This window comes from Longimicrobium sp. (genome assembly GCA_036377595.1).
In the GTDB taxonomy this organism is placed as follows: Bacteria; Gemmatimonadota; Gemmatimonadetes; order Longimicrobiales; family Longimicrobiaceae; genus Longimicrobium.
This window is the reverse complement of the sequence record DASUYB010000014.1, coordinates 56329-101752: the sequence shown is the minus strand read 5'-3', so window position 1 is coordinate 101752 and position 45424 is coordinate 56329. Positions and strand designations below refer to the sequence as shown.

The 45424-nt window shown below is 70.5% G+C and carries 39 protein-coding genes (1 of these 39 cut by a window edge); 17 read left to right on the top strand and 22 right to left on the bottom strand.

Annotated elements, in window-relative coordinates; translation table 11 throughout:
- A partial coding sequence (locus VF092_02110) for a response regulator transcription factor (GenBank protein HEX6746080.1) occupies nucleotides 1–525 on the top strand: 525 nt, incomplete at its 5' end.
- A 308-nt stretch (nucleotides 526–833) separates the two neighbouring features.
- Here VF092_02110 and VF092_02105 read toward each other — a convergent pair.
- Nucleotides 834–1439, bottom strand: a complete 606-nt coding sequence (locus VF092_02105) for a hypothetical protein (GenBank protein HEX6746079.1) — start codon at nucleotides 1437–1439, stop codon at nucleotides 834–836.
- Between the two features lie 212 nt (nucleotides 1440–1651).
- Nucleotides 1652–2002, bottom strand: coding sequence for a hypothetical protein (locus tag VF092_02100; protein ID HEX6746078.1), 351 nt, complete (start codon nucleotides 2000–2002; stop codon nucleotides 1652–1654).
- A gap of 294 nt (nucleotides 2003–2296) precedes the next feature.
- On the opposite strand from VF092_02100, the gene VF092_02095 reads away from it, so the two are divergent.
- The 5 genes from VF092_02095 (at nucleotide 2297) to VF092_02075 (ending at nucleotide 10485) form a co-directional block, all read left to right on the top strand.
- Entirely contained in the window at nucleotides 2297–3445 is a 1149-nt protein-coding gene (locus tag VF092_02095; GenBank protein HEX6746077.1) for an exonuclease SbcCD subunit D, read from the top strand.
- Nucleotide 3446: 1 nt separating this feature from the next.
- The gene (locus tag VF092_02090) at nucleotides 3447–5882 is read left to right on the top strand and encodes an SMC family ATPase (GenBank protein HEX6746076.1); all 2436 of its coding nucleotides are present in this window, start codon (nucleotides 3447–3449) and stop codon (nucleotides 5880–5882) included.
- A 649-nt stretch (nucleotides 5883–6531) separates the two neighbouring features.
- The gene (aceB, locus tag VF092_02085) at nucleotides 6532–8148 is read left to right on the top strand and encodes a malate synthase A (GenBank protein ID HEX6746075.1); all 1617 of its coding nucleotides are present in this window, start codon (nucleotides 6532–6534) and stop codon (nucleotides 8146–8148) included.
- A gap of 43 nt (nucleotides 8149–8191) precedes the next feature.
- On the top strand, nucleotides 8192–9484 hold the full coding sequence (gene aceA, locus VF092_02080; protein HEX6746074.1) for an isocitrate lyase: 1293 nt from the start codon (nucleotides 8192–8194) through the stop codon (nucleotides 9482–9484).
- A gap of 503 nt (nucleotides 9485–9987) precedes the next feature.
- Entirely contained in the window at nucleotides 9988–10485 is a 498-nt protein-coding gene (locus VF092_02075; protein HEX6746073.1) for a cyclic nucleotide-binding domain-containing protein, read from the top strand.
- A gap of 202 nt (nucleotides 10486–10687) precedes the next feature.
- Here VF092_02075 and VF092_02070 read toward each other — a convergent pair whose 3' ends face one another.
- Nucleotides 10688–12268, bottom strand: a complete 1581-nt coding sequence (locus tag VF092_02070; GenBank protein HEX6746072.1) for a sigma-54 dependent transcriptional regulator — start codon at nucleotides 12266–12268, stop codon at nucleotides 10688–10690.
- A gap of 357 nt (nucleotides 12269–12625) precedes the next feature.
- The gene (gene gcvT / locus VF092_02065; GenBank protein HEX6746071.1) at nucleotides 12626–13744 is read right to left on the bottom strand and encodes a glycine cleavage system aminomethyltransferase GcvT; all 1119 of its coding nucleotides are present in this window, start codon (nucleotides 13742–13744) and stop codon (nucleotides 12626–12628) included.
- A 257-nt stretch (nucleotides 13745–14001) separates the two neighbouring features.
- On the opposite strand from gcvT, the gene VF092_02060 reads away from it, so the two are divergent.
- Entirely contained in the window at nucleotides 14002–14895 is an 894-nt protein-coding gene (locus VF092_02060; GenBank protein HEX6746070.1) for a glycoside hydrolase family 19 protein, read from the top strand.
- Between the two features lie 164 nt (nucleotides 14896–15059).
- Here the strand turns inward: VF092_02060 and VF092_02055 are convergent, their stop codons facing one another.
- Nucleotides 15060–16043, bottom strand: a complete 984-nt coding sequence (locus tag VF092_02055) for a DUF72 domain-containing protein (protein HEX6746069.1) — start codon at nucleotides 16041–16043, stop codon at nucleotides 15060–15062.
- 194 nt (nucleotides 16044–16237) lie between these two features.
- Here VF092_02055 and VF092_02050 point away from each other — a divergent pair, with 194 nt between their 5' ends.
- The gene (locus VF092_02050) at nucleotides 16238–17248 is read left to right on the top strand and encodes a M23 family metallopeptidase (GenBank protein HEX6746068.1); all 1011 of its coding nucleotides are present in this window, start codon (nucleotides 16238–16240) and stop codon (nucleotides 17246–17248) included.
- Between the two features lie 410 nt (nucleotides 17249–17658).
- Nucleotides 17659–18390, top strand: a complete 732-nt coding sequence (locus VF092_02045; protein HEX6746067.1) for a hypothetical protein — start codon at nucleotides 17659–17661, stop codon at nucleotides 18388–18390.
- 28 nt (nucleotides 18391–18418) lie between these two features.
- Here VF092_02045 and VF092_02040 read toward each other — a convergent pair whose 3' ends face one another.
- The 5 genes from VF092_02040 to VF092_02020 all read right to left on the bottom strand — a co-directional run bounded on the left by VF092_02040 (nucleotide 18419) and on the right by VF092_02020 (nucleotide 22823).
- Nucleotides 18419–20803 (bottom strand): transglycosylase SLT domain-containing protein, encoded by a 2385-nt coding sequence (locus VF092_02040; protein ID HEX6746066.1) that lies wholly within the window; start codon nucleotides 20801–20803, stop codon nucleotides 18419–18421.
- A gap of 169 nt (nucleotides 20804–20972) precedes the next feature.
- Nucleotides 20973–21182: a hypothetical protein gene (locus tag VF092_02035; GenBank protein ID HEX6746065.1), complete on the bottom strand. Its 210-nt coding sequence runs from the start codon at nucleotides 21180–21182 to the stop codon at nucleotides 20973–20975.
- 263 nt (nucleotides 21183–21445) lie between these two features.
- Nucleotides 21446–22111 (bottom strand): hypothetical protein, encoded by a 666-nt coding sequence (locus VF092_02030; GenBank protein ID HEX6746064.1) that lies wholly within the window; start codon nucleotides 22109–22111, stop codon nucleotides 21446–21448.
- Between the two features lie 134 nt (nucleotides 22112–22245).
- A complete protein-coding gene (locus VF092_02025) occupies nucleotides 22246–22569 on the bottom strand; it encodes a hypothetical protein (GenBank protein HEX6746063.1) in 324 nt (107 codons plus the stop codon).
- A gap of 29 nt (nucleotides 22570–22598) precedes the next feature.
- Nucleotides 22599–22823 (bottom strand): DUF433 domain-containing protein, encoded by a 225-nt coding sequence (locus tag VF092_02020; GenBank protein ID HEX6746062.1) that lies wholly within the window; start codon nucleotides 22821–22823, stop codon nucleotides 22599–22601.
- 266 nt (nucleotides 22824–23089) lie between these two features.
- On the opposite strand from VF092_02020, the gene VF092_02015 reads away from it, so the two are divergent.
- From VF092_02015 to VF092_01995, 5 genes are all read left to right on the top strand, one after another.
- Nucleotides 23090–23905 (top strand): FtsX-like permease family protein, encoded by an 816-nt coding sequence (locus VF092_02015; GenBank protein ID HEX6746061.1) that lies wholly within the window; start codon nucleotides 23090–23092, stop codon nucleotides 23903–23905.
- The gene (locus VF092_02010; GenBank protein HEX6746060.1) at nucleotides 23902–25080 is read left to right on the top strand and encodes an FtsX-like permease family protein; all 1179 of its coding nucleotides are present in this window, start codon (nucleotides 23902–23904) and stop codon (nucleotides 25078–25080) included. Before VF092_02015 ends, VF092_02010 begins: the two co-directional genes overlap by 4 nt.
- Before the next feature lie 401 nt (nucleotides 25081–25481).
- Nucleotides 25482–26153 carry an ABC transporter ATP-binding protein gene (locus VF092_02005; protein HEX6746059.1) on the top strand — a complete coding sequence of 224 codons (672 nt, stop codon included), beginning with the start codon at nucleotides 25482–25484 and terminating at the stop codon, nucleotides 26151–26153.
- A complete protein-coding gene (locus tag VF092_02000; protein HEX6746058.1) occupies nucleotides 26150–27565 on the top strand; it encodes a hypothetical protein in 1416 nt (471 codons plus the stop codon). Before VF092_02005 ends, VF092_02000 begins: the two co-directional genes overlap by 4 nt.
- Before the next feature lie 250 nt (nucleotides 27566–27815).
- Nucleotides 27816–27992: a hypothetical protein gene (locus tag VF092_01995; protein HEX6746057.1), complete on the top strand. Its 177-nt coding sequence runs from the start codon at nucleotides 27816–27818 to the stop codon at nucleotides 27990–27992.
- Between the two features lie 818 nt (nucleotides 27993–28810).
- Here VF092_01995 and VF092_01990 read toward each other — a convergent pair.
- The 10 genes from VF092_01990 to sufC form a co-directional block, all read right to left on the bottom strand.
- Nucleotides 28811–29515, bottom strand: a complete 705-nt coding sequence (locus VF092_01990; GenBank protein HEX6746056.1) for a hypothetical protein — start codon at nucleotides 29513–29515, stop codon at nucleotides 28811–28813.
- Between the two features lie 293 nt (nucleotides 29516–29808).
- Nucleotides 29809–30687, bottom strand: a complete 879-nt coding sequence (gene fdhD, locus VF092_01985; GenBank protein HEX6746055.1) for a formate dehydrogenase accessory sulfurtransferase FdhD — start codon at nucleotides 30685–30687, stop codon at nucleotides 29809–29811.
- The gene (locus tag VF092_01980; protein ID HEX6746054.1) at nucleotides 30687–33062 is read right to left on the bottom strand and encodes an FdhF/YdeP family oxidoreductase; all 2376 of its coding nucleotides are present in this window, start codon (nucleotides 33060–33062) and stop codon (nucleotides 30687–30689) included. The genes fdhD and VF092_01980 overlap by 1 nt, the downstream gene beginning before the upstream one ends.
- A gap of 467 nt (nucleotides 33063–33529) precedes the next feature.
- Nucleotides 33530–34657 carry a PrsW family intramembrane metalloprotease gene (locus VF092_01975; GenBank protein ID HEX6746053.1) on the bottom strand — a complete coding sequence of 376 codons (1128 nt, stop codon included), beginning with the start codon at nucleotides 34655–34657 and terminating at the stop codon, nucleotides 33530–33532.
- A 379-nt stretch (nucleotides 34658–35036) separates the two neighbouring features.
- Nucleotides 35037–35480, bottom strand: coding sequence for an SUF system NifU family Fe-S cluster assembly protein (locus VF092_01970; GenBank protein HEX6746052.1), 444 nt, complete (start codon nucleotides 35478–35480; stop codon nucleotides 35037–35039).
- An 84-nt stretch (nucleotides 35481–35564) separates the two neighbouring features.
- Nucleotides 35565–36833 carry a cysteine desulfurase gene (locus VF092_01965; GenBank protein ID HEX6746051.1) on the bottom strand — a complete coding sequence of 423 codons (1269 nt, stop codon included), beginning with the start codon at nucleotides 36831–36833 and terminating at the stop codon, nucleotides 35565–35567.
- Between the two features lie 224 nt (nucleotides 36834–37057).
- Nucleotides 37058–37423 carry a non-heme iron oxygenase ferredoxin subunit gene (locus VF092_01960; GenBank protein HEX6746050.1) on the bottom strand — a complete coding sequence of 122 codons (366 nt, stop codon included), beginning with the start codon at nucleotides 37421–37423 and terminating at the stop codon, nucleotides 37058–37060.
- 8 nt (nucleotides 37424–37431) lie between these two features.
- Nucleotides 37432–38787, bottom strand: a complete 1356-nt coding sequence (gene sufD, locus VF092_01955) for a Fe-S cluster assembly protein SufD (protein HEX6746049.1) — start codon at nucleotides 38785–38787, stop codon at nucleotides 37432–37434.
- 126 nt (nucleotides 38788–38913) lie between these two features.
- Complete coding sequence (gene sufB / locus VF092_01950) at nucleotides 38914–40326, bottom strand: Fe-S cluster assembly protein SufB (protein ID HEX6746048.1); 1413 nt, start codon at nucleotides 40324–40326, stop codon at nucleotides 38914–38916.
- 96 nt (nucleotides 40327–40422) lie between these two features.
- Nucleotides 40423–41187 (bottom strand): Fe-S cluster assembly ATPase SufC, encoded by a 765-nt coding sequence (gene sufC / locus VF092_01945; GenBank protein HEX6746047.1) that lies wholly within the window; start codon nucleotides 41185–41187, stop codon nucleotides 40423–40425.
- A gap of 407 nt (nucleotides 41188–41594) precedes the next feature.
- On the opposite strand from sufC, the gene VF092_01940 reads away from it, so the two are divergent.
- From VF092_01940 to VF092_01930, 3 genes are all read left to right on the top strand, one after another.
- Nucleotides 41595–42446: a patatin-like phospholipase family protein gene (locus tag VF092_01940; protein ID HEX6746046.1), complete on the top strand. Its 852-nt coding sequence runs from the start codon at nucleotides 41595–41597 to the stop codon at nucleotides 42444–42446.
- A 108-nt stretch (nucleotides 42447–42554) separates the two neighbouring features.
- Nucleotides 42555–43457, top strand: a complete 903-nt coding sequence (locus VF092_01935; protein HEX6746045.1) for a hypothetical protein — start codon at nucleotides 42555–42557, stop codon at nucleotides 43455–43457.
- Between the two features lie 116 nt (nucleotides 43458–43573).
- Nucleotides 43574–43756 (top strand): hypothetical protein, encoded by a 183-nt coding sequence (locus tag VF092_01930; GenBank protein ID HEX6746044.1) that lies wholly within the window; start codon nucleotides 43574–43576, stop codon nucleotides 43754–43756.
- A gap of 97 nt (nucleotides 43757–43853) precedes the next feature.
- Here VF092_01930 and VF092_01925 read toward each other — a convergent pair whose 3' ends face one another.
- Nucleotides 43854–44978 (bottom strand): tetratricopeptide repeat protein, encoded by a 1125-nt coding sequence (locus VF092_01925; GenBank protein ID HEX6746043.1) that lies wholly within the window; start codon nucleotides 44976–44978, stop codon nucleotides 43854–43856.
- A 61-nt stretch (nucleotides 44979–45039) separates the two neighbouring features.
- Nucleotides 45040–45424 carry the 3' portion of a hypothetical protein gene (locus VF092_01920; GenBank protein ID HEX6746042.1) on the bottom strand. Its footprint extends 122 nt past the window's final position, so 385 of the gene's 507 nt are visible here — the last part of the coding sequence; the start codon falls outside the window, past its right edge; the stop codon is at nucleotides 45040–45042.

Genomic DNA, 45424 nt, shown 5'->3' with positions numbered 1-45424 from the left:
CGCCTGCTGCGCCCCGACGTGGTGGTGATGGACCTGGCCATGCCGGGGATCGGCGGGCTCGAGGCCACTCGCAAGATCGGCGAGCTGGGGCTGGGCGCGCGGGTGCTGGTGCTCACCAGCCAGGCCGAGGAGGAGTACCTGCTCCCCGTGCTCGAGGCCGGCGGCAGCGGCTACGTGCGCAAGACCAGCGCGGACGAGGACCTGATCCGCGCCATCCAGACGGTGTCGCGCGACGAGGTGTTCCTGTACCCGAACGCCACCAAGCTGCTGCTGCGCCAGTACAAGCTGGCCGAGCAGAAGGGCGAGGCCGGCCCGCTGGAGAAGCTGAGCGAGCGCGAGCGCGAGGTGCTGGCGCTCACCGCCGAGGGCTACAGCAGCGGCGAGATCGGCAAGAAGCTCTACTTGTCACCGAAGACGGTGGACACCTACCGTGCGCGGCTGATGCAGAAGCTCGGCCTGAGCCACCGCAGCGAACTGGTGCGCCTCGCGCTGGACACGGGGCTGCTCAAGTCGGGGCAGGCGTAGAACCGCAGGGGTGAGGGGACAGGGGACAGAAAGGGCGCCGCACGGGAAACTCACCCCGGCGGCGCCCTTCGCTTGCCATGATTTCGAGATCGAGATGCCTCACGCGGCCGCGCTGGACTCCTCCGGATCAGCCGTCCCTCCGTACTTGCGCGTCAGCTGCCCATCCGGCGTGTAGATGCCGGCGCGGACGAAGAGCGCGGAGAGTTCTTCTCTGCTCATGCGTTTGAGCGATTCCGAGACACGAGCAAGTCCTTCCACGCCCGGGTTCTCGGGTGGGGGATCTACAAGAGGAATTCTACGGCGTCGAGTCATTGGTCACTCTCCAAGCTTGGCCGTATAGGCGGCCGAAACACGCCGAGGATGCTCTGCGGATTCCGTACCGCGATCTGGATGTGAGTTTCCATGAACAGTCCGGAGCCAGGATAGATCGGCTCGCCTTCTACGAACGCTCCTCGCACCGTGTCGTAGACTGTACCCATCTCCTGCGCGCGGATCAAGTATGCTTCTATGACCGCACGATCCAGAAAGCGCCCCTTGCCGCGGTTTCCGGGCAGTGTGACTTCTTCCTTCAGCAGCTTGCCGTAGAACCCTCGCAGCTCGCGCGTGAACCGGGTGTCGAGGAGGTCGAAGCAGCGGCCGAGCTGGATCATCGCGCCGACGATCGAAGGCTTCTCGATCCGCTTCGAGGCCTCGGCCCAGCGGAGCGCGCGGTCGGGGCCGTACTCCCAGAAGTAGATGCCGTCGCCCAGCCAGTCCCATGCGTTGGCGCTGGAGACGAACGCGTCGCCGGCCAGCAGGCGCTCGGCGATTCGCCAGTCGCAGCCGTGATAGCCGCGCACCTCCCGGCTGTAGGCCGGGATCGGGATGTGCTCCCGCGGTCCGGTGGCGGGAGCTCGCGAAATCCTGGGGTTCACGTGCGCTCGTCGTCATCCGGATCGCGCGCTCGGGCGCACCGGGTGTTGAATGCGGCCGCCGCGATCGAGAACGCGAGGGCCGGTTGGGAACTGAAAGGTGCACAGGATAATCGGCCGGCATCCCCCAGTCAAGTGTGTTCTTTATCGCCCCCGGAAACGCCGAAGCCCCCGCCGGATCGTCGTCCGGCGGGGGCTTCGCTCGTGCGTGCGGATCACCGCGGCTTGCCGGGGCCGCCGCCGCGTTTCTGCGCGCGCTTCTGCATCTTCCGCAGCTCGCCCTGCATGTACTCGGCGGCCTTCTGGCGCTGCTCCAGGTGGCGCTTCATCTGCTCGCTCTGCTTGAGCTTGGCGCCCTCGGTGCCCTTGTAGCGCGTGCGGTTCATCAGCTTGTTCACCAGCCGCAGCACCGGGCCGGTGAGGTACTTCACGATGAACGCCTGCGTCTTCTTCCCCTCCTTCTCCAGGTGCTGCACGGCAAAGGGGAGCGCCTGCACCTGGTCCTGCACGGTGCGGTGCATCTCCGCCGCGGTGCGCTTCTTCTTCTTTTTCTTCGGCTCGGCCATCTTGGTATCCATCAGGGGGCGAGAGTCCGCCTCGCACGTCGCTGCCATCGGGCGGGAAAGGGAGATACCCTCGCCCGTGCCCTCCGTTCTCCCGTTGCCGCGCGGCGCCCGCCGCGGTACGATTCCGGGCACGCGACGCACGCCCGGATGATCTAGCCGCCCGCGCGCCCGCGCGCCAGACGCGCGCGCGAAGCCGCCGTCCCGCGCCGCGCGCACACCCCGCTCACTTCCGGTGTATCAGCAATCGTCCGGACGCCACCGTTCATCCGCAGTAACCGTTCGCCGCAGGGTTCCGTGAAGATCGCACACCTGGCCGACCTGCACCTGGGGTACCGCGCCTACCACCGCGTCACCAGCCGCGGCGTGAACCAGCGCGAGGCCGACGTGGCCCAGGCCTTCCGCCACGCCGTGGCGCGGGTCGTGGAGCTGCGTCCGGACCTGGTGGTGGTGGCCGGCGACGTGTTCCACACCGTGCGCCCCAGCAACACCGCCATCGCCGAGGCGTTCCGCCAGTTCTCCGTCCTCTCCGAGCGCCTCCCCGGCACGCCAGTGGTGATGATCGCAGGCAACCACGACTCGCCGCGCTCGGCCGACACGGGGAACATCCTCTCGCTCTTCCGCGAGATCGAGAACCTGCACGTGGTCTACGAGGAATGCCGCGCGGTGGTGCTGCCGGAGATCGAGACGTCGGTGCTGTGCATGCCGCACGTCTCCCTGGCCGCCGAGCACCAGACGGTGATGGAGCCGGACCCGAAGGCGAAGCACAACGTCCTCCTGATCCACGCGGAGGTGATGGGGAAGGACGGCGAGCCGCGCTACCGCACCGAGTTCGGCGGCGCGCAGGTGCCCGAGAGCGCCATCCGGCCGAAGGCGTGGACGTACGTCGCGCTGGGCCACCACCACATGGCCGAGCCGCTGGCCGAGAACGTCTGGTACGCGGGGGGGATCGAGCGCACCTCGGCGTTCATCTGGCAGGAGCGGACCGCGAAGGGGTTCCTCCTCTACGACACGGAAACGGGGATCGCCGACTTCCAGCCGGTGGAGACGCGGGCCATCCTCGACCTCCCCCGCATCGAGGCCAAGGGGCTGTCGCCGCAGGAGATCGACGAGAAGATCCGGCTCTCCGTGGAGAAGATCGAGGACGGGATCCGCAGCAAGATCATCCGCCTGGTCGTGCTCGACGTTCCCCGCGCGGTGGTGCGCGAGCTGAACCACCGCCGCATCCGCGAGTGGAAGGCCGAGGCGCTGCACTTCCACCTCGACGTCCGTCCCCCCGAGGTGCGCCGCCGCGCCCCGTCGGGCGCGCCGGTGCGGCGGCAGACGCTGCGCGAGCAGGTGGAGAGCTACCTGGGGCGCTGGAAGCCGACGCGCCCCGACATCAGCACCGAGCGGCTGGTGGAGATGGGCGGCGAGTACATCGAGCGCACGGCGGAGGGGAGCTGAGATGCGCCTCGTCTCGCTGCGCATGAAGAACTTCCGCCAGCACGCGGACACGGCGATCGACTTCCGCCCCGGGCTGACGGGGATCATCGGCCCCAACGGCTCGGGGAAGTCGACCATCCTGGAGGCCATCGCTTGGGCCATCTACGGCTCGCAGGCGGCGCGGGGGACGAACGAGACCATCCGCTTCGCCCGCGCGCAGCCGCGCTCGCGCGTGGAGGTCGATCTCCGCTTCGCGCTGGGCGAGCAGGAGTACCGCGTCGTCCGCTCGATGCACTCGGCCGAGGTTTACCTCGACAGCGGCCCGCAGCCCGTCGCGGCGACGCTGGCCGGCGTGAGCGTCTATCTCCAGCAGCGGCTGGGGATGACGCGCGAGGAGTTCTTCAACACCTACTTCACCGGGCAGAAGGAGCTGCAGTTCCTGGCGGCGATGGGCCCCGCCGAGCGCGGGCGCTTCCTCTCCCAGGTGCTCGGCTACGAGCGGCTGCGCCGCGCGCAGGACCTGGTGCGCGAGCGCAAGGCCGAGCTGCGCGCCGAGATCCGCGGGCTGAAGTCCAGCATCGGCGACCTGAACGAGCTGGTGGACGCCCGCATCGCCGCCGCGAAGCGCAGCCAGGACGCGCTGGACGAGTGGAACGCGGCGCAGAAGTCGACGGAGCAGCTGCTCGCCGATCTCAAGGCCTTCCTGCCGAAGTGGGAGGCGGCGCAGGCCGCGCGCGATCGCCACCGCGAGCTGACGCACGCCATCGACGCGGCGGATCGCGACCGTACCGCCGCCCGCCGCGACGTGGACCGCGCTACGGCGGGGCTGCGCGAGGTGGCCGCGGCCGAGGAGAAGCTGGCGCCGCTGCGCGAGCAGCTGGAGCCGCTCCCCGCGTTGCGCGTGGAGGCCGAGCGCTGGATCGAGCTGCGCCAGCAGGAGGAGCGCCGCAACGGCGTGGCGCGGCGGCTGGAGGAGGTAGAGGCCGAGCTGGAGCGCTGCCGCGGCGAGATCGAGAAGCGCGAGACCGCGCCGGAGCTGGAGAAGCGCTTCGCGGAGGAGATCGAGCACGGGACGGCCGAGCGCGCCCAGGTGTCGGCCGAGCTGGAGGAGAAGCGGAGCGGCTGGCTGCGCGACCGGCAGGACGCCGAGACCAAGCTCCAGAACATCCGCGACGTCGCGAAGGATCTCCAGGAGCAGGTCCGCCGGATCCGCAAGGAGGGGCCGGAGGGGAAGTGCCCCACCTGCGGCCGCCCGCTCGGCGCCGGCTACGCGGGGATGCTGGAGCAGCTCGAGGACAAGTTCCAGGAGGCGAAGCAGGACGGCATCTGGTGGAAGAGCCGCTCCGAGCAGCTGCAGGACAAGCCCGACGACGTGGCCGAGCTGGAGGCGCGCGAGAAGGAGCTGACGGCGCAGCTCGAGGACCGCGCCCGCAAGCACGCGCGCTGCCAGGTGGCCGTGCAGGAGCTCGACCGGCTGCGCAAGGACCTCCGCGAGCGCGACCGCAAGCGCAGGGAGCTCGCCGAGGAGCTGCAGGAGATCCCCACCGGCTACGACCGCGAGCTGCACCAGCAGGTGCAGCACGCGCTCCGCCATCTCGAGGGGCTGGAGAAGGAGGAGGGGCGCCTCGGCGAGATCGTCGGCCGGCGCGAGGAGTGGGATCGCGAGCTGGCCGAGGCGAGCGAGCGCGAGGGCGCGGCCGCCGAGCGCCACCGCGAGCGCACCGCCGAGCGCGACGCGCTGGGGTTCAGCGACGAAGAGTTCGCGGGGGTGAAGGCCGAGCACGAGGCGGCGGTGGAGCGCCACCGCGCGGCCGAGCTGCTGGAGACGGAGGCGAAGGGCGCTGTCCGCACCGCCGAGCAGGCGCTGCAGGCCGCCCAGCGCGCCGAGCAGCAGTACCACGAGCGCGCCAAGGAGATCGTCAGGCAGCAGGGCGAGCTCGACCACCTCGACGAGCTCGACGAGGCGTACACCGAGCTTCGCGGCGAGCTGAACGACCAAGTGCGGCCGGAGCTGTCGGAGATCGCCTCGATGTTCCTGGCGCAGCTCACCGACGGCCGCTACACGTCGATGGAGATCGACGAGTCGTACGAGATCCTGGTCCTCGACGAGGGCGAGGAGAAGCCGGTGATCAGCGGCGGCGAGGAAGACATCGCCAACCTCGTCCTCCGCCTCTCGCTCTCGCAGATGATCGCGGAGCGGGCGGGACATCCCCTGTCGCTGCTGATCCTGGACGAGGTCTTCGGCTCGCTGGACGTGGCGCGGAGGGACAACGTGGTGCAGCTGCTGCACAACCTGGAGGACCGCTTCGAGCAGGTGATCCTGATCACCCACATCGAGGGGATCCGCGAGAGCCTCGATCAGGTGCTGCGCGTGGAGTACGACGAGCGCAGCGGCACCAGCATCGTGCGCGAGGAATCCACCAACCCGAGCGACGACACCCCGCTGCTGGCGGCGTAGATTTCGAAGTGCTGAGTGCTGAGTGCTGAGTGCTGAGTGCTGAGTGCTGAGTGCTGAGTGCTGAGGAGACGGCCCTGCTTGCCAAGCGGCGAGCAGGGCCGTTTCTCTGGCGCTCGGCGCCGCCACTGCGCCCTCTCCCTGGCGCTTCGCGCCTGTCCCTCCCCCAAAACAGACTGGGGGAGGGACCTGGGCTCGCTGCGCTCGCGGCCACTCAGCGCGGCCGTGGATCTCAGTTTCTCCCCTCCCCTGCGCAGCGGGAGAGGAGCCGGGGGAGGGGGCCTGCCCTCGGCCGCACCGATCTACGACACCAGCGCGAATCTCCTCACCCCTACCTCTCCCGGTACGGGAGAGGTGGCGAGCCCCAGCGAGCCGGAGAGGGCGCGATGCCCGCGCCGCGCACCAATGTCTGTCATCGCGCCACTCAACACTCAGCACTCCCGTCCGCCCCACCCGTTCGGGTAGCCCGCCTGCCGAACAAGAAGCGGCCGCGCCGCCGTCCGGCGGTGGGTGAGCGGGATTCATGGCAGCATCGTTGCTATACCCTGCTGCAAGCGCTGGCGCGGCGCGTGCTTCCGCACCCCCGCCGGCGCCCGGGCTCGGGGCGCGTTTGCCCGGTGATTGAACGAATTCAAGGACCACGGGAGACCGCATGATCTCCGCTACCGCGGGCAGCGAAGTCGAAGGCGTGACCTTCGTCTGCGAAGACATCGAGGCGTGCGAGCGCGTGCTCACCCCCGAGGCGGTGGAGTTCGTCGCCCGGCTGCACCGGCAGTTCAATCCCCGCCGCATCGAGCTCCTCCGCCGGCGCGACAGGCGGCAGGCGCTGATCGACTCCGGCGCCATGCCCGAGTTCCTCGCGGAGACCGAGCCGGTGCGGCAGGGCGACTGGAAGGTGGGCCCCTGCCCGCCCGACCTGCAGGACCGCCGGGTGGAGATCACCGGGCCGGTGGACGCCAAGATGGTGATCAACGCGCTGAACTCGGGCGCCAGCTGCTTCATGGCCGACTTCGAGGACGCGCTCTCGCCCACCTGGCGCAACGTGCTCGAGGGGCAGGACAACCTGCAGAAGGCCGTCCGCCGCACCCTCTCCTTCACCAGTCCCGAGGGGAAGTCGTACCAGCTGGGCGAGAAGCTGGCCGTGCTCCTCGTCCGCCCGCGCGGATGGCATCTCGTCGAGCGCCACGTGACGGTGGACGGCGAGGCCATCTCCGCGTCGCTGTTCGACTTCGGGCTCTACTTCTTCCACAACGCGCGCGAGCTGCTGGGCCGGGGGACCGGGCCGTACTTCTATCTCCCCAAGATGGAGAGCCACCTCGAGGCGCGGCTCTGGAACGACGTGTTTGTGGCCGCGCAGGAGGCGCTGGGGATTCCCGTGGGCACCATCCGCGCGACGGTGCTGATCGAGACCATCCTGGCCGCGTTCGAGATGGACGAGATCCTGTACGAGCTGCGCGACCACGCCGCCGGGCTCAATGCCGGGCGGTGGGACTACATCTTCTCGCTGATCAAGAAGTTCCGGAACCGCGAGGACGCGGTGATGCCCGACCGCGCGCAGGTGACCATGGCCGTCCCCTTCATGCGCGCGTACTGCGACCTGCTCGTGAAGACCTGCCACCGCCGCGGCGCGCACGCCATGGGCGGGATGGCCGCCTTCATCCCCAGCCGCCGCGACGCCGAGGTCAACCGCGTCGCGCTGGCGAAGGTGCGCGAGGACAAGGAGCGCGAGACGAGCCAGGGGTTCGACGGCACCTGGGTGGCGCATCCCGACCTCGTTCCCGTGGCGAAGGAGATCTTCGACCGGCACCTGGGCGAGAAGCCGAACCAGAAGGACGTGCTGCGCGAGGACGTCTCCGTCGAGGCGCGCGACCTGATCTCCTGCGGGATCGCGGGGGGAGAGGTGACCGAGGGCGGCATCCGCAACAACGTCTCGGTGGCCCTGCAGTACCTCGAGGCGTGGCTGCAGGGGAACGGCGCGGTGGGGATCAACAACCTGATGGAAGACGCGGCCACGGCGGAGATCAGCCGCGCGCAGCTCTGGCAGTGGATCCGCCACCGCACGCCCATCACTGACGATGGCGACGGTGACGGGATGATGACGCCGGACGACTACTGCCGCATCCGCGACGAGGAGGTGGCGAAGCTGAAGGCGGGGCGCGGCGCGGAGACGCCGCAGCTGGACCAGGCGGTCAAGCTGCTCGACGACCTGGTGCTCGGCGACGAGTTCCAGTCGTTCCTCACCATCCCGGCCTACCAGCTCCTGAGCTGACGGCGGGACCATCGACACACCCTGGAGACGGACGGAGGAGCCGATGAGCCGGGAGAGCTTCGAACAGCAGGTGCGCGAGCTGGAGATCCAGTGGCTGACCGACGGCCGCTGGCAGGGGATCACCCGCGGCTACAGCGCGGCCGACGTGGTGCGGCTGCGGGGATCGGTGCGGGTGGAGCAGACGCTCGCCAGGCGCGGCGCCGAACGGCTGTGGCGGCGGCTGCATCAGGACGACGCGGTGCGCACCTTCGGCGCGCTGACCGGCGCGCAGGCGGTGCAGATGGTGAAGGCCGGGCTCGAGGCGATCTACCTCTCCGGCTGGCAGGTGGCGGGCGACAACAACCTCTCGTCGCAGACCTACCCCGACCAGAGCCTGTATCCGTCCAACTCCGTCCCCGCGGTCGTCCGCCGGCTGAACAACGCGCTGATGCGCGCCGACCAGGTGGAGTGGTGCGAGGGCGACGGCGAGGCGAAGCGCGACTGGCTCGTCCCCATCGTGGCCGACGCCGAGGCGGGGTTCGGCGGGCCGCTGCACGCCTTCGAGCTGACGAAGTCGATGATCGAGGCGGGCGCGGCGGGCGTGCACTTCGAGGACCAGCTGGCCAGCGAGAAGAAGTGCGGCCACCTGGGCGGCAAGGTGCTCGTCCCCACCTCGCAGTTCGTGCGCACCCTCGCCGCGGCGCGGCTGGCGGCCGACGTGCTGGACACGCCGGCGGTGCTGATCGCGCGCACCGACGCCGACAGCGCCTCGCTGCTCACCAGCGACATCGACGAGCGCGACCGCGCCTTCTGCACCGGCGAGCGGACGGCGGAGGGGTACTACCGCGTGCGCAGCGGGCTCGACGCGGCCATCGCCCGCGGGCTGGCCTACGCGCCGTACGCCGACCTGATCTGGTGCGAGACCAGCACCCCCGACCTGGACGAGGCGCGCCGCTTCGCCGAGGGGATCCACGCCCGGTTCCCCGGGAAGATGCTGGCCTACAACTGCTCGCCCTCGTTCAACTGGCGGAAGAACCTCGACGCGCACACCATCGCCCGCTTCCAGGCCGAGCTGAACGCGATGGGCTACAAGTTCCAGTTCGTCACCCTGGCCGGGTGGCACCTGATCAACCTGCACACCTTCGAGCTGGCGAAGGGGTACGCCGAGGAGGGGATGCCCGCCTACGTGGCCCTGCAGGACCACGAGTTCGCGCGCGAGGCCGACGGCTACACCGCCACGAAGCACCAGCGCGAGGTCGGTGCCGGCTACTTCGACAAGGTGCTGATGACCGTCACCGGCGGCGAGGCCTCGACCGCGGCGCTCACCGGCAGCACCGAGCAGGCCCAGTTCGCCTGATCCGGGCGAGGGAAATCGGGTTGCGGAATTGACGAGCGCCTGATCGCGCCGCGACCGCGAAGCCGCGGAGGACCACGATCGGTCTTCCGCGGCTTCGTGTGTCCGGGGAGAACCGCATGGGGGTCCTTGACTTGCGCGTGACCTCCGGCCCCCGCCGCCCGTCCTGGGAATGGGAGGTCCGGGGCAGTGGATCCCGATTTTAGCGGAAGAGAAGGCGCGAAACGTAAGTCGTGCGAATTCAGCGGGTTGGGGCCGTCAAACCGGGAGAACGCAATGGGCGCGCGGCGGACTTCGGCAAGGAGGGCGAGGTTGCCGGGCGCGCCGGACGCGCGGGCAAGTGCGGGGTGAGGATGAGAAACGGCGAAATCAGGGCGGACTCAGAACGCCGTGGATTGACGTGTCATGGACCGGACGCTAATGTGCGTCGGCGCCTCCGAAGCGTCCAATTTGATCGCAGGCCGCACTGCCGAAGGGCCGCTGTTCAGTCCCGCGAGGAGATGTCATTGCCCGTACCCCCCTATCTGGGCGAGTTCGCCGACGAGGACGCGGAATGGTTCTATTCGGTGGGAGAGCGGCGGCGGGTGCGCACCGGAGAGGTCGTCATCGCCGAGGGCGAGACCCCTGAGCACATCCATTTCGTGCTCGAGGGCGAGTTCGTCGTCTCGTCGGAAACGCTGGGCGATCCGGAGGTCGCGCGGGTGGGCCCGGGCGAGCTGCTGGGCGAGATGTCGTACATCAACCGCGAGCCCGCGGGCGGTTCGGTGATCGCCACGAAGGACGGCGTGCTGCTGAGCGTGCGCCGCGCGGACATCGACGCCAAGATCGAGGCCGACCCGGCGTTCGGGAGCCGCTTCCGCAAGGTGATCTCGGAGTTCGCGGTCACGCGGATGTACCGCTATCCGCGCCGGAACCGGGAGGACGCGGCCGACCCGCCGCGCGACGAAGAATCCTACCTGCGCGTGACCGAGCTCATCGAGAAGCTCCTGCGCGGCGAGTTCTGATTGGAAACAGAAAGTCTCACGCAGAGTCAGCAGAGTTAGCAGCTTGTTCAACTGCTAACTCTGCTAACCCTGCGTGAGATAAAATTCCACATTTGTATTACACGGAGGTACGAAGACACGGGAGGCACGGACCCGCGATGAGTCTCCGTGCCTCTGTGTCTCCGTGCCTCTGTGCGGGATTCTTTTCCGTTGAATCTCGCGATCACGCCTCGAGCTGGTACTCCTTGAGCTTGCGGTAGAGCGTGCGCTCGCCGATGCCCAGCATCTCCGCGGCGCGGCGGCGATTGCCGCGGGCCTCGCGCAGCGCCGCGCCGATGGCCTCACGCTCCAGGTCCTGCATCGTCATTCCCGGGCGGAAGACGACCACGCCGCGCTCCTCGGGCGGCTCCGGCTCGGGCGGCGGGGGCGGCGCCCACCCCAGCGCGGCCGGCACCGGGCCGCCGATCGCCACGCCCGGGATCGTCACCGGCTCGCGCTGGCGCTGCTTGTAGATCTCGAACTCGCGCCGCAGGTCGTCCAGGTCCATCCGCATGTCGAACAGCGTGCGGAAGATGAACTCCAGCTCGGGCGGCGGCCTCCCGTTCGCCTCCGCCGTCACCGCGGTCGATGCGGCGGGTCGCATGGCGGGCATGGGCACCGGCATCAGCGAGCGCTGGCCGCGGCTGTAGCGCACCTCGGCCGGGATGTCCTCGGGGCGGATCACCCGGCCCGGGGCGAGCACCACCATGCTCTCCACCAGGTTGCGCAGCTCGCGCACGTTCCCCGGCCAGTCGTACTCGACCAGGACGCGCACCGCCTCGGGGTCGATCCCCATGAACGGGCGGTCGTGCTCGGCGCTGAACTCGCGGATGAAGCGGTCGATCAGCCGCGGGATGTCGGCCCGCCGCTCGCGCAGCGCGGGGAGGTCGATGCGCAGGACGTTCAGGCGGTGGTAGAGGTCGCGCCGGAACTGTCCCGTGGCCACCTGCTCGCGGAGGTCGCGGTTCGTCGCGGCGAGAACGCGGACGTCCACGCGCAGCACGTCCTCGCCGCCCACGCGCCGGAACTCGCGCTCCTCCAGCACGCGCAGGAGCTTGGTCTGCGTCGACAGCGGCATCTCGCCGATCTCGTCCAGGAAGATCGTGCCGCCGTTGGCCAGCTCGAAGAACCCCTTGCGCAGGCTGGCCGCGCCGGTGAACGCGCCCTTCTCGTGGCCGAACAGCTCGCTTTCCAGCAGCGTCTCGGGCAGCGCCGCGACGTTGACGGCGATGAACGGGCGGTGCCGACGCGGGCTGAGCGCGTGGATCCCGCGCGCCACCAGCTCCTTCCCCGTCCCGCTCTCGCCCAGGATCAGCACGGTGGAGTTCACCGGGGCGATCTGGACGATGCGCTCCAGGACACCCTCCATCTCCTCCGTCTCGCCCACGATGCCGGTGATCTCGCGCAGCTCCTCGCGCTGGATCAGCCGCCGGCCGATCATCGCCACCTCTTCGGGGTCGATCGGCTTGGGGAAGCACTCGCTGACCCCCAGCTGGCGGCACACCTCGCGGCCGGACGGCTCGGTCGGCTCCGTCAGCCCGATCACGGGGATGCGGCCGCGGTCGCGCGCCTGGCCGATGAGCTGGCGGGCGCGGCGCTCGCGCAGGCCGCCGGTGATCACCAGCAGGATGGGCTCGCCCAGCGCGTCGGCCACGGTCTCGCCGGCCGCCAGCAGCTCCACGCGCAGCCCGTCCTCCTCGAACGCGCCGCGCAGCCGGACGGCCGGCTCCAGGTCATCGGTGGTGATCAGTACGACGTCGGCCAACGGATTTCGCAGCTCCCTCTACGAGAAGATGAACTTCAACCGATTGGTTTGGGCGTGTTGGGCGCTGAGACGCCCAAACGGGCTGCGCGCGCCGTAGGCCACGATACCGCTGTGGCCAACGGCGCCGGGCCCCCGCCGCGCCGGCCATCCCCGCGGACCCGAGGGGACGGTGCGCGCGCGGCGGTGTCCCGGCCCTCCGGGCGCGCATCCCTCACGCATTCGCCGCGGCCATGCTGGATACCGTTCGCGAGCACCGGCCCATCGTCCTCTCCGCCGCCGGTAGTCCGCGAAGGCGGACTTCGTGTGGTTGTTGCCGCGAATTCATTCGCCCCACAACCCCGCCGCCGGAGCCGGCCCCTACTTCTTCACCGTGCCCGCGGTGTGGAACGGCGGCTTCACCACCTCGGCGGGGACGGCGCGGTCGCGGATCACGATCCCGATCTCCGTCCCCGGCTTCGACGCCTCCACGGGAACGTACGCCATCCCGATTCCCTCGCCCAGCGTGGGGCTCAGCGTGCCGCTGGTCACCTCGCCCACGTTGCGCCCCTCGAAGCTCACCGGGTAGTGCGGGCGCGGAAAGCCGCGCTCCTTCAGCCTGAACCCGACCAGGCGGTGCGTCACGCCCGTCTCCTTCTGCCGCCGAAGCGCCTCGCGGCCCACGAAGTCGCCCTTGTCGAGCTTCGTCACCCAGCCGAGACCACCTTCGAGCGGCGTGTGGCCCTCGTCCAGGTCGTTGCCGTACAGCGCCATTCCCATCTCCAGCCGCAGCGAGTCGCGGCACCCCAGCCCGGTGGCGATCAGCCCGTCGCCCGCGCCCGTCTCCAGCAGCGTGCGCCAGAGCCCCGCCGCCGCGTCCGCGGGAACGTAGAGCTCGAACCCGTCCTCGCCCGTGTAGCCCGTGCGGCTGATGATGGCGGGGACCCCGGCGACGGTGCCCTCGGTGAAGTGGTAGTAGCGGATCGCGTCCAGGTCCGTGTCGGTCAGCCGCGACAGGATCGCGGGCGCCTTCGGCCCCTGCAGCGCCAGCAGCGCGATGTCGTCCGTGCGGTCCTGCACGTCGACGCCGAACTGCGGCGCCCAGCGGGTGACCCACGCCCAGTCCTTGTCGTGGCAGGCGCCGTTCACCACCAGCATGTAGTGGTCGGAAAAGCGGTAGACGAGCAGGTCGTCGATCACCATCCCCTGCTCGTTGAGCATGGTGCTGTACTGCGCCTGCCCCACCTCCAGCCGCGACGCGTCGTTGGTGGTGATGTGCTGCACGAAGTCCAGCGCGCGCTCGCCGCGCACCTCGAACTCGCCCATGTGCGAGACGTCGAACAGCCCCGCGGCGTTGCGCACCGCGTTGTGCTCGGCGGTGATGCCGCTGGGGTACTGCACCGGCATCTCGTAGCCGGCGAAGGGGACCATCTTCGCGTTCAGGCGCAGGTGCTCGCCGTGGAGCGGCGTGCGCCGGAGGGTCTGCGTCGCGTCGGCCATGCGTGGGGCTCGGGTTCGAGGTCAGCCGGAATGGCAGTCAAGCTAACACCGGCACCCGGCCGGCGCGAGCCGTGGAACGCGCCTCCGCCCGTGCCCGCACGGCGCATTCCCGCCCGGCAGCACCGCCGCGAACCGTCCGCATCGTGGCGCGAACGGCTTGCGGCGACTAGCTTTGGGTCGTGCGCCGCCCCGGCGCCGCGCGTGATCCCCTCCCGCGCACGCTCCACCCTCTCCCCTCTCTTCCCGCGAGCGCTCCCATGAAATTCGACCGCGCGAAGTTCTTCGCCTCGTACACCGCCGCGTTCGGCTCGCTGACGCAGGCGCAGCAGGACGGGCTGAGCTCCATCCTCGCCGCCGCCGAGGCCGACGCGGAGATCACCGACATCCGCTGGCTGGCGTACATGCTGGCCACGGTCAAGCACGAGTGCGCCGACCGCTGGAAGCCGATCGAGGAGTTCGGGAAGGGGAAGGGGCACAAGTACGGCAACCCGGTCACCGTCACCGACCCGGCGGGGAAGCAGTTCAGCAACGTGTACTACGGCCGCGGCTTCGTGCAGCTGACGTGGGACTACAACTACCGCAGCATGGGCAACGCGCTGAAGAACCGGCTGCTGTACGAGCCGGCGCTGGCGCTGGACGCGGACGTGGCCTACCGCATCATGTCGTACGGGATGCGCACCGGCGCGTTCACCGGCAGGGCGCTGAGCCGGTACATCAACGCCACCGGTTGCGACTACGTGAACGCCCGCAAGATCATCAACGGGCTCGACCAGGCCGACCGCATCGCCGGCTACGCGACCAAGCTGGAGAAGGCGCTGCGCGACAGCGTCGTCGCGGCCGTCCCCGGCGTGCCCGTCGTCGCCCCCGCGCCGCCGGCCCAGCCCGCGGCTCCGGCGACGCCGTCCACGTCAGCGGCTGGCGCGGCGTTCGTCGTCACCGCGACGAACCTGAACATCCGCAGCGGCCCCGCCGCGTCGAACCCCGCCGTCGCCGGCAGCCCGCTGCCGAAGGGCGCGGTCGTGCACGAGCTCGCGAACCAGGGCGGCTGGAAGCAGGTGCGCGTGCAGGGGACGGTGAACGGGGTCGCGAACATCACCGGCTGGGTGGCCGCGTCGTTCCTGGCGCCCGCGCCCGCGCCCGCGCCGGTGTGAGCGGCGTGATCCCGCTTCGGTCGCGGTGATGGTTGAGTGAGGCAGAGGCGGGATGGGAGTGGAGATGCAGGTTGGACGATGCGAGTGAACTCGCGGCTACAACTACACGCAGTCCGCCTTCGCGGACTTCGGTCGATGCACAGATGATGAGGCGCCCGGCGGAATCACTGCCGGGCGCTTTTCTTCTTGCGCGGGGATGGCTTCTTTGCGGGTGACGATTTCTTCTTCGGCTTCGGGGGCTTCGCGTCGTCGTCGTCTTTATCCCCCGAACCCATCTCCACCTCCTGCGGGACGGCGTAGCCTTCGAGCGCCTCGCCGTACTCGTCGAAGAGCGGGGGCGGGGCGGGCTCGGGTTTGCCCTCGACCATCGACTGCAGCATCAGCGCGTTGGTGACGGCCTTGCCGCGGTAGTGGTTGTTGGTGATGACGAACACGTCGTCGGTGGCGGGCTCGTCGGCCAGCTCCCTGGTGCGCTCGGCCCACGGCTTCAGCTCGTGCGCGGGATAGAGATAGTCGTAGCGCGCGTCGCGGCCGGCGTCCTTGCGGAACCAGTCCTTGAAGTTGCGCCCGTGCACGCGCACGTAGCCCACGCGCGAGGTGGCCACCGCGCTGGGCTTGATGGAGTCGTGGAAGAGCGGCTGGTCGATGTTCACGAACCCGATCCCCCGCTCCATCAGCTCCGCGTAGAACTCCGGCACGTTCCAGGTCGCGTGCCGCACCTCCAGCACCAGCGGATATTCGCGGAACGTCTCCACCACGTCCGCCAGCCACTCGCGGTTCTCCTCCGTGCGGCGGAACGACCAGGGGAACTGCAGCAGCACCGCGCCCAGCTTTCCCGCGTCCATCAGCGGGTCGAAGCCGGCGCGCACCTCGTCGACCTCGGCCTGCGTCCACGCCGTCTTGCGCTGGTGGGTGAAACGCTGGTAGAGCTTGGCGGTGAAGCGGAAGCCGGGGTTGTGCGCCACCCGCCGCGCCCAGCTCTCCGCCGTCTTTGGGCGCGCGGGGCCGTAGAAGGTGGAGTTGATCTCCACCGTGCCGAAGTAGTGCGCCAGGTACGCGAGGGGATCGAATCCCTTCGGCTTGGGGACCGGGTAGACGATCCCCTCCCAGTCCTTGTACTGGAACCCCGCCGGTCCATAGCGAATCATGCCCCGCACGGGGAGCAAGCTCCGGACCGGGATCGGTGCATCCGTGGCGCATCAGGATCGGGATCGACGGCAGGGGAAGGAGCGTTTCGCCGTCTCCCTTCCGCTCCGGGCCATCCTGCTGTATTTTCCTTCCTCCCCCCAACAAATCCGGCACACTGGAACCCTTCCGGGGCGCACGCACGCCCGTACCCGGCATGCCTCGTCGTCGCATCGACCTGCTTTCCATCTTCGCGCCCGTCGCGGGCGCCGTCGCCATCGCCCTGCTGTCGGTGGGGATGGCGTCGCGCTGGGCGAGCGCGGACGCGCCCGAGGGCGTGGAGTCGCTTCCCGTGCTCCCCGCGGTGCGCGCGCTGCCGGCCATCGTCACCGACACGCAGTTCATCGGCGGATACGCCAAGGGAACGTTCGAGCAGGCGCTGCTGGCCGTGGCGGGCGACCTGTCGCAGGGCGAGCGCGAGATGATCGGCCGCCACCTGGACAAGATCTTCCTGCCGCTCCTCAACCAGCAGGGGATGCCCAACGGTGGCCGCTTGCGGCTGGCGTACGAGCGCACGCGGCGGCCCGACGGCACCACGCGCGCCATCCAGCTGCTGGCCGCCGAGGCCGCGGTGGGCGGAAGCCTGTACACCGTCTTCCTCTACGACCACGGCGACCGGCCGGGCTACTACGATGACTGGGGCCGCTCGCTCGACCCGGTGCCGTGGGCGGGGCCGCTGGCGCGGATGCGGGTGACCTCGCCGTTCGCGTCCAACCGCTTCCACCCCATCCTGCACCGTGTGCTGCCGCACCTGGGCGTGGACCTGGCCGCGTCGTACGGCACGCCGGTGCGCGCGGCGGCGGACGGAAGCGTGAGCTGGGCCGGGCCGAAGGGCGGCTACGGAAACCTGATCGAGGTCACGCACCCCAACGGCTACGCCACGCGCTACGGCCACCTGTCGGCGATCGCGCCGGGCGTGCGCAACGGCTTCCCCGTGCGCCAGGGCGACGTGATCGGCTACGTGGGCGCCACGGGGCTGGCGACGGCGCCGCACCTGCACTACGAGGTGCGCCGCAAGGGCCGCCCGGTCGACCCGATGCTGGTCCAGCCCACCGCCAGCAGCACCGGCGACGTGGGCTATGACCTCGGCTGGCGGCAGGAGCGCACCGTCCTCGCCGAGCTCCTGTCCCGCGCGCCGCAGGTGGTGGCGACGGGGGTGGGGTACTGAACCTGCGAACGCTGTGCGTTCGCAGGAGTACAAGCTTCAGGACTGAGCACCTCCAGTAGACGGCTTGCGCAGGTGCTATCGGACGGGCTTGACAGTATGCGCTGGCATCGGCATACTGGACGCTCTTCACTCGTGTTGAGAGATCGCATGCACGCGCACAATCGGCAGCAGGGCGAGGCGGTAACGCCTCCCATCGCCGGAACGGGGTCTCCACCGCAGCGCCTGGATCCAACGCCTCCTCCAGACCACGAAGATTTCCTGGAAGTGGCGGCACGCGGGCGCCGAGCGATCGGCGAGCGAAGGGAGAAGCGACGCCGCAAACAGCCATAGGCTGCTGTCGAGCTGGGATCAAAACGACTGGCTGGGTCTCGAATGAGGTCCAGCCTTTCACTTTCCCGCTTGGAAGACCGATGCGCAGATATCCGGGTGAAGTCTGGTTCCTCCCTCCCGACGCGCAGCACGGAGGCGACTCCAAGGCACGGCGACACGTCCTGTTGACCACCTGCGAGGATGCGGGCGACATCGGCGTGTTCGCCTACGCCAGTACGCAGCCAACCGAAGCGAACTTCGGCGCAGCATCCCTGCTGGTCGTCCCTGGTGCGAGCCGGTACGACCATAGTGGCTTCAGCAAGCCTACATATGTCTATCCGGGCCGTCTGGTGCCAGCCGTGTCCGAGGACTTCCTCCGCATGGTGGGCAGGCTCATCGACGAGATGCCGGAGTTGCGCCGGCTCCTTCGAAAGGCGCTTGGATTCGGCACGGGCACTTCACTCGGCCAAGGTTCTGCTGCAGGAAGTTGGCGCGGTCGGGTAGTCGAAATCGGGGCTGTGCTGCGGCAGTACATTGGTTACGCGCACGGGGTGGTACTCACCGAGCCGGAATACTCCAGGCAGGCACGGTACCAGGTCATCGTGCCGATCGATGATATCCGCGCGTTCGAGCCTGCGGCGGACGACCTCGTGATTACCGATGCCGAGTGGTTCCGAGAACTTGATAGTGAAATGCCGGCAGCTCTGGTGGCAATTGCCGACGTCCAATCGGTATTCCACCCCGCCGAAATCGTGGGATGGACCGGTGTGGTAGTGGACGATGCCACGATAGCCCGGATCGAAGCTGCCTTGGCTGCTCTGTTCGCTCTCTGAACCACCGGGGGAGGATAGTGCCTTCCGCTCACCCCCCGTACAGCCCGCGGTAGATCTCTAGGTTGCGGGTGAGGATCTTCACGTAGTCGCGCGTCTCGTCGAAGGGGATGCGCTCGGTGAAGAGCTCGGGGTCGCGCTTCTCGGGGAACGAGCGCCAGCGGTTCGCGCGGCCTGGGCCCGCGTTGTAGGCGATGAACACCAGCGGCAGGTCGCCGCCGTAGCGGCGCATCTGCGACGCCAGGAAGCGCATCCCCAGGTGCACGTTGATCTCCGGGTTGAAGAGGAGGTCGCGGCCGTACCCCTCCACCCCGGCACCCTCCGCCAGCCCCGCGCCCGTCCCCGGCATCACCTGCATCAGCCCCATCGCCCCCGCGCGGGACAGCGCGCGCGGCTTGAACGACGACTCCTGCCGGATCAGCGCCGCGGCCAGGAACGGGTCCAGCCCGCGCTCCCGCGCCTCGGCGGCCACCATCTCGCGGTACGGGAAGGGGTAGAGGATGCGGGCCAGGCGCAGGTCGTACGGCGCGCCCGCGCTGCGCAGCGCCAGCCCGATGCGGATGCCCTGCGGCGCGAAGCCGCGCGCCTCGAGCGCCTCGGCCAGCGGGTAGAGGAGCGCGCGGTCCGTTCCCGCCTCCTTCACCCGCCGGGCGACGTCTTCCTCCGCCTCGCGCCAGAGGTCGGCCTTGCGCAGCAGGTCCAGCGTCTCCATCCACCCGCGCACCCGCTCCACCGCGGCCGCGTCGTCCACCGGCGCGGCGGCCAGGGGGATGGGCCACCAGCGCTCGCCCAGGCGCTGCGCGGCGCGTACGGAGTAGTACGACAGCGGCTCCTTCGCGCGCACCTCGCGCCAGCGCTCGCGCGCGCCGGCGGCGTCTCCGCGCGCGGCGGCGGCGCGGCCGGCCCAGTACGTGGCCTGCAGCCACAGGTCGCCCGACGGGTAGCGGACGCGGTACTGGTCGTACGCGCCCGCGGCGCCCGCCCAGTCTCCCGCCAGCAGCGCGGCCGCGCCGAGCCGCATCAGCGCCTGGCCGGCCCGCGGACTGGTGGGATACTCGGCGGCGACGCGGCGCAGCAGGGCCCGCGCGCCGGCTCCATCCCCCGCGTCCTGCGTCAGGTCGGCGGCCAGCCAGAGCGCGTCCGCGGACGCGGGCTGGCCGGGGTAGCGCTGCGCCGTCGCCAGGAAGCCCTGGACGGCCGCCGCTCGTCCCGCCGTGCGGTAGCGCGAGCGGGCGGCCAGGAACGACGCCTCCGCGGCGACGGGCGGCGGCGCGTCGCCGATCCCCGCGAGGATGCCGGCGGCCTCGGCGAAGCGGTTGGCGGCGAAGAGCGCGCGGCCCATCCGCATCTGCACGTCGCGCCGCTGGTCGGGGGACCCGGCGCCGGCGCCGAGCCACGCGCGGTACTCGTCCGCCGCGCGGCCGGGGTTGCCGTTGCGGTCGTACGCCAGCGCGATGGCGAGGTGGTCGTCCGCGGTGAGCCGCGGGAGCGCGGAGAGGGTCCGCGCCGCGTCGGCCGCCGCCGGCGTGGCCGTGGCGTCGGCGATGGCGGTGCGCAGCTCCTGCCGCGCGGCGGACGTGTCTCCCTGCGCCAGCGCGGCCTGCGCGGCCAGCGTGCCGAGCGCGGCGCGGTCCCCCGGCTCCGCGGTGCGGGCGCGGAAGGCGAGCGCCAGCGCGCGGGCTCCGGCCGGGTCGCGCGCCGCGCGGTACGTCCCCACCCATGCCCGCTGCGCGCGGAGCGGTGCCTCGGCCACGCCGCGGCCGACCAGCGCGCGCACGCGGGCCGTATCCCCCCGGTCCACCAGCGCCTCCGCGGCCAGCACGCCCGCCCATCCCGCCGCCGCGGGTGATGCGGCGCGCGCACGCTCCAGCGCGGCCACGCCCTCGTCCACCCGCCCCGCGCGGAGCAGCACCAGCCCGTACCGCAGCTGCGCGACGGGGACCCATTCGGGCGCGGGCGCCTCGGATCCGCCTCGCAGCGCGCGGCCGTACGCATCTGCCGCGCTGGCCAGGTCGCGCGCCTCCTCGCGTGCGCGGCCCAGGAGGAACCAGCCCTCGCCGCGCTCGGTGCGGTCGAGCCACGGCCTGCCCTCCAGCAGCCGGCGGACGTTGGACCAGCCGCCCCACGCACCCTCGGCCCGCGCGGCCAGCAGCACCAGCCCCGGCTCGCTGTCGGCGCGGACGAGCTCGCGCAGGCGGCGGGCGGCGGCCCAGTTGCGCCCCTGCCGCAGCAGCTCGGCCACGTCCGGCGGCACGGGCACGCTGGCCACGCGCGCGGGGACGGGCGACGGCTTCGGGACGAGCACGGGCGCGGGGGCAGGCTTCGCCGGCTCGGGCGAGGCGAGGCGGACGGCGCCCCAGACCAGCAGCGGCGCGGCGAGGGCGGGAAGCATGAGCAGGATGCGGCGTTGGTCCATCCGGAGCGGTCGGCGGGTGCGCGTCGGGGTGACGCGGTCCGGCTCCGCGAGGAGCGTGCCCCGTGGGGAGTACCGCCCACGCGCGTCCGGGGGTCCGTGTCCGCCGGCCGGGACCGCACCCGGAGAGCGGAAACGAACTACCGGGCCGAGCGCCCGGACCGCGTGCGGCTCACTCCCAGCAGGGCACGTTGCGGGTGCAGCCGGAGTTCTGGCACGTGTTGACGCACGTCACGCAGGTATTCTCGTAGCACGTGCCGCAGTAGGTGCCGTACTGCTCCGTGCAGGAGTTCGCCCGCACGGTCCCCCGCTTCTCGGCCCCCGCGTCCGTCCCGAAGCTTTCCACGACCAGCGTCTCGAGGTTCAGGTTGAGCTTCTTCATACGGTCCTCCGGAGAAGTTGAACGGAGATTGGTATCGGGTGCGGTCCCGGTGGCTGGTCGAGAGGAGCGCTGGGCGATCACGCATGGGCCTGTGATGTTCGGAAATACGCATCCGAGGACGCGTGAGTTGTGAACGAGACGCCGTGGATCGCATTTCAGCAGAATGTTTAGACGCAAAATGTGGTCCATGGACGATGGATCTCCGCGCGGAAAGGCGGCGAACAGTGATTGTTCGCCGCCCGATCATTCCTCGATCTCTCGCCTTACCGGCGTCCCTGCACGATCTCGAACACGTAGAGATTGCGCGACGTCATCACGTACAGGCGCCCATCCTTCACTTCCAGATACTCGGGCGCTGTGTCGACGCGGGTGCGGTCGAGGATGCGGCCCGTCTCGCGGTCGATCACGAAGACGGAATCGGGCTCGGCCGTGAAGCCGTAGCCGGTGATCACCCACGGGCCGTGGAGGATGAAGATGCCGTTGGAGACGAGCGGCGGCGTGCGCCAGTCGACCCGCCTGGCGACGGGATCGACGCGGACGAGCGACGAGCAGCGCCCGCCCGCCTCGCGCGAGTAGCTCTGGCAGCTTTCGTTGAAGTACAGCCGCCCGCCCGCGTACCGCACGTCGGTGATCTCCAGCCGGTCCGGCCGCGACATCAGCTCGTTCAGCGCCACCGTCCAGCGCCGCTCGCCGCCGGCGCCGTAAAGCACGGCGGCGAAGCGCGAGTTGCGCGGCTCGTCCACGCCCGGCGGCGAGCGGTAGAATGCCAGCCACCCGTCCGCCGCCGCATCGGCGATGGAGAGCCGCAGCCCGCCATCCTCGCGCGCCACGTGCTCCGGCAGCTTGCCGGGGATGGACTCGCGGAGACGGTACATGCGCCCGTTCGGCTTGTTCGCGCCCGTGAGCCCGAACGTCTGCGGCGTCGTCATCTCGTCGATCCGCCTCTGCACGACGAGCCGGAGACGCACGGGTGCCGCGGACTGCCCGTGGACGCGATCCGCGACGAGGAAAGCGCATGCAAGTGCGACTGTCCGTAAAACGCGGATCATCAGGGGCGGCATTCTCAGGAGGGAGGACGAACGTGAAGAACCTGCCCGGGTGTGACGCTCACAACCGCTTCGCGAAGAGCGGGAACGAGGGGCAGCAGATACTCGAGCTTCAGACGGAAGGGAAACAGGACGACCGTTCCGAATGACCGACCGGAAAGGCTTTGTTGGTATTCAAGATTGCGGTCCGCGGTGACGAAGACGTCGAAGCCGGCTGCCTCAGCGCGCCGCAGCAGTTCCCCGTTGAGAACCGAGCGCCAGCCCTCCGCGGCAACCGTGCTGACGGTGTGGCCGGGCAACTCTCGCGCGAGCTTCCGGTGCACGTTTTCGTCCAGCAGCACCCGGCGCGGTCGATCTGGTTGTTCCGCGCTCAAGCGGCACGAGGGAGGCTGGAGAGAAGCGCCTTGGTGGCTTGCTCGAGGAAGGCCACGGCCTGCTCGCGAGTTACGCTTGGAAATCCGTCGAGGAAGTTGTCGATCGTGTCGCCTTCCTCAAGGTAGTCCAGGAGCGCTTGCACCGGAACGCGCGTACCCACGAACACAGGCGTTCCGCTCATGATTTCAGGATGACTGTGTACGACCGGCGTTTCTGGCATCGTTCTCCTCCCGGCTCAGGGACACTCGGCCTCCGCCTCGAACATAGCTGCAACACTTCGTCCAACCAAGGTGGGAACCCGTGTTGTGCGACGAGGACTGCGCATTGCGCAGATGGCGCGGCTGGCGCAGCCTCGCGCAGTTTGCGAGGCTTCCCATCTCCTGTAGCCGCACCTTCAGGCGCCCGACGGAATGCGGGCGTACCATGGGTGGCGTACAGGGTTTGTCCAAGATAGATTCCCGACATGCATGAACGGAGGGTGATTCGATGATCGCGGCGCTCGCGCTCGCCGCCGCGCTGGGGCAGCAACCGACGCCGCCGGTGCCGGGGGTGTTGATCGAGCGGCGGCTGGCGGAGGCGGTGCCGCTGCGCGTGGGCGACACCGTGCGCGTGAAGGCGCTCGCCGGGCGCGGCGCGGCGCGGGCGTTCGTCGTCGCCGGCGTCTTCGAGCGCGAGGCGGACCCCAACCGCATTGCGCGCAACGAGTACGAGCTGCGCTTCCATCTCCCCGATCTCCAAATAGTTCTGGAGAAGCCGGACCGGGTGGACCGCTTCGCCATCGCGCTGCGGCGCGGGGCGGCGGCGGACTCGGCGGCGCGGTGGATCGAGGGAGTGGCGTTCGGCACGCGCGCCATCCCCAGCGCGGCGCTGGCCAATCAGACCAGCGCCACCTTCCGCGTCGTCTCCCGCTTCCACGACGCCATCGGCATCGTCACCATCCTGGCCAGCGCCATCTTCCTGCTCTGCGTGATGATCATCCGCGTGGACGAGCGGCGGCGCGACATGGCCGTGCTGCGGCTGATCGGCGTCAGCCGCTCCACCGTCTTCCGCGCCATCGTGGTCGAGGCCGTGGCGATCGCCGTCGCGGGAAGCGCGGCGGGGGCGGGGCTGGGGCTCGTCGCCGCGCGGATCGTGAACGCGCACTATGCCCGCGTCTACGACACCACGCTGCGGTTCGCGCTTGTGACGCCGCGCATCGTCTGGCTGGCCGCGCTGCTCGGACTCGCGCTCGGCGTGGGTGCGGGCGCGCTGGCGGCGTGGCGCGTGGTCTCCGTCCCTCCGCAGAAGCTGGGGGAGCGGTGATCGTCTCCGCGTTCCTGAAGTCGCTCTTCCGCCGCCGCGGGCGCACGCTGCTGGCGCTGGCGGGGATCGCCGTGTCCGCCGCGCTGCTGCTGGACATGACGATGCTGGCCAGCGGGCTGACGGTGAGCTTCGGCGAGCTGCTGGGCGTCAGCGGCTACTCGCTGCGGGTGACGCCGAAGGGGATCCTGCCCTTCGACAGCGAGGCGGGGATCGAGGACGGGATGGCGGTGGCGCGGCGGATGGCGGCGGTGCCGGGGGTGCGCGCGGTGGCCCCGGTGCTGGGCGCGCAGTTCCGCATCGTGCGCGGCGACAGCGCGGGCGAGCCGGTGTTCACCGTCGGCATCGACCCGCGCGCCGAGTTCCTGTACCGCCTGACGGAGGGCCGCCAGCCGCGGCGCGGCGAGGTCGTCGTCTCCGTCCCCCTCGCCCGCGACCGGCGGGTGAAGCCGGGCGACGAGCTGGCGCTGGCGGGCGAGCTGGACGTGACGCTGGGCCGCGCGCGGGCCACGCGGACATACCGGGTGAGCGGCGTGGGCGACTTCCTGTACGACTACGCGGGCGAGCACTCGCTGGCGCTGACGCTGGCCGACGCGCAGGCGGCGACCGGCCGCGCGGGCGAGGTCTCGCTCTTCGGCGTGGCGACGGAGGAGGGGGTGGACGACGACGACGTCTCCCGGCGCATCACCGCCGCGGTGCCGGAGGTGTCGGCGTACTCCACGCGCGAGCTGATGGCGGAGATGGACAAGCGCCTGCTCTACTTCCGGCAGCTGGCCACCATCCTGGGCAGCGTGGCGATGGTGGTGACCGCGCTGCTGGTGGCCACGATCATCACCATCGGCGTGCGCGAGCGCTTCGGCGAGATCGCCACGCTGCGCGCGATCGGGGTGCGCGGGCGGCGCGTGCTGCTGGCGGTGGTCGTCGAGGGCCTGGCGCTGGCGGGGATCGGGTGCGTGGCGGGGCTGCCGCTGGGGCTGTGGATGGCGGGGCGGCTGGACCGTATCCTCCTCGGCTTTCCCGGCATCCCCGCGCGGATGACCTTCTTCGCCTGGGAGCCGCGCCGCGTGGCGCTGGCGATGGGGATCGTGATCGCCATCGGCGCGCTGGCGGGGTGCATCCCCGGCCTGAGCGCGGTGCGAGCGCAGCTGGGGCAGGCGCTGCGGGAAGAGGCGGAGTGAGGGCCGCGCCTGCACGTCGAGGGTGCGAAACGCCACCCTTCCCGCCCTCTCCCTGGCGCTTCGCGCCTGTCCCTCCCCCAAAACCGACTGGGGGAGGGACCTGGGCTCGCTTCGCTCGCGGCTACTCAGCGCGGCGGAACCTACCCGTCGCCACCGGTGCATCGTCCCGCGCTGCGTTCTCCCCCGCCCCTGCGAAGCGGGGGAGGGGGTCGGGGGGAGGGGGCCAGCTGGCGGCCGCACGGGGATTCGCCTGCCCACACCGAACATTCTCGCCGCGCTGAGGTCTCCCCCTCCCCCAGTCGGTTTTGGGGGAGGGGGCCGGGGGGAGAGGGCCTCCGCGCCGGGGCGGGGCAGATTTCAGTCGATCGGAACCGATGCCTGAAGATCGTTCGCATGGCCGCGTGATCGCAGCGCGCGACGTCACCAAGGAGTATCCCTACCAGGGCGATGCCGTGCACGCGCTGCGCGGCGTGTCGCTGGACGTGGCGCGCGGGGAGATGGTGGCCGTCGTAGGGCCGTCCGGCTGCGGGAAGAGCTCGCTGCTGAACGTGCTCGCGGGGATAGATCCCCCCACCTCCGGCCGCGTCACCCTGCTGGACCGCGACCTGTACGCGCTGGGCGAAGGCGAGCGCTCGGCGCTCCGTCTGCGCCGCTTGGGCTTCATCTTCCAGCGCTTCCATCTCCTGGCCGTCCTCACCGCCGCGGAGAACGTCGAGTTGCCGATGGCCGAGGCGGGCGTGCCGAAGGACGAGCGCCGCCGCCGCTCGCGCGAGCTGCTGGAGTACGTCGGCCTGGGTCCCCGCGCCGGCCATCGCCCGCCGCACCTGTCCGGCGGCGAGCAGCAGCGCGTGGCCATCGCCCGCGCGCTGGCCAACCGCCCCGAGGTGCTCTTCGCCGACGAGCCGACGGGCGAGCTGGACCGGCGCACAGGCGAGGAGATCATCGCCCTGTTCGAGCGGCTGAACGCGGACGGCACCACGATGGTGATCGTGACGCACGACGCGCACGTGGCCGGCCGCGCGCGCCGCGTGGTGGAGATGGCCGACGGGCTGATCGTGGGCGACGGCCGATGATCCTGCGCCTGGCCGCCGCCGAGATCCGCAACCGCCCGGGCCGCGCCGCCTTCCTGTTGGCCGGTTACGCGCTGGGGGTGGCGGTGATGGTCGTGCTCCTGGCCGTCGGCGAGGCGATGCTGACGCAGGCGCGCGACAAGGAGCTGCTCGGCGGCGGCGACGTGACCCTCGTCCCCGCCGGCGTCAGCACGGAGATGCTGAGGTCGGGCGGCACCGGCTCGCTGTTCGTGGGGATCGACCACGCGCGCTTCATCCACCGCAACCTGCTGGAATCGCCCCGCGCGCGGGAGGAGCACGGGTTCGCCGCGGCCAGCCCCATCATCGACGGCGCGCAGGTGGAGGTGTCCGCGCGCGGGCGCACCTGGAAGGTCATCGCCACCGGCGAGATCCCCTCGCGCGCCCGCGCGGCCGGCGCCCCGCCCGCCCTGCTCGCGGGGAGGTGGGACGACTCGGACGCGGACCGCCGCTGGGTCGCGCCGTCGCCGGACGAGGTGCTGCGCGAGATCGACCACTTCCACCGGCCGCGCGGCGCGGCGGTCGATTCCACCTGGGCCGAGTGGCACTACTTCAACGTGGTGCTGGGCGACGGCCGGTGGCTCTACCTCACCCTCTCCGTCGGCGGACGGGTCGGCGTGCCGGGGAGGTGGGGCGGCGGCGTGCTGATGACCGTGCGCGAGCCCGGCGGCGAGCACCGGTCGCTGCGCGGCGAGGTGCGCGACGCGGAGGTGCGGCTCGACACACTGTCGCCGGAGCTGGCGCTGGGCCTCATCGGCGCGGTGCGGCTGGCCGGCGGCGCGTACGACGTCGATGCGGCGGCGGGCGGCGCGCGGGTGCGGCTCCGCGTCACCCCCGCGCCACGGCGCTACTTCCCGCCCACGGACATCGGCGGGAGCACGCTGATCAGCGGCTACGTGGCGCCGGCACTCTTCGCGCGCGCGGACGGCACCGTCTGTCTGCCGCGGTGCGAGGAGGTGCGCGGCGCGCAGGCGTACCACGACCACAACTGGGGCGTGTGGCGCGAGGTGAGCTGGGAGTGGGGATCGGCGTCGGACAGCGCCGTCTCGCTCCTCTACGGCGGCGTGCGGGGGGATTCGACCGCGACGGAAGGGGTGTTCGCGTATCTCGTCGACGGGCGCGGCGTGCGCGGCGTGTATCGCCCCGGCCCGATCGAGTTCATGGAGATGGTGCCGAAGGCGGTGGAGGACGGCACCATTCGCGTCCCGCGCCGCTTCCGCTTCGAGGACCGCCGCCGCGCCTTCCGCGTGACGGTGGACGTCGCCGTCGCGCACGCGACGGACCAGCATCGCCCCCGCCGCCGCTGGTTCATCCAGATGCGCGGCGTCGCGACGGTCGAGGAAAACGGCCGCGAGATCGGCCGCCTCCCCGGATTTTTTGAGACGTACGTGGATTGACCACGACGTCCCGCGAAATCCTCCCCCCGGTCCATCCAATCTCGTGGACGGTGATGCTGGGGCGCCGACGCCCCGGTGTAACGGAACGTGTCGCCGCGATGGTACAGGGTTGCCCGCCGGCGGAGGGCGGTGGGGTGTAAGAATACAGCGTTGGCGCGCGTTTCCAGGTTATGCAACTCCGGCATGCCGGATGCCGTAATAGAGAGTGGGGCGCGAGATGACAGGGGCGCCCGGAAAGGAGACCCGCCCGATGGAACTGGCACGTCGTTTCATGGAGGAGTACCCCACGCGGTTCGCGGCGTACACGGCGCTGCAGTGCGCGCTGATGCGGCGATACATGGCTCGTGGCGGCACGCAGGAGGAGTTCTGCCTCCGCCTTGCGCCCGCGTTCCACCGGCGGTACGCCCCCATGCTCCTGGAGCACTAGGGCTCTGGAGACTTGAACGAAGCCGCCCGGCGACCCAGTCGCCGGGCGGCTTCGTTTTGCGCGGATGTAGGCGATCTGCACACCCCGCGGCGTCATACTGGATCTCCGCTGCACACCGGCGGAAAGAATGTCATTCCGAAGGCGCTGTGCTGCCCTTTCCCTCATTCCAATGCCGTGGCGCCTGAGGAATCTGTGGCCAGCCTCCGAGCCGCAGGCCGCCTGTCGCCCGAACGCATGCGATGGATTCCGGGTGCCGCCCGGCGTCAGCGCGATTGAAGATTCGCGTGACCGATATGCACTGAGTGTGGCAGCCAGTCTCACACCATCTTCCGAAAACCAACCGTGGCTCCGGCGCGCAGCTCATCCCGTTCCCGCGGCTCCGGCGTGGGCTCAGGCTCTGTCAACTGCGTCATCGGGGGATGATGGCGCGCGAGCAAGCCACGGTGCGTGACCCTGGCCCCCCACGCGCCCGCTGCGCGGATCTCGTCTGCGACGACGCGAATCCCGGTGTGGCAGGGACGTCGGGTGGGGAGCGGCCAGCCGAATCGACGTGTCGGAAATTTCCGACACGTCGGGCTGGACGAAAGAGGGGGAGGAGCCAGGCCGAAGTGCCTGTCCGGGAAGGGGGCGGCGGAACGGATGTGCGCTCGCCCCGCACCCGACTCCCCCGATGACGCAGTTGGCGATCTCGGATCGCGCTCCCGGGGTGGAGGCTCGGGATGATGCCCGTGGCGGCGCGGAATGCACGTCGATCTCTCGACCCGGTATCACCCCTCCGATCTCGAGATGATAATTAAGTGTTTGCTTAAGTATCGCGATCATGGCTGCTGACGCACGTCCACCACCAGCCGGTTCGGCCCCGCCAGCTCCATCACCCGATACGGGTTGGGCGATGCGAGGCCGAGGACCACCTCCACGTCGCCCTCGAAGTCGCAGGTCAGGGCCAGCTGGCGCATCACCGGTAGGCCGAGCGGGATGTCGCGCTGGCGGACGGTGGGGGCGCCCAGGTCGTCGTGCGCCTGCGCGGTGCGGAGGCGCACCAGCAGCCACGCCTGTCCGGCCACCTGCTTCACCTGCCCCGAGCCACACTGGCGCACGGGGCTGTCGACGTACTCCACGTGCCACCCGGGGAGCGGCCCGTCGCCGAAGTCCAGCACCAGCCGGTCGAACCCGTCCTGCCGCGCCACCCGCAGCCCGCGCACGATCCCCACCACGCCGCCGCGCCGCTTGTCGCGCGTCGCCGACGTCCATTCGCCGTCCGGCGCTGCGGCCTTCGCGGCGGTGTCGGCGCGCGCGGCGGCCGCCTTCGCCGTGTCGCCGACGAAGGCGGGGAGCGCGTAGCCGGTGTCCTGCGCCGATGTGTCCGCCGCGCCGGCCGCGCCCGCGCTCTCCGCGATGGCCACCTCCGCGCGCCGCCGCTCCGTCGCCTCGCGCAGCTCGCCGCCCTTGTCGCCGCACGCCGCGGCCAGCATCGCCGCCGCGATCGTCATCGCCCCACAGGCCACCTTGGCGAGACGGTACATCCCAACCCGCGGCACCGCGGGAGTGTGGGCGACGGCCAAACTCGCGAGCACTCCACGATTGTCATCCTGAGGGCGCGAGTCACCGAACTTTCGACCAAGCCGGCGTTCGTCGCGCCCGAAGGATCTAATCTCCCCAACCCGAGATCCGTCGTCCGGGCAAGCATCTTCGTGGCGGCGAGTAGATCCTTCGGTCGGCACCAAGCCATGGTGCCGAGGCGATTCAGGCGCGGTGCCTCCCTCAGGATGACAGCGATGTGGATCAAGGAGATCAGGAACGAGCACGGGAGATTCCGTCAGGTGTGGACGCCGGCGGCGATGCGCGCGCCGTGCGCGTAGACGTTGAAGGTGCGGCCGCGCACGAAGCCGCAGAGGGTGACGCCGGCCTCCTCCGCCAGCTCCACCGCCAGGCTCGACGGCGCGGAGACGCCCGCCAGCACCGCCGCGCCGGCGCGGGCCGCCTTCTGCACCAGCTCGAAGCTCAACCGCCCGCTGACGACGACGATACGATCCCCCCACGGGAGCTCGCGTTCCAGCAGCGACGCGCCGATCAGCTTGTCCATCGCGTTGTGCCGGCCCACGTCCTCGCGCGCACGCACCAGCTCGCCATCCGCGGTGAAAAGCCCCGCCGCGTGCAGGCCGCCGGTGCGCTCGAACACCGCCTGCGCCGCCCGCAGCTTCTCGGGGAGCCCGACGAGGACTTCCGGGGTGATGGAAACGTCGCTCGTGATCCGCGCGCAGGCGGGCCCCAGCACCGCCTCGATCGACGCCTTGCCGCAGACGCCGCAGCTGGATGTCTGATAGAAGTTGCGCTGGAGGTTCTGAAGATCGAACCGCGTCCCCGCCGCGAGGACGACGCTGACCACGTTGTACTTCTGCTCGTCCTCCGTGCAGTAACGGATGGACGCGATCTCGTCCGCGGAGGAGATCACCCCCTCGGTGAACAGGAAGCCCGCCGCGAGCTCGAAGTCCGCGCCCGGCGTCCGCATCGTCACCGAGACGGGCGCGCCCGCGTCGTCCAGCCGCGCGCCGCCGCGCAGCTCGTCCGCCACCGCCACGCGGATCTCCAGCGGCTCCTCCGTCGCCAGCACGTCCGTGCGCGCGCGGCGGGCGGCGCCGTCGGCCTCGACGGCGATGCGCTCCACGCGGCGGCGGACGGTGCTCGCCTTCCGCATCACACCCCCGCGGTCGCCCGCTCGGCCGGCGCGGGCGCGGACGGCATCTCCATCTCCACCACCCGCTCGTCCTTCCCCTCCACGCGCACGGGGCTGGTCGCGGGGGCGACGGTGACGGGGATGAGCTTCGCCGACGGCTGGTTGCTGGTCTTCGCCGTCTTTCCCAGCGGGATCAGCACGTTGGCCTCGGGGAAGTACGCGGCGCAGCTGCCGCGCGGCAGGTCGTACGCGACGGCCTTGAAGCGCGGCGCGATGCGCTCCACGCCGTCCGTCCAGTGCGAGCGCACGTCCACCTCGTTGCCGGCGCGGATGCCGCGCTCGGCCATGTCCGCCGCGTGCATCAGCACCACGCGCCGCGCGCCCTTGATCCCGCGGTAGCGGTCGTCAAGCCCGTAGATGGTGGTGTTGAACTGGTCGTGCGAGCGGATGGTGAACAGCCGCAGCTCGTCCTCGCGCAGCCGGATGTCGGGCGTGGGGACGACGGTGAGCTCGGCGCGGCCGCTGGCCGTCTTCCACTCGCGGTGCGCGGCGGTGTTGCGCAGCACGAAGCCGCCCGGCTCGCGCACGCGCCGGTTGTAGTCCTCGAAGCCGGGGATGGTCTGCTCGACCAGGTCGCGGATGCGGTCGTAATCGGCCACCAGCGCGTCCCAGTCGACGGACGAATCGCGCAGCGCCGCCTTCGCCAGCCCCGCGACGGTCGCCGGCTCGCTCTTGAGATGAGGAGATGCGGGCTTGTTCGATCCGCGCGAGGCGTGGACGATGGACATCGAGTCCTCGACGGTGACGAACTGCGGCCCCGAGGCCTGCAGGTCGCGCTCGGTGCGGCCCAGGCAGGGCCAGATCATCGCCTCGCGGCCGTGGACGAGCGCGGATCGATTGAGGCGGGTGAGGACGTAGACGGAGAGGTCGGGCGTGCGCATCGCCCGCTCCAGCAGCCCATGGTCCGGCGACGCGGAGAAGAAGTTGCCGCCCATCGCCATGAAGAAGCGGATCCGCCCCGCGTCCATCGCGCGGATCGTCTCGACCACGTCCAGCCCGTGCCGCCGCGGCGGCGCGAAGCCGAACACGCGCTCCAGGGCGTCCAGCAGCGGCGCGCCCGGCGCGTGGTCGATCCCCACGGTGCGGTCGCCCTGCACGTTGCTGTGGCCGCGGATGGGCGCGGCGCCGGCGCCCGGGCGGCCCACGTTGCCGCGCAGCAGCAGCAGGTTGGAGATGGAGACGATGTTGTCGACCGCGTTGTCGTGCTGCGTGAGCCCCATCGCCCAGGTGACGATGGTCGCGCGCGAGCGGATGTAGATGTCCGCCGCGGCCTTGAGTTGCGCGCGCGTGAGCCCGGTCTGCTCCTCGATCGCCAGCCACGGCGTGGCCCCGAGGTCGGCGACCAGCTCCTCGAACCCCGTCGCGTGCGCGCGGATGAAGCCGTGGTCCACCACGCGGCCGGGCGCGTTCTTCTCCGCCTCCAGCACCCACTTCATGATCCCCTTCAGCACCGCCACGTCGCTGCCGGGGAGGGGCTGCAGGTACAGCGTGGTCATTTTCGTCCCGTGCCCGACGAGGGCCGACCCGACGTCCTGCGGGTGGATGAACTCCTCCAGCCCGCGCTCGCGCAGAGGGTTGATGGCCACGATCTCCGCCCCACGCCGCCGCGCCGACTGCAGCGCGCTGAGCATGCGCGGGTGGTTGGTCCCCGGGTTCTGGCCGATGACGAAGATGGCGTCAGCCTTCTCGAAGTCGGCCAGCTGCACCGTCCCCTTCCCCACGCCGAGCGTCTTCCTGAGGCCGACGCCGCTGCTCTCGTGGCAGAGGTTGGAGCAGTCGGGAAAGTTGTTCGTCCCGTACATCCGCCCGAACAGCTGGTACAGGAACGCGGCCTCGTTGCTGGTGCGCCCCGAGGTGTAGAACGCCGCCTGGTCGGGAGATGCGAGGCCGCGCAGCACCTCGCCCGCGCGCGCGAACGCCTCGTCCCAGCCGATCGGCTCGAAGCGGTCGCTCCCCGCGCGGCGGATCATCGGGTGCGAGAGGCGGCCCTGCTGCTCCAGCCAGTAGTCGCTCTGCGCCAGCAACTCGTCCACCGTGTGCGCGGCGAAGAAGTCGGGATCGGCGCGGCGCGACGTCGTTTCGGCGGCGACGGCCTTCGCGCCGTTCTCGCAGAACTCGAAGACCGAGCGGTGCTCCCTGGGCTCGGGCCACGCACACCCGGGGCAGTCGAACCCCTCGTACTGGTTCACGACCCGGAGCGCCTTCGCCCCCTGCACGAGCGACTTCTCGCGTGCGAGCTGGCGGACGCTGCTGACGACCGACGCGATGCCGCCCGCCGGCTTGTCGGCAGGGCGCACGAACGGCGGCGCGGGGTCGGACGAGGCTGGCCTGGACATCGGGCGCACGCTCGGGGAATGGATGTAAAGCTTTGGACGAAAGGTGCTTCGGGTGGGGCGGAGGGGCAAGAGGAGGGCCGGGCGGGACGGAAGGATGCGGAAGGATGCGGAAGGATGCGGAGGAAGGAGGGTGCGAAGCCCGCGGGGGGGAGGAGTATGCGACTGAAGTCGCGGCTACAACAACACGAAGTCCGCCTTCGCGGACTACCGGCATCGGCACGGCCGCGATTCCGGTGCGCGCGACGGGCGCCCGCGCATCGGGCGGCGACGATGTTCGCGCGTCGATCCTCCGCCTTGTCCCGCGCGAAGTCCGCGAAGGCGGACTGTGTGTGGTTGTAGCCGCGAGTTTACTCGCATACTCCACATCCACATCTCCATCACCCACATCCAGCTCACCCCACGAAAGCAGAAGCGGCGCGCCGCAATCCCGCAGCGCGCCGCCTCCCCATCTCCCATCTGCGATGTAGTTACGCCCCGGCCCAGCCGCCGTACTGGGGCGCGGCCATCGGCTCCGGCGCGCGGCACTCGGCGATGATCCGCAGGTACTCGGCCTCGCGGGCGGCGTACTCGTGCATCCCCTTGCTGATGCCGCGCTCGGTGCGCCAGCGGTGGAACGCCAGCTCGCTCGCGGCCTGCTGGAACCGCGCCTCGCGCTTCCACCCGGCCACGCCCTGCGCCTGCATCGCCGCCATCAGAACCTTCATCCGCCCGCCGAAGCGGCACAGCGTCTCCAGGTCCGCCGGCGACACGTGGCCGCTCTGCACGTAGGGAACGAGATTGGCGCGGATGATCCGCCGCTCGCGCGCCTGCGCGTACAGGACCACGCCCAGCAGGCCGAAGAACGCCGGCACCATGATCAGCAGGTAGGCGAACAGGAACGCCACGCCGAAGCTGGCCGACAGGTTCCAGGTGGCGTGCAGCCCCATCGCCAGCGCCAGCCCGGCGAGCGGGGCGATGGTCTTCAGCTCGCGCCGCAGCGTCTCGCGCGACAGGCCGAGGCCGATCCCCGTCATCGCCGTGAACAGCGGGTGCGAGAAGGGGGCGAGCACGCCGCGCACGAAGAAAGTGCCGCCCAGCCCGTCGGCCGCCAGCGCCTGGCCGTAGTAGGAGACGTTCTCCGTCATCGCGAAGCCCAGCCCCACCATGGCCGCGTAGATGATGCCGTCGATGACGTTGTCGAACTCGTCCTTCTTCCAGAAGAAGAAGAGGAAGAGCGCCGTGGCCTTGGCCAACTCCTCCACGAACGGCGCGGAGAGCACGCTGCCGCCCAGCTGCGCCGCGTTGCCGCCGCCGATCGCTCCGAAGAAGACGCTGGCGATGGAGTTGAAGATGAAGGCGAAGAACACCGCCCCGGTGGCGCCCCAGAGGAAGGCGGCCGCCAGCATCCAGCGCGGCTCCCTCTCGTAGCGGTCCACCCACAGCGCCAGGGCCACGTAGAACGGCACCGGCAGCACCGCCATCACCATCCCCGCCACGAGCCCCGGCAGGCCGGTGTTGAGCGCGCCGATCATCAGCAGGGTGATGAGGCCCAGCAGGCAGAGCACCGCCACCGCCGCGGCCGCGAGCGCCCGCTTCATCGACTTGTTGTCTGGCATGGGAGGGAGGATGGTGGGAGGTCTCCGGAAGTCTCAGGGGATCAAGAAGATAAGCAAACCGGCGCCATCGCGGGAGGGTGCCGATTGGGGCTGTGGCCGAGCGAATAAATTCACGGCAACCACTGCACAAAGTCGCTGCGCGACTGCGGACGCGGTGTTCGTGCGAGTTCCCAAGGCCTTCGCGGACTCGCGGCAGGAGGAAGTCCGTCCAGACGCCGGGATGCCTGCTCCGCAGTCCCGAAGGGACTTTGTGCCCTTGTTGCCGTGAATTCATTCGCCCAGCTACCCCGGCCACCCCGGCCATCCCCAACGCAGAAGGGCCGCACCCCGCGTGGAATGCGGCCCTCCATCTTTCCTCTGGCGATGTCACTCCGCGAGATCACTCCGCGGCGTCGACCTGCTTGCGCGCTTCCTCCAGCGCGTCCCACGGCAGCATCGCGCACTTCACGCGCCGGGGCAGGCGCGACACGCCGGAGAGCGCGCGCAACTCGCCGAGCGTCTTGTCGCGCGCGGCCTCGGCGTCGCCGTGGATCATCTCGCGGAAGCGCGCCAGCAGCGGCTCGGCCTCGGCGAACGTCTTGCCGGCGATCAGGTTGCTCATCATCGACGCCGACGCCTGCGAGATGGCGCACCCCTGCCCCTTGAAGCGCACGTCCTCGATGCGCTCGCCGCTCATCTTCAACTGCAGCACGATGTCGTCGCCGCAGGTGGGGTTGCGCATGGTGACGACGGCGTCGGGCGCGTCCATGTCGCCACGGCGCGCGGCGCTGCGGTAATGCTTGAGGATGACTTCCTGGTAGACCGCGTCGAGCGGAAGGCTCATTCGTGCTCTCCATTCCACGAAGCTGCGCCGGACGCGGAGGCGCGCCGGCGCAGTCTCAATCTAACGATCTCGTGGAGATGATGCTCAGTAGCCGAACATCTCCCGCGCCTTGTGCAGCGCGTCGGCCAGGCGGTCCACGTCGTCGGTGCCGCTGTAGAGGTAGAACGACGCGCGCGCGGTCGCGGGGAGGCAGAGGCGGCGCATCAGCGGCTGGCAGCAGTGGTGCCCCGCGCGGATGGCGATCCCGTAGCCGTCCAGGATCGTCGCGAGGTCGTGCGGGTGCACGTCGGCCAGGGTGAAGCTGACCACCCCCGAGCGCTCCGCCGGGTCGCGCGGACCGTGGATGGTGAGCTCGGGGATCTCGCCCAAGCGCTCCATCGCGTACGCCATCAGGTGCCGCTCGTGCGCGAGGATCGCGTCGCGGCCGACGGACGCCAGGTAGTCCGCCGCCGCGCCGAGGCCGATGGCGCCCGCGATATGCGGCGTCCCTGCTTCGAACTTCAGCGGCAGCGGCGCGTACGTCGAGCGCTCCAGCTCCACCAGGTCGATCATGTCGCCGCCGCCGTGGAAGGGCGGCATGGCCTCGAGCAGCTCGCGCCGCCCCCACAGCCCGCCGATCCCCGTGGGGCCGCACATCTTGTGGCCGCTGAACGCGTAGAAGTCGCATCCCAGCGAGGGCACGTCCACGGGGAGATGGGGGGCGGACTGGGCGCCGTCCACCACCATCACCGCGCCCACGGCGTGCGCGCGGGCGGCGATCTCCGACACGGGGTTGATCGTCCCCAGCGCGTTGGAGATGTGGTTGATGGAGACCAGCCGCGTGCGCTCGGTCAGCAGGTCGTCGAGCGCGGAGAGGTCCAGCCGCCCCTGCTCGTCGATGTCCAGGAAGCGCAGCCGGGCCCCCGTCCTCTGCGCCAGCAGCTGCCAGGGGACGAGGTTGGAGTGGTGGTCGAGGACGGAGAGGAGGATCTCGTCGCCCGCGCGGAGGTTGGCCTGCCCCCAGGTGTAGGCGATGAGGTTGAGCCCCTCGGTGGTCCCCTTCGTCCAGACCAGCTCGCCCTCGTCCTCGATGCCGAGGAGGCGGGCCACCTTGCCGCGCGCCTGCTCGTACGCCTCGGTGGCCCGGTGCGAGAGCTCGTGGATGCCGCGGTGGACGTTGGCGTTGTCGCGGCGGTAGAAGCGGTCGATGGCCTCGATCACGGCCGCCGGCTTCTGCGTCGACGCGGCGTTGTCGAGGTAGACAAGGCGATGGCCGTTGACTTCCTGGTGCAGGATCGGGAAGTCGGCCCGGATGCGCTCCACGTCCAGCGCGGGCGATGCGGGCGATACGGTTTCGAGCGTCGAGAGGGTCATGCTCGGGACCTGCTGTGAAGATGGTCGGGCGCGCGGGAGATGCGCCGGCTCCGCCAGTTGCCCGGCGAGCGCCCTCTCCCTGGCGCTTCGCGCCTGTCCCTCCCCCCAAACCGACTGGGGGAGGGACGGAGGCTCGCTTCGCTCGCGGCTACTCACCGTGGGTCCGCGCATCCGTCCCCGCGTCGAGGATCGGATGGACGATGGGTGGACCAAACCGAACGGTCCTAGATTCCCAGACTCCGCAGCCCGCCCACCGGAGCCGCCGGCGCGGGCTCGTCGCCGATCTCCACCCACACCGCGCCGTCCTCGATCTTCGCGGGGTAGACGGCGATGGGGCGGACGGCGGGCGGGCAGAGGGGCTCGCCGGTGCGCAGGCAGAAGGCGGCGCCGTGCCACTCGCAGGTGATGGTGCGCGCCTCCGCGTCCACCTCGCCGTGGCTGAGCGGAAAGTCGCGGTGCGAGCAGTTGTCGGCGAACGCGTACACCTCGCCGTCCACCCGCGCCAGCGCGATGCGCCGCCCGGCCACCTCCACGCCCAGCGCGCCGCCCTCCGGGAGCGCGGAGAGCGGCGCCACCTTCACGAACGCCACCGCGTCGCTCAGCCCTTCCGCGCCAGCTTGCGCTCCACCGTGGCCAGCAGCTCGCGGCGCACGCCCTCCATCGGCAGCTGGTCCAGCACCTCGGCGAAGAAGCCGAACACCACCAGCCGCACCGCCTCGGTGGTGGGGATGCCGCGCGAGCGGAGGTAGAACACCTCCTCCTCGTCCAGCTCGCCCACCGTGGCCGCGTGCGAGCAGCGCACGTCGTCCGCCTGGATCTCCAGGTTGGGGAGACTGTCCGCCCGCGCCTTGGAGCTCAGCACAAGGTTGCGGTTGGTCTGGTACGCGTCGGTCCGCTGCGCCCTGGGGTGCACGCGGATCAGCCCGCGGAAGACGGACCGCGCCTCGTCGTCCAGCGCGCCCTTGAACAGCAGGTTGCTGCTGGCGTGCGGGGCCACGTGGTCCTGCAGCGTCTCGTGGTCGAAGTGCTGGTCGCCCTGGGCGATGTAGATCCCCAGCATGTCCACGTGGCTCCCCGGCTCGCGCATGGCGCACTGCGCGTCGACGCGGGCGAAGTCGGCGCCCATGGTGCTGTAGAGCATGGTGATCTTCGCGTCGCGCCCCGCGACGAGGCGGTCGGTCTGGAGATGCACCACGCCGCGCCCGAAGCGCTGGACGGAGGTGTAGACCACGGTGGCGCCCTCGTCCGCGAAGATCTCCGCCGCGCCGGCGTGCAGCGCGGTGCGCCCGAAGTCGCCCGAGCCCAGCTCGTCGACCACGGCCACCTCGGCGCCCGCCTCGGCGATCACCAGCGTGCGGCCGAGGACGGCGGTGCCCGCGTCGCCGATCCAGCGGTAGGCGCGCAGCGGCAGCTCCACCTTCACGTTGCGGGGGACGTAGACGAAGAGTCCGCCCGTCCAGTACGCCGCGTTCAGCGCCGCGAACTTGCCGATCTCCGGCTTCACCGCGGTGCCGAGATGCTTCCGCACCAGCTCGGGGTGCTCGCGCACCGCCGCTTCGAGCGAGGTGACGACCACCCCCTGCGCGGCGAGGTCGTCGGGGAGCTCGCGCCAGACCACGGAGGCGTCCACCTGCGCCAGCCGCGCCTCGCCCTCCACGCGGTCCTCGCCCATCAGCGCCTGGAGCGCCGCGGGAAGCTGCTCGCGGGCGGAGACGGGGCCGCGCTCCTCGGGAAAGGCGTAGGCCTCGAAGTCCAGCACCTTCCCCAGCTTCTGCCACGAGTAGCGCCAGTCCTCCTCCGCGCGGCTGGGCATCGGTGCGGCGGCGAAGGCGTCGTACCCGGCCAGCCGCGCCTCGAGCAGCCAGTCGGGCTCCAGCTTGCGCGCGCCCAGGATGTGCACCTGGTCGCGCGTGAACACGCCCACGGGCGCGGTGGCGGTCGTCGTATCGGTCACGGTTCGAATCCGGTCGTAATCGAAAGTCCAGAAAAGAAAGTCCTAAGTCCTCGGTCCTAAGTCCTAAGTCCTAAGTGCTCAACTTCAACTTGGGACTCAGGACTTGGGACTTGGGACTATCTGTTTTCATCCCACCGATCCTTCCATCTCCAGCTCGATCAGCCGGTTCAGCTCCACGGCGTACTCCAGCGGCAGCTCCTTGGCGATCGGCTCGATGAAGCCGCGCACCACCATGGTCGCCGCCTCGTCTTCGCTCAGGCCGCGGCTCATCAGGTAGAAGAGCTGCTCGTCGCCGATCTTGCTGACGGTGGCCTCGTGGCCGATCTGCGCGTGCTCGTCCTGGATCTCGATGTACGGATAGGTGTCGGTGCGCGCCTCGTCGTCCAGCAGCAGCGCGTCGCACTCCACGTTGCTCCGGGCGTACTTGGCGCCCGGGTTCACCTGCAGCAGCCCGCGGTAGCTCGACCGACCCGAGCCCCTGGAGATGGACTTGGAGACGATGCGGCTGCTGGTGTGCGGCGCGTTGTGGATCACCTTGCCGCCGGCGTCCTGGTGCTGCCCCGGCCCCGCGTAGGCGATGGACAGCACCTCGCCGCGCGCGCCCTCGCCGTTCAGGTAGCAGCTCGGGTACTTCATCGTGAGCTTCGACCCCAGGTTGCCGTCCACCCACTCCATGGTGCCGTCGCGCCCCACCAGCGCGCGCTGCGTCACCAGGTTGTAGACGTTGTGCGACCAGTTCTGGATGGTCGTGTAGCGCATCCGGGCGCCGTCCTTCACGATGATCTCGATCACCCCGGAGTGGAACGAGTCCTGGCTGTACGAGGGAGCGGTGCACCCCTCGATGTACTGCACCTGGGCGCCTTCCTCCACGATGATCATCGTCCGCTCGAACTGGCCCATGCTCTCCGCGTTGATGCGGAAGTAGGCCTGCAGCGGCATGTCGAGCTTCACCCCCTTGGGCACGTACACGAACGAGCCGCCGCTCCACACCGCGGTGTTCACCGCCGCGAACAGGTTGTCGCGGAAGGGCACCACCGAGCCGAAGTACTCGCGCACGATGTCTTCGTGGTCGCGCAGGCCGTCGTCCATCCCCTTGAAGATGACGCCCTGCTTCTCCCACTCCTCCTTGAGCGAGTGGTACACGACCTCGCTCTCGTACTGCGCGCCCACGCCGGCCAGGATGCGGCGCTCCTGGTCGGGGATGCCCAGCCGCTCGAAGGTGTTCTTGATGGTGTCGGGCACCTCGTCCCACGTGCGCCCGGTGCCGCGGTCCGAGGGGCGGATGTAGAAGTAGATCTCGTCGAAGTTCAGCCCGCCCAGGTCGCCGCCCCAGGTGGGCCACGGGCGCTTCTGGGCGTGCTTCAGCGCCTTCAGGCGCGTGTCGAGCATCCACTTCGGCTCGCCCTTGCGCTCCGAGATCTCGCGGACGATCTCCTCGTCGAGCCCCTTGCGGCTCTTGAACGCGTAGTCGACCTCGTCCTTGAAGCCGTACTTGTACTCGTCGAGCCCGAGTGCGGCGACTTCCTCGTTGTAAGGCATCGTGCCTCCTCAAGTGAAAAGTGCCCAGTTCCTAGTGTCGGGTGCCCAGTCTCGCCCGTTCGTCACTGGGCACTGGGCACTCGGCACCGGGCACCGTCACGCAGTGACTTCCTCGCGCACCCAGTCGTAGCCGCGCTCCTCCAGCTCCAGCGCCAGCTCGGCGCCGCCGGAGCGGATGATGCGGCCGTCCACCATCACGTGCACCACGTCGGGCGTGATGTAGTTCAGCATGCGCTGGTAGTGGGTGATCAGCAGCACGGCCATATCGGGCCGTTCCGCCTTGATCTTGTTGATCCCCGCGGTTACGATCTTCAGGGCGTCGATGTCCAGCCCGCTGTCGGTCTCGTCCATCACGGCCAGGACCGGCTCGAGCATGGCCAGCTGCAGGATCTCGTTGCGCTTCTTCTCGCCGCCGCTGAAGCCCTCGTTCACCGAGCGGAGCGCGAACGCGGGGTCCATGTCCAGCATCTCCATGCGCGCCTCGAGCTCCTCCTGGAAGTCGAACACGTCCACTTCCTCGCCGCGCTTGGCCGAGAGCGCCGTGCGCATGAAGTTGGCGACGGACACGCCCGGGATCTCCACCGGGTACTGGAAGGCCAGGAAGATGCCGGCGCGGGCGCGCTCGTCGGGCTCCATGTCCAGCACGCTCTCGCCGCGGAACAGGACCTCGCCGTCGGTCACCTCGTAGGCCGGGTGCCCCGACACCACCTTGCTGAGCGTGCTCTTGCCCGAGCCGTTGGGGCCCATGATGGCGTGGATCTCGCCGGCGTTCAGCTCCAGGTCCACCCCCTTCAGGATCTCCGTGCCGTCCTCGGCGATCTCGGCGTGCAGGTTGGTGATCTTGAGCAGCGGTTCGGCCATCGGTTCTCTTCTCCTCGGGATATCCCGGCGCGCGGCCGGTCTTCCGTCCTGATTGATCGTTGGTTGCGGATCCGGAGACCGCTGATACCCCCCAGTGTGGGGGACGTGCGGCTTCTCAAGAATGATTCTCCGTATCAACCGGCAACCTAGGCCGCGCGGCCGCGTACGTCAAGCGTGAAGTCCCTCTCCGCGCGAGACTTTCCGCGGTCGCAAGATTCACACGCGCGGGGATGTACGCGCGGAACGGCAAGTGCGGAGAAACAGAAAGTGCGGAAGCGCGCGAGTGTGGTAGTGCGTGGCACTCGCGCCGGCCGATCGGACTCGCGCCGGACCAACGCACTCCTGCACCGGCGCACTCACGCACCGTCTCATTGGGCAGCTGGCACCGAGCACTGGGCACTAGTCACTTGACCGACCCGATCCCCCTCCCCGACCGGCCCCGCACCGTCCTCGTCATGGGCGGCGGCGGGATGAAGGGCGTGGCCCACATCGGCGTGTGGAAGGCGCTCGAGGAGGCCGGCGTGCGCGTGGACGCCGTGATCGGCACCAGCATCGGCGCGCTGATCGGGTGCTCGCTGGCCGGCGGGCTGGGGTGGCGCGAGCTGGCGAAGATCGCGCGGGGGCTGACCAAGGACGACATCGTCTCCATCAACCGCCGCGCCGTGCTCTTCGGCGGCGTGCGCGAGGAGGCGGTGTTCGACGGCGAGCACTACCGCGCCTGGATCGCCCGCAATCTCCCCCTCAAGACCTTCCGCGACGCGCGCTTCCCCGTGCGCGTCAACTGCGTGTCGCTGGTGACGGGGAAGGAGCGCTGGTTCGGCACGGGTGTCGACGAGGAGACGCCGCCGATCGACGCCATCTACGGCAGCTGCGCCATCCCCATCTACTTTCCCCCGCTGAAGCTGGACGGCGACGTGCTGGTGGACGGCGGGGTGATGGACGTGCTGCCCATCCGCCACGCCGCGGAGTGGGCCACCGAGCGGATCATCGCGGTGGACGTGGGCGCGGAGATCGTGCCCCCGGCCGAGGGCTTCTTCGACCGCGGGATGATCGCCATCCACGACCGCGTGCTGACGCTGAACCTGGAGCAGCAGCGCCGCGTGGCCGCCGAGCGCCCGTGGGAGGGCCCGCCGATGCTGGTGATCCGCCCCCGCATCGGCCACCTGGGTGGGTGGGACTTCGACCGCACGCAGTTCTTCCTGGAGGAAGGCTACCGCGCCGCCCGCGAAGCGCTGCGCGGCGCGGCCGAGGCGGCGTAGGCCGGTCGAGATCGGCGGGTTGAAGCCCGCCGCTGGAACTTCAGGAAGTCCGCCTTCGCGGACTGCGCGAGAGGCGGGTTCACCCTCCTACCCGATCTCCCTTCGACGATGAGATGCTTCGCTTGCGCGCGGCTGGCCTGGGTGGCGGCCGCGCTCGTGTACGCGCCCGCCGCGGCGCAGCAGACGCCGCGGCAGCTCTCCGCGCCGTCCAGCTTCCGGCTGCTGCCGCGGACGGAGGAGTGCTCGTTCGGCTATGCTACGACGGGCGTGCGCTACACCGTGGTGGGCGCGGCGGCGGTCGAGTCGCCCGAGTGGCCGCACCTGCTGCTGGAGGAGAAGACGAGCATCCAGCGGTGCGAGAGCCAGGAAGGCCCCGCCGAGGCGGAGGTCAGCGTGGTCGCCCGGCCCGCGGCGCACCCCGAGGCGCGGCCGCTCTGGATCGTCCGCCGGCGCGGCGAGGACGGCGCGCTGGTGGACAGCTTTCCCGGGTACGCGCTCTACCGCATTACCGAGTACGGCTGCTGCGGGTCCGAGAACGTCGACGCGTACTACTCGCTGTTGAACGGCCGCGCGCTCTTCACCGCCGATCACCCGCTGCTGCTGGTGGACGTGAAGCCGTTCGGCACCGGCTTCGTGGCGGTGCACGACGCCAACGCCGCCGAGTCGCCCGGCGCCCAGGACGACCGCACGCTGGTGGCGGTGGTGGCGTTCGGCGCGCCGGGCGGCGCCATCCAGCGCGCCGCCGTCCGCAACCCGTCGAACGACGTCTATCTCAAGCGGCTGGAGCTGGTGGCGCGCAACGCCGCGGGGCACGTAAAAACCGCGCAGATGCTGAACGAAGGCAGCGAGATCGACGCGCGCTGGACCGTCTCCATCTCCATGGAATGGGGGGAGATGTCGAGCGATGCCACGGCCGGCACCGTCACCATCCCCATCGAGAACGGCAGGATGGTGATCGAGCGCGCCCGCGCCGCATCCCCCTTCCGCGTCGTGGCGATGCCGGCGCGCTGAGGGACGAAGCCGGCGTAAGAAACGCCGGCCGCCGATCCGTTTCATCTACGACCGGGCGAATCCGGCCTCTGGAGCTGGTCGCGCGCGACACCGCGGGACGTATCGTACGCGAACGGATGCTGGACGGTGGGATCCCCGTCGACGACCGCGGGGGCGTGTCGATCCACGTGGAATGGGCGCCGGATTCGCACGATGGGGTGGACGGAGAGGTCACCATCCCCATCGAGAGCGGACGGATGGTGGTGGAGCGCGCCCGAGCCACATCTCCCTTCACCATCGTGGCGATGCCGGCGCGCTGAATGTGCCCGGTCGATTCAAAAGAAACGGAGCCGCGGAGGAATCTCTCCTCCGCGTCTCCGCGTCTCCGCGTGAGAATCTCGCCGTGAGAATCTCGCCTCAGCTGCCGGCCGCGCGGAGCTGCTCGACCTGCGCGCGGACGCGGCCGGCCATGTCGGCGTCGCTCCGCGGGGCGCGGGCCAGGTAGGCGTTGAACGCCTCGATCGCCGCGTCCTTCCTGTTCGCGCGGGCGTTGGCATTCCCGAGCGCGAGCCAGGCGTCGGCCCAGTCGGGCGCCACCCGGACGAGGTGCGACAGCTGCTCGATGGCCGCGTCGTACTGGCGGGCGGAATAGAGCGCCTTGCCGTATTCGCTCAGCAGGATCGGGTTGTCGGGCCCGGCCAGCTCGATGGCGGTCCGGTACTCGGGGAGCGCGTCCGCCGGGTGGCCGGCCGACACCAGCGCCAGGGCCAGGCCGCGGTGCGCGTACCACTGCGACGCATCTTCCACCACCGCCTGCGCGAACGCCTCGCGCGCCTGGTCCTGCCGGTTCTGCACGAGATGGAGCAGCCCCAGGCTGTACAGCAGCATCTCCTTGCTCTCGTACACGCGCGCCACGCGGCGCTCGTCGCGGCGGCGGAGCGCGGCGAGCACGGAATCGAGCTCCACCCGCGCCTCGTCGTAGCGCCGCAGGTGCGTGAGCGACATCGCCAGCGCGTGGCGCGCGCGGAAATCGCCCGGCGAGCGGCGGACGTGCGCGGACAGGTCGCGCGCGGCCGCGTCGATCTCGCCGCGCGCGTACTCCAGGAACGCGCGGGTGAACGAATCGTTCCCCCACTCGCCCGGCAGCTGGTCGTACGCCAGCGCGATCAGCCCGCGGTGCACGAACGGGTTGCGCACCACCGACTCGAAGTAGAGCGAGTCCGCCCGCATCACCCCCGGCTCGCGCAGCACGCGCTGGTTGTCGTTCAGGTACTCCTCGAAGCGCCGCACGTCGCGCATGTGGAAGGCCACGTAGCGCCCGTACAGCGGCTCCGCGCGCGAGGGATCGAGCCGCGCGGCCCACGCGAACATCTCGTCGGCGTCACGCGCGTCCTCCTTCAGCAGCTCCACGCCGCGGTCGAAGTACGCGTTCCAGTCGTTGGGATCGGCCCCCGCCTTGAGCGCCGGGCGCGTGGGGATCTGGGCGGATGCCGCGGACGCGGCGAGGAGCACCGCGAGGGCGCCCGTAAACAAATTGCGCATGGAAGATGTACCGCGGTGGGTCGATGGAAGTGATGGATGCCGAAGGGGATCGGGATACGCGCTATTGCTTCGGGGCTGCCTTCGAGGGCGGCTGCGCGGCGGGCGGAGGGGGCGCGGGCGCGGGTGCCGCGGGCGGCGCGGGTGCGGTGGTGACGGCCGGGGCGACGGTGCCCTCGGGGTCGACGGCGGCGAACATCTGCGTGTACAGGATCATCAGCCGTTGCGCGCTTTCCGGCTGGCTGCGCGAGAGCAGGGTGATGATCTCGTCGCGCTGCGACAGGATGCCGGTGAGCGCCTGCCGCCTGCGCGCGTCGGGCACCTGGCCGACGGTGGCCTGCATGTCCGTGAAGTAGCGCGCCATCAGCTGGCGCGAGCGCTCGTAGTTGCTGCGCAGCGCCTCGGAGAGCGCCGCGCCCAGCCGCCCCTGCTGCCGCGCCAGCCGCACC

Coding starts and splice junctions, on each gene's coding strand:
- VF092_02100 (HEX6746078.1), bottom strand. CDS start 2,002: ATGGCCGAGCCGAAGAAAAAGAAGAAGAAGCGCACCGCGGCGGAGATG.
- VF092_02090 (HEX6746076.1), top strand. CDS start 3,447: ATGCGCCTCGTCTCGCTGCGCATGAAGAACTTCCGCCAGCACGCGGAC.
- aceB (HEX6746075.1), top strand. CDS start 6,532: ATGATCTCCGCTACCGCGGGCAGCGAAGTCGAAGGCGTGACCTTCGTC.
- aceA (HEX6746074.1), top strand. CDS start 8,192: ATGAGCCGGGAGAGCTTCGAACAGCAGGTGCGCGAGCTGGAGATCCAG.
- gcvT (HEX6746071.1), bottom strand. CDS start 13,744: ATGGCCGACGCGACGCAGACCCTCCGGCGCACGCCGCTCCACGGCGAG.
- VF092_02060 (HEX6746070.1), top strand. CDS start 14,002: ATGAAATTCGACCGCGCGAAGTTCTTCGCCTCGTACACCGCCGCGTTC.
- VF092_02055 (HEX6746069.1), bottom strand. CDS start 16,043: ATGATTCGCTATGGACCGGCGGGGTTCCAGTACAAGGACTGGGAGGGG.
- VF092_02050 (HEX6746068.1), top strand. CDS start 16,238: ATGCCTCGTCGTCGCATCGACCTGCTTTCCATCTTCGCGCCCGTCGCG.
- VF092_02045 (HEX6746067.1), top strand. CDS start 17,659: ATGCGCAGATATCCGGGTGAAGTCTGGTTCCTCCCTCCCGACGCGCAG.
- VF092_02040 (HEX6746066.1), bottom strand. CDS start 20,803: ATGGACCAACGCCGCATCCTGCTCATGCTTCCCGCCCTCGCCGCGCCG.
- VF092_02035 (HEX6746065.1), bottom strand. CDS start 21,182: ATGAAGAAGCTCAACCTGAACCTCGAGACGCTGGTCGTGGAAAGCTTC.
- VF092_02030 (HEX6746064.1), bottom strand. CDS start 22,111: ATGACGACGCCGCAGACGTTCGGGCTCACGGGCGCGAACAAGCCGAAC.
- VF092_02020 (HEX6746062.1), bottom strand. CDS start 22,823: ATGCCAGAAACGCCGGTCGTACACAGTCATCCTGAAATCATGAGCGGA.
- VF092_02015 (HEX6746061.1), top strand. CDS start 23,090: ATGATCGCGGCGCTCGCGCTCGCCGCCGCGCTGGGGCAGCAACCGACG.
- VF092_02000 (HEX6746058.1), top strand. CDS start 26,150: ATGATCCTGCGCCTGGCCGCCGCCGAGATCCGCAACCGCCCGGGCCGC.
- VF092_01995 (HEX6746057.1), top strand. CDS start 27,816: ATGGAACTGGCACGTCGTTTCATGGAGGAGTACCCCACGCGGTTCGCG.
- VF092_01990 (HEX6746056.1), bottom strand. CDS start 29,515: ATGTACCGTCTCGCCAAGGTGGCCTGTGGGGCGATGACGATCGCGGCG.
- fdhD (HEX6746055.1), bottom strand. CDS start 30,687: ATGCGGAAGGCGAGCACCGTCCGCCGCCGCGTGGAGCGCATCGCCGTC.
- VF092_01980 (HEX6746054.1), bottom strand. CDS start 33,062: ATGTCCAGGCCAGCCTCGTCCGACCCCGCGCCGCCGTTCGTGCGCCCT.
- VF092_01975 (HEX6746053.1), bottom strand. CDS start 34,657: ATGCCAGACAACAAGTCGATGAAGCGGGCGCTCGCGGCCGCGGCGGTG.
- VF092_01970 (HEX6746052.1), bottom strand. CDS start 35,480: ATGAGCCTTCCGCTCGACGCGGTCTACCAGGAAGTCATCCTCAAGCAT.
- VF092_01965 (HEX6746051.1), bottom strand. CDS start 36,833: ATGACCCTCTCGACGCTCGAAACCGTATCGCCCGCATCGCCCGCGCTG.
- sufB (HEX6746048.1), bottom strand. CDS start 40,326: ATGCCTTACAACGAGGAAGTCGCCGCACTCGGGCTCGACGAGTACAAG.
- sufC (HEX6746047.1), bottom strand. CDS start 41,187: ATGGCCGAACCGCTGCTCAAGATCACCAACCTGCACGCCGAGATCGCC.
- VF092_01935 (HEX6746045.1), top strand. CDS start 42,555: ATGAGATGCTTCGCTTGCGCGCGGCTGGCCTGGGTGGCGGCCGCGCTC.
- VF092_01930 (HEX6746044.1), top strand. CDS start 43,574: ATGCTGGACGGTGGGATCCCCGTCGACGACCGCGGGGGCGTGTCGATC.
- VF092_01925 (HEX6746043.1), bottom strand. CDS start 44,978: ATGCGCAATTTGTTTACGGGCGCCCTCGCGGTGCTCCTCGCCGCGTCC.